Source organism: Enterococcus avium, from assembly GCF_002891025.1.
Classification (GTDB): Bacteria; Bacillota; Bacilli; order Lactobacillales; family Enterococcaceae; genus Enterococcus_A; species Enterococcus_A avium.
Genome location: NZ_NBSL01000002.1, coordinates 3,027,501 through 3,084,531, shown reverse-complemented (window position 1 = coordinate 3,084,531; position 57,031 = coordinate 3,027,501). Strand labels below are relative to the sequence as shown.

50 protein-coding genes, 25 tRNA genes, 2 rRNA genes, 1 other RNA gene, 1 riboswitch and 1 other annotated feature (2 of these 80 only partly in view) are annotated in these 57,031 nt (G+C 39.9%); of the genes, 13 read left to right on the top strand and 65 right to left on the bottom strand.

Annotation, left to right across the window (positions count from 1 at the left end):
• The 3 genes from prmA to AUF14_RS15490 form a co-directional block, all read right to left on the bottom strand.
• A protein-coding gene (prmA, locus tag AUF14_RS15500; RefSeq protein WP_049220998.1) for a 50S ribosomal protein L11 methyltransferase crosses the window boundary here: on the bottom strand, positions 1–885 show its 5' portion. It extends 63 nt beyond the left edge of the window; 885 of the gene's 948 nt are visible here — the first part of the coding sequence; its start codon is at positions 883–885; its stop codon lies off the left edge, out of view.
• A 102-nt stretch (positions 886–987) separates the two neighbouring features.
• Positions 988–1,464 carry a DUF3013 family protein gene (locus tag AUF14_RS15495; protein WP_049220994.1) on the bottom strand — a complete coding sequence of 159 codons (477 nt, stop codon included), beginning with the start codon at positions 1,462–1,464 and terminating at the stop codon, positions 988–990.
• Between the two features lie 2 nt (positions 1,465–1,466).
• The gene (locus AUF14_RS15490) at positions 1,467–2,093 is read right to left on the bottom strand and encodes a DNA-3-methyladenine glycosylase (protein ID WP_049220992.1); all 627 of its coding nucleotides are present in this window, start codon (positions 2,091–2,093) and stop codon (positions 1,467–1,469) included.
• A 258-nt stretch (positions 2,094–2,351) separates the two neighbouring features.
• Here AUF14_RS15490 and AUF14_RS15485 point away from each other — a divergent pair, with 258 nt between their 5' ends.
• The 4 genes from AUF14_RS15485 to AUF14_RS15470 all read left to right on the top strand — a co-directional run bounded on the left by AUF14_RS15485 (position 2,352) and on the right by AUF14_RS15470 (position 4,999).
• The gene (locus tag AUF14_RS15485) at positions 2,352–3,629 is read left to right on the top strand and encodes a replication-associated recombination protein A (RefSeq protein WP_048720605.1); all 1,278 of its coding nucleotides are present in this window, start codon (positions 2,352–2,354) and stop codon (positions 3,627–3,629) included.
• Positions 3,630–3,856: 227 nt separating this feature from the next.
• Positions 3,857–4,050: non-coding RNA, 6S RNA (gene ssrS / locus AUF14_RS15480), on the top strand.
• Between the two features lie 66 nt (positions 4,051–4,116).
• A complete protein-coding gene (locus AUF14_RS15475; protein ID WP_049220990.1) occupies positions 4,117–4,401 on the top strand; it encodes a hypothetical protein in 285 nt (94 codons plus the stop codon).
• Positions 4,402–4,528: 127 nt separating this feature from the next.
• Positions 4,529–4,999 carry a universal stress protein gene (locus AUF14_RS15470; RefSeq protein WP_048720611.1) on the top strand — a complete coding sequence of 157 codons (471 nt, stop codon included), beginning with the start codon at positions 4,529–4,531 and terminating at the stop codon, positions 4,997–4,999.
• A gap of 67 nt (positions 5,000–5,066) precedes the next feature.
• Here the strand turns inward: AUF14_RS15470 and fucO are convergent, their stop codons facing one another.
• The 10 genes from fucO to crcB all read right to left on the bottom strand — a co-directional run bounded on the left by fucO (position 5,067) and on the right by crcB (position 14,083).
• Complete coding sequence (gene fucO / locus AUF14_RS15465; protein ID WP_049220987.1) at positions 5,067–6,224, bottom strand: lactaldehyde reductase; 1,158 nt, start codon at positions 6,222–6,224, stop codon at positions 5,067–5,069.
• A gap of 107 nt (positions 6,225–6,331) precedes the next feature.
• On the bottom strand, positions 6,332–6,907 hold the full coding sequence (locus tag AUF14_RS15460) for a hypothetical protein (RefSeq protein ID WP_049220985.1): 576 nt from the start codon (positions 6,905–6,907) through the stop codon (positions 6,332–6,334).
• A gap of 13 nt (positions 6,908–6,920) precedes the next feature.
• Entirely contained in the window at positions 6,921–8,984 is a 2,064-nt protein-coding gene (locus AUF14_RS15455) for a BglG family transcription antiterminator (protein ID WP_049220983.1), read from the bottom strand.
• A 29-nt stretch (positions 8,985–9,013) separates the two neighbouring features.
• Positions 9,014–10,060, bottom strand: a complete 1,047-nt coding sequence (locus AUF14_RS15450; protein ID WP_049220981.1) for an NAD(P)-dependent oxidoreductase — start codon at positions 10,058–10,060, stop codon at positions 9,014–9,016.
• On the bottom strand, positions 10,061–11,488 hold the full coding sequence (locus tag AUF14_RS15445; protein ID WP_049220980.1) for a PTS galactitol transporter subunit IIC: 1,428 nt from the start codon (positions 11,486–11,488) through the stop codon (positions 10,061–10,063).
• A gap of 16 nt (positions 11,489–11,504) precedes the next feature.
• Positions 11,505–11,807 (bottom strand): PTS sugar transporter subunit IIB, encoded by a 303-nt coding sequence (locus AUF14_RS15440; RefSeq protein ID WP_016181145.1) that lies wholly within the window; start codon positions 11,805–11,807, stop codon positions 11,505–11,507.
• 21 nt (positions 11,808–11,828) lie between these two features.
• Complete coding sequence (gene rhaD / locus AUF14_RS15435; RefSeq protein WP_049220978.1) at positions 11,829–12,665, bottom strand: rhamnulose-1-phosphate aldolase; 837 nt, start codon at positions 12,663–12,665, stop codon at positions 11,829–11,831.
• 3 nt (positions 12,666–12,668) lie between these two features.
• Positions 12,669–13,151, bottom strand: a complete 483-nt coding sequence (locus tag AUF14_RS15430) for a PTS sugar transporter subunit IIA (protein WP_102866114.1) — start codon at positions 13,149–13,151, stop codon at positions 12,669–12,671.
• A 201-nt stretch (positions 13,152–13,352) separates the two neighbouring features.
• The gene (locus AUF14_RS15425) at positions 13,353–13,706 is read right to left on the bottom strand and encodes a fluoride efflux transporter FluC (RefSeq protein WP_016181148.1); all 354 of its coding nucleotides are present in this window, start codon (positions 13,704–13,706) and stop codon (positions 13,353–13,355) included.
• The gene (crcB, locus tag AUF14_RS15420) at positions 13,706–14,083 is read right to left on the bottom strand and encodes a fluoride efflux transporter CrcB (RefSeq protein WP_016181149.1); all 378 of its coding nucleotides are present in this window, start codon (positions 14,081–14,083) and stop codon (positions 13,706–13,708) included. Before crcB ends, AUF14_RS15425 begins: the two co-directional genes overlap by 1 nt.
• A gap of 130 nt (positions 14,084–14,213) precedes the next feature.
• Between crcB and AUF14_RS15415 the strand changes: the two genes are divergently transcribed.
• On the top strand, positions 14,214–14,888 hold the full coding sequence (locus AUF14_RS15415; RefSeq protein WP_049220971.1) for an HAD family hydrolase: 675 nt from the start codon (positions 14,214–14,216) through the stop codon (positions 14,886–14,888).
• Between the two features lie 65 nt (positions 14,889–14,953).
• On the opposite strand, the gene AUF14_RS15410 is transcribed toward AUF14_RS15415, so the two are convergent.
• The 4 genes from AUF14_RS15410 to AUF14_RS15395 all read right to left on the bottom strand — a co-directional run bounded on the left by AUF14_RS15410 (position 14,954) and on the right by AUF14_RS15395 (position 17,153).
• A complete protein-coding gene (locus tag AUF14_RS15410; RefSeq protein ID WP_102866113.1) occupies positions 14,954–15,499 on the bottom strand; it encodes a cysteine hydrolase family protein in 546 nt (181 codons plus the stop codon).
• Positions 15,500–15,562: 63 nt separating this feature from the next.
• Positions 15,563–16,255: a 5'-methylthioadenosine/adenosylhomocysteine nucleosidase gene (locus AUF14_RS15405; protein WP_049220967.1), complete on the bottom strand. Its 693-nt coding sequence runs from the start codon at positions 16,253–16,255 to the stop codon at positions 15,563–15,565.
• A 41-nt stretch (positions 16,256–16,296) separates the two neighbouring features.
• A complete protein-coding gene (gene macP, locus AUF14_RS15400) occupies positions 16,297–16,581 on the bottom strand; it encodes a cell wall synthase accessory phosphoprotein MacP (protein WP_049220948.1) in 285 nt (94 codons plus the stop codon).
• The gene (locus tag AUF14_RS15395; RefSeq protein WP_016181154.1) at positions 16,578–17,153 is read right to left on the bottom strand and encodes an NUDIX hydrolase; all 576 of its coding nucleotides are present in this window, start codon (positions 17,151–17,153) and stop codon (positions 16,578–16,580) included. The genes macP and AUF14_RS15395 overlap by 4 nt, the downstream gene beginning before the upstream one ends.
• A 206-nt stretch (positions 17,154–17,359) precedes the next feature.
• On the opposite strand from AUF14_RS15395, the gene AUF14_RS15390 reads away from it, so the two are divergent.
• Together AUF14_RS15390 and AUF14_RS15385 are read left to right on the top strand one after the other, a co-directional pair.
• Positions 17,360–18,031: a 5-bromo-4-chloroindolyl phosphate hydrolysis family protein gene (locus tag AUF14_RS15390; RefSeq protein WP_016181155.1), complete on the top strand. Its 672-nt coding sequence runs from the start codon at positions 17,360–17,362 to the stop codon at positions 18,029–18,031.
• 115 nt (positions 18,032–18,146) lie between these two features.
• Complete coding sequence (locus AUF14_RS15385) at positions 18,147–19,337, top strand: toxic anion resistance protein (protein ID WP_016181156.1); 1,191 nt, start codon at positions 18,147–18,149, stop codon at positions 19,335–19,337.
• Positions 19,338–19,439: 102 nt separating this feature from the next.
• Here AUF14_RS15385 and AUF14_RS15380 read toward each other — a convergent pair whose 3' ends face one another.
• The 11 genes from AUF14_RS15380 to AUF14_RS15330 all read right to left on the bottom strand — a co-directional run bounded on the left by AUF14_RS15380 (position 19,440) and on the right by AUF14_RS15330 (position 33,954).
• Positions 19,440–20,303 (bottom strand): GRP family sugar transporter, encoded by an 864-nt coding sequence (locus AUF14_RS15380; protein ID WP_049220946.1) that lies wholly within the window; start codon positions 20,301–20,303, stop codon positions 19,440–19,442.
• A gap of 76 nt (positions 20,304–20,379) precedes the next feature.
• Positions 20,380–21,402, bottom strand: coding sequence for a two-component system sensor histidine kinase SapS (sapS, locus tag AUF14_RS15375; RefSeq protein WP_049220943.1), 1,023 nt, complete (start codon positions 21,400–21,402; stop codon positions 20,380–20,382).
• Between the two features lie 13 nt (positions 21,403–21,415).
• The gene (sapR, locus tag AUF14_RS15370) at positions 21,416–22,087 is read right to left on the bottom strand and encodes a two-component system response regulator SapR (RefSeq protein ID WP_049220941.1); all 672 of its coding nucleotides are present in this window, start codon (positions 22,085–22,087) and stop codon (positions 21,416–21,418) included.
• Between the two features lie 97 nt (positions 22,088–22,184).
• Entirely contained in the window at positions 22,185–22,538 is a 354-nt protein-coding gene (locus AUF14_RS15365; protein WP_048721746.1) for an iron-sulfur cluster biosynthesis family protein, read from the bottom strand.
• A 92-nt stretch (positions 22,539–22,630) separates the two neighbouring features.
• The gene (locus AUF14_RS15360) at positions 22,631–24,124 is read right to left on the bottom strand and encodes a phosphohexomutase domain-containing protein (protein WP_049220939.1); all 1,494 of its coding nucleotides are present in this window, start codon (positions 24,122–24,124) and stop codon (positions 22,631–22,633) included.
• Positions 24,125–24,359: 235 nt separating this feature from the next.
• Positions 24,360–26,780, bottom strand: a complete 2,421-nt coding sequence (locus tag AUF14_RS15355; protein ID WP_049220937.1) for an HAD-IC family P-type ATPase — start codon at positions 26,778–26,780, stop codon at positions 24,360–24,362.
• Positions 26,781–26,945: 165 nt separating this feature from the next.
• Positions 26,946–27,455 (bottom strand): GNAT family N-acetyltransferase, encoded by a 510-nt coding sequence (locus AUF14_RS15350; RefSeq protein WP_049220934.1) that lies wholly within the window; start codon positions 27,453–27,455, stop codon positions 26,946–26,948.
• Between the two features lie 131 nt (positions 27,456–27,586).
• Positions 27,587–28,531 carry a 3'-5' exoribonuclease YhaM family protein gene (locus tag AUF14_RS15345; RefSeq protein ID WP_016181164.1) on the bottom strand — a complete coding sequence of 315 codons (945 nt, stop codon included), beginning with the start codon at positions 28,529–28,531 and terminating at the stop codon, positions 27,587–27,589.
• Positions 28,528–31,158 (bottom strand): ATP-binding protein, encoded by a 2,631-nt coding sequence (locus AUF14_RS15340; protein ID WP_102866112.1) that lies wholly within the window; start codon positions 31,156–31,158, stop codon positions 28,528–28,530. Before AUF14_RS15340 ends, AUF14_RS15345 begins: the two co-directional genes overlap by 4 nt.
• Positions 31,148–32,329 (bottom strand): metallophosphoesterase family protein, encoded by a 1,182-nt coding sequence (locus tag AUF14_RS15335; RefSeq protein WP_048718645.1) that lies wholly within the window; start codon positions 32,327–32,329, stop codon positions 31,148–31,150. The genes AUF14_RS15340 and AUF14_RS15335 overlap by 11 nt, the downstream gene beginning before the upstream one ends.
• A gap of 416 nt (positions 32,330–32,745) precedes the next feature.
• Entirely contained in the window at positions 32,746–33,954 is a 1,209-nt protein-coding gene (locus AUF14_RS15330) for an IS110 family RNA-guided transposase (RefSeq protein WP_049220023.1), read from the bottom strand.
• Positions 33,955–34,232: 278 nt separating this feature from the next.
• Here AUF14_RS15330 and AUF14_RS15325 point away from each other — a divergent pair, with 278 nt between their 5' ends.
• Entirely contained in the window at positions 34,233–34,415 is a 183-nt protein-coding gene (locus tag AUF14_RS15325) for a hypothetical protein (RefSeq protein WP_016181167.1), read from the top strand.
• A gap of 47 nt (positions 34,416–34,462) precedes the next feature.
• Here AUF14_RS15325 and AUF14_RS15320 read toward each other — a convergent pair whose 3' ends face one another.
• Positions 34,463–34,804: a YlbF family regulator gene (locus AUF14_RS15320; RefSeq protein WP_016181168.1), complete on the bottom strand. Its 342-nt coding sequence runs from the start codon at positions 34,802–34,804 to the stop codon at positions 34,463–34,465.
• Positions 34,805–34,871: 67 nt separating this feature from the next.
• Complete coding sequence (locus tag AUF14_RS15315) at positions 34,872–37,073, bottom strand: PBP1A family penicillin-binding protein (RefSeq protein WP_049219061.1); 2,202 nt, start codon at positions 37,071–37,073, stop codon at positions 34,872–34,874.
• A gap of 277 nt (positions 37,074–37,350) precedes the next feature.
• Here AUF14_RS15315 and AUF14_RS15310 point away from each other — a divergent pair, with 277 nt between their 5' ends.
• Positions 37,351–38,205: an RluA family pseudouridine synthase gene (locus AUF14_RS15310; protein ID WP_049219062.1), complete on the top strand. Its 855-nt coding sequence runs from the start codon at positions 37,351–37,353 to the stop codon at positions 38,203–38,205.
• A 123-nt stretch (positions 38,206–38,328) separates the two neighbouring features.
• Here AUF14_RS15310 and apf read toward each other — a convergent pair whose 3' ends face one another.
• Positions 38,329–38,952, bottom strand: coding sequence for an aggregation-promoting factor (gene apf / locus AUF14_RS15305; protein WP_016181171.1), 624 nt, complete (start codon positions 38,950–38,952; stop codon positions 38,329–38,331).
• Positions 38,953–39,361: 409 nt separating this feature from the next.
• Positions 39,362–40,999: a putative polysaccharide biosynthesis protein gene (locus AUF14_RS15300; RefSeq protein WP_049219064.1), complete on the bottom strand. Its 1,638-nt coding sequence runs from the start codon at positions 40,997–40,999 to the stop codon at positions 39,362–39,364.
• 127 nt (positions 41,000–41,126) lie between these two features.
• Between AUF14_RS15300 and AUF14_RS15295 the strand changes: the two genes are divergently transcribed.
• Positions 41,127–42,623, top strand: a complete 1,497-nt coding sequence (locus tag AUF14_RS15295; protein WP_049219066.1) for a UDP-N-acetylmuramoyl-L-alanyl-D-glutamate--L-lysine ligase — start codon at positions 41,127–41,129, stop codon at positions 42,621–42,623.
• Positions 42,624–42,635: 12 nt separating this feature from the next.
• Here the strand turns inward: AUF14_RS15295 and AUF14_RS15290 are convergent, their stop codons facing one another.
• Both AUF14_RS15290 and leuS read right to left on the bottom strand, forming a co-directional pair.
• Complete coding sequence (locus AUF14_RS15290; RefSeq protein WP_102866111.1) at positions 42,636–43,538, bottom strand: NAD(P)H-dependent flavin oxidoreductase; 903 nt, start codon at positions 43,536–43,538, stop codon at positions 42,636–42,638.
• 106 nt (positions 43,539–43,644) lie between these two features.
• The gene (gene leuS / locus AUF14_RS15285; RefSeq protein WP_049219069.1) at positions 43,645–46,158 is read right to left on the bottom strand and encodes a leucine--tRNA ligase; all 2,514 of its coding nucleotides are present in this window, start codon (positions 46,156–46,158) and stop codon (positions 43,645–43,647) included.
• A gap of 68 nt (positions 46,159–46,226) precedes the next feature.
• Positions 46,227–46,418: a binding site (T-box leader), on the bottom strand.
• A gap of 137 nt (positions 46,419–46,555) precedes the next feature.
• Here leuS and AUF14_RS15280 point away from each other — a divergent pair.
• Both AUF14_RS15280 and AUF14_RS15275 read left to right on the top strand, forming a co-directional pair.
• On the top strand, positions 46,556–47,212 hold the full coding sequence (locus AUF14_RS15280; protein WP_049219071.1) for a phosphatase PAP2 family protein: 657 nt from the start codon (positions 46,556–46,558) through the stop codon (positions 47,210–47,212).
• Positions 47,213–48,160, top strand: a complete 948-nt coding sequence (locus tag AUF14_RS15275; RefSeq protein ID WP_102866110.1) for a TIGR01212 family radical SAM protein — start codon at positions 47,213–47,215, stop codon at positions 48,158–48,160. It abuts the gene before it with no gap.
• Positions 48,161–48,276: 116 nt separating this feature from the next.
• Here the strand turns inward: AUF14_RS15275 and AUF14_RS15270 are convergent, their stop codons facing one another.
• A complete protein-coding gene (locus AUF14_RS15270) occupies positions 48,277–49,464 on the bottom strand; it encodes an IS110 family RNA-guided transposase (RefSeq protein ID WP_002297293.1) in 1,188 nt (395 codons plus the stop codon).
• A 323-nt stretch (positions 49,465–49,787) separates the two neighbouring features.
• Here AUF14_RS15270 and AUF14_RS15265 point away from each other — a divergent pair, with 323 nt between their 5' ends.
• A complete protein-coding gene (locus AUF14_RS15265) occupies positions 49,788–50,351 on the top strand; it encodes a tRNA (mnm(5)s(2)U34)-methyltransferase (RefSeq protein ID WP_049219076.1) in 564 nt (187 codons plus the stop codon).
• Between the two features lie 55 nt (positions 50,352–50,406).
• Here AUF14_RS15265 and AUF14_RS15260 read toward each other — a convergent pair whose 3' ends face one another.
• From AUF14_RS15260 to AUF14_RS15115, 30 genes are all read right to left on the bottom strand, one after another.
• A complete protein-coding gene (locus AUF14_RS15260; RefSeq protein WP_049219077.1) occupies positions 50,407–51,195 on the bottom strand; it encodes an alpha/beta hydrolase in 789 nt (262 codons plus the stop codon).
• A gap of 21 nt (positions 51,196–51,216) precedes the next feature.
• On the bottom strand, positions 51,217–52,695 hold the full coding sequence (locus tag AUF14_RS15255) for an MDR family MFS transporter (protein WP_049219079.1): 1,479 nt from the start codon (positions 52,693–52,695) through the stop codon (positions 51,217–51,219).
• Between the two features lie 166 nt (positions 52,696–52,861).
• The gene (gene metK / locus AUF14_RS15250; RefSeq protein WP_049219081.1) at positions 52,862–54,052 is read right to left on the bottom strand and encodes a methionine adenosyltransferase; all 1,191 of its coding nucleotides are present in this window, start codon (positions 54,050–54,052) and stop codon (positions 52,862–52,864) included.
• Positions 54,050–54,132: riboswitch (SMK box riboswitch) on the bottom strand. It overlaps the preceding gene by 3 nt.
• Before the next feature lie 365 nt (positions 54,133–54,497).
• Positions 54,498–54,569, bottom strand: a tRNA-Glu gene (locus AUF14_RS15245).
• A gap of 13 nt (positions 54,570–54,582) precedes the next feature.
• Positions 54,583–54,670: transfer RNA gene (locus AUF14_RS15240), tRNA-Ser, on the bottom strand.
• A 21-nt stretch (positions 54,671–54,691) separates the two neighbouring features.
• Positions 54,692–54,765, bottom strand: a tRNA-Ile gene (locus tag AUF14_RS15235).
• Positions 54,766–54,779: 14 nt separating this feature from the next.
• Positions 54,780–54,850 (bottom strand) — tRNA-Gly (locus AUF14_RS15230).
• Between the two features lie 8 nt (positions 54,851–54,858).
• A tRNA-Phe gene (locus AUF14_RS15225) sits at positions 54,859–54,931 on the bottom strand.
• Between the two features lie 5 nt (positions 54,932–54,936).
• A tRNA-Asp gene (locus tag AUF14_RS15220) sits at positions 54,937–55,009 on the bottom strand.
• Between the two features lie 19 nt (positions 55,010–55,028).
• Positions 55,029–55,102 (bottom strand) — tRNA-Met (locus tag AUF14_RS15215).
• 14 nt (positions 55,103–55,116) lie between these two features.
• Positions 55,117–55,206, bottom strand: a tRNA-Ser gene (locus tag AUF14_RS15210).
• A 12-nt stretch (positions 55,207–55,218) separates the two neighbouring features.
• A tRNA-Glu gene (locus tag AUF14_RS15205) sits at positions 55,219–55,290 on the bottom strand.
• 11 nt (positions 55,291–55,301) lie between these two features.
• Positions 55,302–55,375, bottom strand: a tRNA-Ile gene (locus AUF14_RS15200).
• A gap of 14 nt (positions 55,376–55,389) precedes the next feature.
• Positions 55,390–55,460: transfer RNA gene (locus tag AUF14_RS15195), tRNA-Gly, on the bottom strand.
• 1 nt (position 55,461) lies between these two features.
• A tRNA-Asp gene (locus AUF14_RS15190) sits at positions 55,462–55,537 on the bottom strand.
• An 18-nt stretch (positions 55,538–55,555) separates the two neighbouring features.
• A tRNA-Met gene (locus tag AUF14_RS15185) sits at positions 55,556–55,629 on the bottom strand.
• A gap of 14 nt (positions 55,630–55,643) precedes the next feature.
• Positions 55,644–55,733: transfer RNA gene (locus tag AUF14_RS15180), tRNA-Ser, on the bottom strand.
• 15 nt (positions 55,734–55,748) lie between these two features.
• A tRNA-Ile gene (locus AUF14_RS15175) sits at positions 55,749–55,822 on the bottom strand.
• A gap of 14 nt (positions 55,823–55,836) precedes the next feature.
• Positions 55,837–55,910 (bottom strand) — tRNA-Met (locus tag AUF14_RS15170).
• A 14-nt stretch (positions 55,911–55,924) separates the two neighbouring features.
• Positions 55,925–55,997, bottom strand: a tRNA-Ala gene (locus tag AUF14_RS15165).
• A 15-nt stretch (positions 55,998–56,012) separates the two neighbouring features.
• Positions 56,013–56,086: transfer RNA gene (locus AUF14_RS15160), tRNA-Pro, on the bottom strand.
• 3 nt (positions 56,087–56,089) lie between these two features.
• Positions 56,090–56,163 (bottom strand) — tRNA-Arg (locus AUF14_RS15155).
• A gap of 13 nt (positions 56,164–56,176) precedes the next feature.
• Positions 56,177–56,262 (bottom strand) — tRNA-Leu (locus AUF14_RS15150).
• Between the two features lie 22 nt (positions 56,263–56,284).
• Positions 56,285–56,356 (bottom strand) — tRNA-Gly (locus AUF14_RS15145).
• 4 nt (positions 56,357–56,360) lie between these two features.
• Positions 56,361–56,433 (bottom strand) — tRNA-Thr (locus AUF14_RS15140).
• Between the two features lie 18 nt (positions 56,434–56,451).
• Positions 56,452–56,533, bottom strand: a tRNA-Leu gene (locus AUF14_RS15135).
• 9 nt (positions 56,534–56,542) lie between these two features.
• Positions 56,543–56,615 (bottom strand) — tRNA-Lys (locus AUF14_RS15130).
• Positions 56,616–56,618: 3 nt separating this feature from the next.
• Positions 56,619–56,691 (bottom strand) — tRNA-Val (locus AUF14_RS15125).
• Between the two features lie 8 nt (positions 56,692–56,699).
• A 5S ribosomal RNA gene (rrf, locus tag AUF14_RS15120) occupies positions 56,700–56,815 on the bottom strand.
• Positions 56,816–56,888: 73 nt separating this feature from the next.
• Positions 56,889–57,031: ribosomal RNA gene (locus AUF14_RS15115) — 23S ribosomal RNA — on the bottom strand (it continues 2,769 nt past the right edge of the window).

Sequence of the window (57,031 nt, the reverse complement as noted above, 5' to 3'; positions counted from 1 at the left end):
AACTTCAAAACCTTGCGTATACATTTCTTCCAACACCATATCTTTTTTATCTTCAATGATGCCGGAAACGATAAATGTCCCATCTGGTTTTAATAAACGCCAAGCATCTTCAATCATTAAAACAATGATATCTGCTAAAATATTTGCCACGATCACATCGGCTTCTTGCTCCACACCGACTAATAAGTCATTAGCAGCAACATGGATATTTTCAGTGTTCGCATTTAGATCGACATTCTCTTGCGCCGAACGAACAGCAACTTCGTCTAAATCATAGGCATAGATATCTTTTGCCCCATAAAGCGAACTAGCAATACTTAACACGCCAGAACCTGTGCCGACATCCAAGACTGTTTCACCACCGCGCAAAACAGTTTCTAATGCTTGCAAAGTCAGATTCGTTGTCGGATGTGTCCCTGTTCCAAAAGCCATTCCAGGATCTAATGTAATGATTTTTTCATCTTCATGTTGGGCTTCGTACTTTTCCCAGCTAGGTACGATTGTTAAATAGCGGGTCACCCGAACAGGATGATAGTACTTTTTCCAAGCCGTCGCCCAATCGCTTTCTTCTACTTCACTAACTTCCACAATATTTTTACCTATGTTCAATCCAAACTCGGGTAATTTTTCGATCTTCGTTTTAATGAAGGGCAAAATTTCGGGCAAGAAAATCGTTTCTGGAAAATAGGCCATCACAACGGCACCCTCTGTTAGACTAGAAAATGTTTCCTTATCTAAAAGTTCTCCGTATTGATCTTCTTGGTAATTCTCAAAGTCCAACGCATCTTCAATCGCGACACCCGATGCGCCTGCCTCCATTAAAATATTCGAAACAGCCTCGACCGCTTCGCTTTCTGTTGTTACCTTGACTTCATTCCACTTCATTTTTTTACCTCCTTATTCATAGTAAATGGGCTAATTTCATGCCGTATGTCATTCCTCTATACTTCATTATATTTTGACTGATTGATTAAGAAACTGAAATCCTTAATAACTTGGATACGGCAAATAACTGCTGTCAGTTGGTTTGATTAATGCCTTAAACACAGCATCGTCCCATTTCATCTCAAAAATCGTATCCTCGCTATCATCAGCTAAGAAATCCAACAAATCGCTTTGGCCCTCTTCAATGACTTCTTTCAAATAATCGACAACTGCCGTCAATTCATTTTTCTTCATACCTTTTTTTCCTTCATACGGGATTACCGCTAAAAAATCCTCTGAATCGTAGGTAGATTTTTCAGGATCGACTAATAAGATCGCATCTTCAAATTCAATAATCTCTTCTTCTGAAGCCACTCCATCGACATCATCAAGCTCGATCTGCCCCTTGTTTTCACCATAAATTCGAAAAGCAATCTCGAAGCTATGATTGCGTGTATCCCAGTCCAGTGCTAATTCATAATCGGGAATTTTCTTGTTTAAGTAGTTATCTAAATAAGTAACCATGGTCTCTTTTGCCATTTTCAGTTCCTCCATCCATTATTTTCTTCTATTAAAAGCTTTCGTTGTTTGGTTATGTAAGGATTGCCATGAACGACAAATCGCAAAGGTCTTTCCGTCCAAATCCCTTTGTTAGGTATTCCAATACGCGGAAGTGCATCAATTTGTTTAGGAACACGTCTTTTTTCTGGTACTAAATGCAGTGAACTAGTAAAAATTGATTCGCCGTATAATTCTCGAGTAATCCCTAATGCTTCAACTAGTTTTCCTGGCCCATCTGAAATCATCGCGCCGGTTCTGCCATGACGATTCTGAACCATTTGCTCAATGCCTTCTACTGGCTCAAAGCCACGAATCATCACTCCTTGCGGCATTCCTTCCGGTTGTGTGATCATGTTCAAGATTAAATGGGTATGCATCGTATATAAATAGATTGTCCCCGGTTTTTCATACATTGCTCGCACACGCGGTGTATCTCGCATGCCATAACTATGTGCTGCTTCATCATCAGGACCTAAATAGGCTTCGCAATCTACAATATAACCACCTAATTTCCCTTCCGATGTCTCATGCTCTAAATACATACCTAGTAAGTATTTGGCGATATTCTCCGTTGATTCTGTATTAAAATAGTTGATTACTTGTTCCATTTTCCTCACCTTCTACATGATACACAATAATCCTGCCTCATGCTACGCCCAGCAATCAAAACTCAGCAAACACAAAGGAAAAATGCTATAATGGGAACGTATATTTGCCAGTTCTGCTTTAATAGATTAGTAAATTGGCATGGCTACGAGGATCCAACTATTTTTCTTTTTTTGAAAAGGTTATTCTTATTAAAAGCTACTGCCATTTTTGATCATACATATTAATAAAATGGAACTATTACTAAAAGGAGGTTCCCTATGCAACAGCCTTTAGCTTATCGCATGCGTCCCCGCAATTTAGATGAAGTTGTCGGTCAACAGCATTTAGTCGGTACCGGGAAAATCATTAGACGGATGGTGGATGCTAGAATGCTATCTTCTATGATTTTATATGGCCCACCCGGCACTGGAAAAACCAGCATTGCCAGTGCTATCGCTGGCTCAACGAATTACGCCTTTCGGATGCTAAATGCCGCCACTGATACAAAAAAAGATTTACAGATTGTTGCTGAAGAAGCCAAAATGAGCGGCACGGTCATTTTACTATTGGATGAAGTTCATCGTCTCGATAAAACGAAGCAGGATTTTTTGCTGCCTCATTTAGAAAGCGGACGAATTATCATGATCGGCGCTACAACAGAAAACCCCTATATTACAATCAATCCCGCTATTCGCAGCCGAACTCAGATTTTTGAGGTGAAGCCTCTAGATGAAGAGGATGTTATCACAGCAGTCAAATCGGCCCTGGACGATAAAGAGCGAGGATTAGGAGAATACCCAGTTGAATTGGATGAGGAGGCATTAAACCATTTAGCCCGTGCAACGAATGGCGACTTGAGAAGTGCATTGAATGGGTTAGAATTAGCTACGAAATCCACACCCAAAAATGATGAGGGAAAAATTCATTTAACCTTATCCATCATTGAGGAATGTGTTCAACGAAAAGCACTTACTCATGACAAAGACGGTGACGCTCATTATGATGTAATCTCCGCTTTTCAAAAATCAATCCGCGGCAGTGATGTCAATGCAGCATTACATTATTTAGGTCGGCTAGTCGAAGCGGGTGACCTTCCGATTATTTGTCGGCGCTTAATGGTGATTGGCTACGAGGATATCGGCCTAGCTAATCCTGCTGCCGCTGCCCGTACGGTTCAAGCCGTTCAAGCGGCAGAAAAATTAGGCTTTCCTGAAGCGCGGATTCCTTTAGCCGATGCCGTAGTTGATCTCTGTCTATCACCAAAATCAAATTCGGCTTACACAGCCTTAGATGCGGCGATCACAGATATTCGAATGGGAAATGCTGGTGAAGTGCCCGATCATCTGCGGGATAGTCATTACAAAGGTGCCAAAGCCCTGAACCGCGGCGTTGGTTATCAATACCCGCACAGCTTTGAGAATGCTTGGGTGGATCAGCAATATTTACCAGACAAAATCAAAGATGCCCACTATTACGAACCAAAAGCTACGGGGAAGTACGAGCAAGCCCTTGGTCAACAATATCAGCGTATCGAAGAATGGAAAAAGAAAAAATAAGACAAATACTACATTTCCCAAATTGAAAAGACTTTAATTAATCCGTCAAAAATCTTTTCTTCTATTCACCAAAAGATCAAAATAAAATAAGCATTTTGTTTTGACAAAATCGCTTATTTTTTTATACAATGTACCTATAGAAGACGTGAATGTTTTGGATGACTTCTCATTTACAGATATAAGCCACTTCGTTGCGTCTCAATAATGACTGTGCTATGATTGAGATGGAAATTCTGTGATGTGCGCGTTGCCTATTTCAGTGTTGACCGAACATTTTTATTGATATCTTGGGATCTGTCTTGTGTCAAAGTTGGTAACATGCCTTTACATTTGGTAGTTCAATGCTTAGACCATGGAACCCACCTGCTGTATCTTGCGGGATCAATACTATCGGGTGAATAACGGCATCGACGGAATTTTCCATTTTTTATGGAGTGAAAGCAATTTGCGTACGCAAATTGCTTTTTATTGTATAGGAGGAAAAAAGATGATCCGCATTTTATTATTTTTACTGGCATTTATCCTATTATTTTGCAGCTATTATTTGATCAAAAAACCTCAGGGATTGCTAGTTCTATTTAGCGAGGAAAAACAAAATGAGTCCCGTAGCTTTTTACGCCAATTTGGAATTATTTATGCTGTCTTAGGGATTATGGCGATTTTGGTCGGTTTGATTAATAACCGTTCTTATTCGATGATGTATTTGATCTTACTTTTGGTTGTCGCAGCGATCTTTGCTTTATTGATGGGTTCAAAAACAAAAAAAGGTTAACAGTACCATTTTCAAGACTTTTGTTTTAAAATAATAGGTGAGAAGATAGTATATGACTTGTATTTAAGTTCTATTTTTTCTAGAAAGAAAAATAAAGACTTTAAAACAAAAAAGGGAGTTGGGAACGATGGATCAAGAATATAGTAAAATCATGGTGGCAGTCGATGGCTCTAATGAAGCTGAATTGGCGTTTAAAAAAGCGGTAAATGTCGCAAAACGAAATCAGGCTGAACTATTACTAGCTCACGTCATTGATACACGAGCGTTTCAAACAGTTTCTTCTTTTGACAATGTTTTAGCAGAACAAGCAACAGATATGGCGAAGCAAACTCTAGACGATTATGAAGCTGAAGCACAAAAAGCCGGTGTTAAAAACATTAGCAAGGTGATTGAATATGGCGCACCAAAAGTAATGATTGCTAATCAAATCCCTGAAAATAATCAAATTGATTTGATTATGCTTGGCGCAACTGGTTTGAATGCTGTGGAACGTTTATTTATCGGTTCAGTCTCTGAATATGTCATTCGCAATGCCGATTGTGACGTTTTAATTGTTCGAACAGATTTAGACAACAAAGTTCCTGAAGAAGACGATTAATATTAAACTAAGCGGGTGTGCTGATTAGCATACCCGCTTTTGCATTATATTATTTTTTAAATTCAGATTATTTTAGCATAGACTTGTAAAGATCAATGATCTCTTCTAATGTAGCATCCCGGGGATTTCCTGGTGAACAAACATCACGGAAGGCATCTTCAGCGATTTTTTGCACATCCTCTTCCTTCATGCCAATCTCAGTCAAACTTTGCGGAATCCCCACGTCTATTCCTAATTGCTTCACGGCTTGGACTGCCGCATTACGAACTTCTGCTAATGACATATCTACCGCACCTTCGACGCCCATTGCAACAGCAATTTCACGATATTTTTCGCCAGTGTATTCTTTATTGAAATCCATAATCAATGGCAAGAGTGTCGCACAGGCGACACCGTGAGGAGTATCATACCAAGCAGATAATGGATGCGCCATTCCATGAACTAAACCTAACCCTACATTAGAAAATCCCATACCGGCAATATATTGACCCAACGCCATTTTTTCCCGTGCTTCTTGATCTCCCGCAACTGAATCTCGCAACGCATGTCCGATAATCCCAATTGCTTTGATGTGAAGCATGTCGCTCATTTCCCAAGCTCCCTTAGTAATAAATCCTTCGATCGCATGAGTCAAAGCATCCATACCTGTTGCCGCACATAATGCTGTTGGCATTCCCATCATCATATCACTATCAACAAATGCAACAATCGGGATATCGTGAGGATCAACACAAACAAATTTACGCTGATTGGCCTTATCAGTAATTACATAGTTAATTGTGACTTCTGCAGCTGTTCCAGAAGTTGTCGGCACTGCTAAAATTGGCAGAGAAGGCTTTTTCGTCTCAGCTACGCCTTCAAGACTGATTACATCTGAGAAATCAGGATTGGTCATAATGATTCCAATCGCTTTGGCTGTATCAATTGGAGAACCACCGCCGATTGCAACAATATAATCTGCTTCCGCCACTTGACAGGCTTTGACACCCGCTTGCACATCCTCAATTGAAGGATTAGGTACAATACCGTCAAAAATCTCGTAACTTAGCTCTGCTTCATCTAAAATCGCTGTAACCTTTGTTGCTACATCAAATTTCAATAAGTCTTTATCCGTAACAACTAGTGCTTTTTTAAATCCGCGCATCTTAGCCTCATTCGCTACCTCTTGAATTGCTCCTTTGCCAAAATAAGATGTTTCATTCAAAATCATTCGATTTACTGCCATTGTATTCTCTCCTTTATTGTGTTTTATTTCACAGCTGATTATCCCACAGCGAGAAAACGTTTTCCATGACTTCTCATTATAAATATTTGCTGTAAAATGTGACGTACTTAACTATTTCTTAAATAATATTTTTCATATTGATGGATAAAGTCATTCGCCTCGTTTTTTTTCTTGAAAAATATTTTTTCCGTTTTTACCTCTGTTCGTATGTTGATACAAAAATATTGATTGACCCTTTCTAGTTGCACTCCCATTATTTTTTTTATAGGAATTAATAAAAACTGACCATCCGTCAAATCAAACAATAGGAAATGCTGTGTTCCTACGATCTGACCATTATTCGCAACAAATTTCCGTTGTTGCTTAATCTCTTGAATCAATTTTTTATCTAAGTATTCAACATCAGAAAATTTCTGCACATCAAAATAGTTCTTTAAATCGTGCATGATCTGATTCTCACTCAAACTATTTTTTCTCTTTTTAAGAAAGAAAAAAACGACGAAAACTAGCACATACAGTCCTACCACCATTTGAACATCTTTGATTTGCAGATTTTTTTCGATCAGCCACCCATTGATGAGATACATCAATAAGATCATGAAAGCTCCTTTAAGAAAAAAATTCAGTTGATTGAGTGTCTTGTCTAACGTTACTTTGCGCAACAGAAATCCTTGATTTCCCATCCTCTACTCCTTATCATTTATGGTTTTCTAACTGGAAATAATTCCGTATGTCCTTCTCATAATTCGCATTTTTCATCGCTGAAATAAAACTAGGGATTTTAGCTAATTCATAAAGGTGAGTCACAGCCTTGATATGACTCTTCTTATCCTTTGGTGCAATCACGACGATTAAACTAATCGAAATATTTTCCGCAAAAGCAATTGGCTGATCCAGTTTTAAAAGAGACATTCCCACTCGATATACACCATCCTCTGGGCCAGCATGTGGAATCGCCAAGTCTGGTGAAATTACAGAATAGGGATATTCTGGATCGTAATGTTCAATCACAGTTTCAATATATGTTGGAGAAACATAGCCTTCATTGACCAAAGGTTTGCCTGCAATCCGAATCGCTTCCTCGACAGATCGAACACTAGGATAAATTTGAATATGAGAAAGAGGCAATAGATCCTTCAAATCAGGGTTCTGATTTTGAGCATTCACACCTTCATTGATTTCTGTTGCAAGTAAACAATCTTGTATTTCTCGCGTTAATTGCTCTTCATTAATAATTTGGGCATTCTTTTTGATAATTGACAGTAACTGTTGAACAACTTCACGATTTTTTGACAGCCCAAATGTCTCATCGAAATCGATACGTTTACGTACATCGCTGATCAAATTCATCTTGTCTTCATCCGTCAAAAAATGCGGAATTAAAAAAACTTCCTTTTTAGTATTCACCGGAACTGTTGAAAAGACGACGTCTCCAACGTTATGATCCTCTTCATAAAATTCTCGCAAAGACATATTACGTACAAATTCTATCGTCGTAAATAATTGCTTTAATTCTCCTAATAATAGTTTCGAAACGGATACTCCATGTTGACAAACCACCACCGCCCGAATTTTTCGCCTTTTTTGTTTTTCCAGCTCTTCATTGATAAAGCTCAAAAGAATAACTGATAGATAGATTAATTCCCCTTCTGGAAAAATAATCTTTAAATAGTCCTCAATAATCCCGATTGATTGATGAACTAACGGATGAATGAAGACATAATTTTCAACATTATCTAAAAAAAGCAGATCATTATCCGGCAAACCGAATTTTATTCGATAATAAGCCGGAATAATATGCTGATAGATTGCTTCCTCCAACTGACTTTTATTTTTGATATCGGTAATTCCTAAAATCTCAAAACTATTGATAAAAGATTGAATCCGCCGCATCAATTCCTGATCTTTATAATTCGAACGGATTTTGATCAGATTGGTGCTTAACAGCTGGATCGAAATAAAATGAATTTCAATTAAATAATTCGAACCCTTGAAAAAAGGTTTCAACGCTTGGCAAACTTTTGAATAAAAATCCTTTTCCACCATTTGAACATAGTTGCCTAAGACTCCCGCTGACAATTCATTCCCTTGTCCGAATCGAACGGAACACATGTAACTTGTCAGATAGAGATCAATTAGTTTGAATTCTGTAAATTCTAAGCCCAACTCATGCTCTAACAAATGGATTCGTTTTTTTATTTCTGCTAAAGTTTGACTTTTGATTCCAATCATTGCCAGATAATAATCAAGATTTTTTTTTGACTTTTCTACTTCGCGAATGAATTTGATTCCTAGTCGACGAATGTCCATCTCATTTCCTGAAAAATAAAAACCTCTTTTTCTGGAGAATTGTAAGTCAATATCCAACGGTTTCAAATGATTTTCAATTAGCTTCCGTTTGTCGCTTAAAATAGTATTTTTACTAACAAAAAGTTTTTCAGCCAATGTTTTCAGTGTCTCGCCCTGATGAAGTAAAACAATCAGATAGAGATAACATTCTCGTTCTCTATCTGATAAGTGGATTGACGGCGAAACTTTCGTTAAATAGCTTTTTATCGCTGCACTCTGACCATCTAAGAGAAAAAAAGATCCATTCTTCTTAATTTTTCCTAATTTTAAATCAACTAATTCTTGATTGACCTTTTTGATTCGGTAATCTAACTGCCCCTTAGTCAAATTAAACTTTTTTTCTAAAGAAAGTGAGGTATGACTGCCTTTTGAAAGAAATAAATCTAACAATTGAATCGCCGTAACATCCATTTTTAATCCTCCTCATTTTGAATCATTTTTTAAACACGAATGAGCATATCACTCCTACCTCTTTCAAAATAATCATTTAAGACATCTCGTAACAAGTAAGGTGAACGTGGAATAGCATTGATCGTATCTCCCGCAATATGAGAGGTAATAATTAGATTATCTAAATCTAGTAATGGATCATCTGCTCGGATCGGTTCTTCCCAAACAACATCTGTTGCAGCACCAGCAATCATATTCATCTGTAGCGCTTCCACAAAATCTGCTTTATTCACGATATCTGGTCTAGCAGTATTAACTAAATAGGCTGATGGTTTCATCATTGAAAGTAAATCAGCGTTAATCATATTCTTGGTATCTGGTGTCACCCGTACATGAAGTGATACGATATCCGCGGTTTTAAACAATTCTTCTAATCCGACAAAGGTTATTTTCAATCCTTCTTCTCGTATTTTTTCTTGGTTCACAAAAGGATCATAAGCGATGACCTCGACTCCTAAGCTATTCAATCGTTTTACTACTAATTTTCCAATATAACCCAATCCTACCAAACCAACCTTTAGATTAGCCAATGTCGTTTTATAGGGATCGTTAGGAAATTTCTTGGGCCATTTTGCCTCTTTGACCTGTTGATAAGAAAATGCAATATTTCTGGTCAACGCGTAAAACAATCCTAAAGTAAAATCAGCGACTGGTTCTGCATTGCGAATAACATGGATTAATGGAATCTGCCTTTTTTTTAATTCCTCTACGGCAACATGCTCAATGCCACCACGACAAGTACCTACTAATTTCAGTCGAGGTGCTGCTTCAATCATCGCTTTTGAAACGGGAGCGATGTGAACAAGTAAATAATCCGCCTCCTTCATATCATCCAGAATTCCAGCTGGTATCTCAACTGATTCAGGGCCTTTTTGCTCAATCAATTTGATTTTCTCTTGGAATTGCTCTTTATTTAAATCAGCGTACCAATGATACTTCGTTACTTCTACCGGTTCTTCAATGTTTAGCTCCAACGCAGCTTCGGCTAGGGTTTCAGCAGAAACTAAACCATCTCCAACAACAACAACTTTTGTCATTTAAACAGCCGCTCCTTCCTTAGACACAATGCCGGCTTCTTCCTCCAGCTTCGCCATATTTTCTAAATATGCGTGAATCGATTCTTTTTTTGCTCGAACAAATAGATAAAGCACAATGTAGACCACAACAGAAAGACCAATCCAAAGCGGATTTTGTGTCATAAATATCAAGAACAAGATTCCCATGATATGGTTCGTCATTACCGCAAAACTACAGATCATCATTGCTCCTTCAGGCAAATTAACACCCACATCAACAGCTACTTGTGTAAAGATAGGTGCTACTGCAGTAATAATATATAGCCCTCCAGCACACCAAATTGCTCCGCTGATTAGTGATTTGAAAATATTTCCGTTAGAAATACAGATTACCAGCTCGATCATGTAAGGGATTGCAATTAAATCCACCATCGGCAAAGTCTGATTTCCAGGTAAAAAGATCGCCAATAACAAAACAATCGGGATCAATAGCATTCCTGTTAATAAGGTCGCTGTTTCACCGTAACCGGCAGCATCATTGATTGCCAAATACCAAACACGGTCCTTGCCACCTGAAGTTTTCGCAGTACTTTTTGACGCATCTGTGATCGCCGTAAATGCTGACGCAAAAATCCCGGCGATTTTTGGAAAGATTGCCATGATCGCTGAAGTTGAGATACCGATAACCATGATTTCCCCCCAGCCAGTCAATGAACCTAAACGCATGAAGTTCCCAGCAAAACCTAATGCCAAACCTAAAATGAAACCTAATGACGTTGGCTCTCCTAAAAAACCTAATTTGTCTTGCAAAGTTTCTGGATTCCAACGTACCTTATTCGCCCCTAACTTGGTTAATACCCAGTCCATTGCCATGGCTAGTGGTACGGAACAAATGTGATGAGGTGCGCTCATTGTACAGCGTGGATATCCGTAATAAACCGACCAGCGTTTAGCAACGATTTCAGTAAAGACTAAACAATAAAGATTAGAAAGTACCATTAAACCAATCGACAACCAAAGATTTTTAGTAGAAATATAGAGCATTGATCCCCATAGCATGAAGGAGTAATTATTCCATAAATCTGATGGCATAAAAATATCTGTAAACTTGATAACAAATAAAATCGCCTGCAGTGCTAACCCTAAAGCTAAGAAAATCATCCCTACTTGGGTCGAATAGGCCACGACACTTGTAGCTTGCCAACCAGTATCAAGAATCCTTAGATTAACGCCAGTTTCTTCTACCATTCGATTGATGGCTGGGGTGACGATTGGTGTGTAAGCACCAATGATCATATTAAACCCAGTCAATCCGATTCCTGCGTTCAAGGCTGCATTAAAAGCTTTTTTGGGCTTTACTTTCATCAGCAAAGCAATAAAGAAAATAATTACTGGTACTACGATCGCCGCGCCAAAAGCATCCATAACCTTCGATAAAACATCTAACATGTCATTTCTCCTCTCTTTAGTTTACTAATTTCTCAGAAGTCTCAAGTAGTTCGTCAAAGAATTCCTCTTCTCCCATACCAGATAATAAACCAACTGCATTGATCGTCGGTAAGTCATATTTTCCTTTTAAAGGACTCGTGTGAACGATCAAATCCCAAGAACCGCTAGAAAGCTGATCTTCTACACCTCCAGGATTCACTTCAACTGTTTTTGCTTTAATTCCATGATCATCCAAAAAATCTCTTACCTTGCCAGCCACCATCGAGCTTGTTACTGTTCCTGAGCCACACACTGAAATTACATTCAATCGTTTAACCATTTAATCTATCCTCCTACTTTTTTATCGACTTCGTTCTTCTAAAATCCCTGCTTTGGGAGTAACCCCAAACTGATCAGCTAAATCCCATAATTGATCACTTGTAATTTTTTGCCTGAAGCCCCCTGGTACTTGTACTACTCTCATATAAATATCTGCTGCTTTTTCAACTGTTTCAACCAACCCAAATGCGTCATCCATTGATTGTCCTGCTCCCATGATCCCGTGATGCGGCCAAATCACTACTCGTGAATCATGCATTTTCTCAGCGGAAGCCAGCCCCAATTCAACCGTTCCTGCCACCATCCAGGGCAAAACAGAAACTCCATCGGGAAAGACGACTAGACATTCCGTTATCATTTCCCATAATGAACGTGTAAATTTCTTTTCATCTAGATCATGAATAAATGTCATCGCAGAAATTGCAATCGAATGACAATGTAAAATTACCCGATGATCAGGGTCGTGTGCTAATCGTACCGCATGACATTTTAAATGTGAGGCTAATTCGCTAGTTGGAACACCTCCATCTTCTAGTCCCCATAACACTTTAAACCTTTTTCCGTCATCAGAAATCTTTACGATCGCTAAGTTTTTCGCTGGATTTTTGCAAATATTTTTGAAATAGCTTCCTGAAGCGGACACTAGAAAAATTTTCCCTGCCAATTCTTTAACCTCAAAATCTAGATCTTTTTCTTGAATCACATGATCTAAATCAAGATACAGGCAAACTTCAGCTTCGTCTAACATATAGCTGATGTTGCCGCCGTTACGTTCATCCCATCCATTCCGCCATAAATTTTTGGTTACTTCGCACATTTCTTGAATAAAAGGTGCTTCATAAATATCATGAATTCTCATATCTCACTTCTCGCTTTCTGTTTTAAAAAATTGTGTAACTATTTTTAAAATTTCTGATTCACTGGACTCTTCTTCCAATTGCCTCATAATCTCTTGATCCATAAACATCGCCATCAAATTTTGTAACAGTTGCAATTGATCTTCGCCCTTATTAAATCCAAGAAAAAAAGCATATCTTGCATTTACAAACTCATCCGTCGTTCCCATTTGACCAAATGTTACTGCCTCACCTAATTTGAGAATGTAAATAAAAGGCTTTTTAATGTGGCTTGGATCAGTATGGGGAATTGCTACGGCAAATGATGGTGTCTGAAATCCAGTTGGATATTCCTTCTCTCTTTCTTTTAAAGCCTCTTGATAAGTCGTTTCGATAAATCCCAGTTCTGTTAATTTCTTTGCAGTATAATCGATTAATGCATCGAATGTACCTGTCCCCTCGTATACATCAACCAATTCTGGGAAGAACATCTTATCCGCAATGATCATCCGCTATCCTCCTTTCCTAATTACATCGTAAGTTTAGCATCCATAAAAAATAATAGTATGCGCTTTCATCACAAAAAAAACTTATTCTCTTAAAAAAACTGTGACGTTCTTAATAATTACTTTGAGGAAGACTTATAGAAGTTATGCTTATAGCGAATACTTTCCGAAAAAAAAAGAACCGCAGAAATTCCGCGACTCATTTTATAGCTTCGAACCAATGACAATACCAATAAAGCTTAATAGCATGCCTAGTCCGTAAGATCCAAACAGATAACGATAAAACATTGAGCGATCATTTTTCCATAAAACAAATAATTCAAAGTTGTAGGTAGAAAATGTTGTATAACCACCCATGATCCCTGTTCCTAAGAAGAGGTAGATTGGATCAGACAGGTGCATTCCGAAGAAAATCCCTAACAATAGACTACCTGTCAAATTAATAAAAAATGTCGATTTTGGCAGGCGCTTTGTTTGTGGTTCAAAATAATTGTTTAAAGTAAAGCGCAGCATCGCACCAATTGCTGCCCCGCTTCCGACAAGCAATGTCTCAATCATTAATCCGTCACCTTTCTATGATAGATCATTTCACCTAGTACAGTCATGGCTAGGCCACCGAAAAACGATAGCAATAAATAGATAAACGCCAAGCCAATTTGATCTGATTGCACTAATTTCATTGTATCTAAAGCAAAGGACGAAAAGGTCGTTAAGGCTCCGCAAAAACCAACGCCAACTCCTAATACTAAACGGGCAGAAACATCGATATCACTCAAAATATGCTTCACAAGCCAACTAAAAATGAAACATCCTAATAAATTAACGAGCAGCGTTCCCAAAGGAAATCCACTCACGGCAGGAATCCATACGCCTAACCAATAGCGTGCAGTACCACCAATAAAAGCAAAAAATGCAATGACTAAATAGTCTAACATGTTGTTCATCTCCATTTTTCATTCTTTCTCACTATAAAACGATTGATATGAAGTTGCAAATAATTTTTTTCATCTACTATTTACAAATCATGCTAAACTAGGACTATCTTTGAAAAAATGGGGGATATATATGAAGGGTATTATTTTTGATTTCAACGGAACCATGTTCATGGATTCTGATCTGCATGAAGCAGCCTGGCTGTATTTGATTCAAAAATATTCAGATAAAGAAATGACAGAAGAGGACATTTTAAAAAATATCCATGGCAAAACCAATGATGTGATCCTACGCAGGTTTATTTCAGAAGACCTAACAGATAAAAGGGTTCAGGAATTGTCTGATGAAAAAGAAGCCTACTATCGAAAATCTGTTTTAGAAAGTCCTGATCACAATGATTTTACTAAAGGATTAGTAAATGTATTAGATTATGCCGCAGCAGAAAAAATTCCTATGACGATCGCTTCAGCCTCACCTTTAGTCAATATGGATTTCTATTTTGACTATCTAAATTTAGGAAACTGGTTTGACTACGAAAAAATGGTTTGTCACACTGGGCGTTTCCCTGGTAAACCAGCCCCAGATATTTTCTTGATAGCAGCGAAAAAAATTGGGGTTAAGCCAGAAAATTGTTTAGTAATCGAGGATTCATACTCCGGACTACAGGCAGCTCACAATGCCAAGATCGGTACGATCATCGCCATTGATCCGAGTGGGAAAAACCGCGCTGTTTTTGAAGCAGAGAACTTAGCTCAAAACGGGGTTATTGAGGATTTTGCGACATTTATTTCAGATTATCTAAAATAGAAGAACCTAAAGAAAAACCACTCTCAAGAACCAGATGATAATTCTGCTCTTAAGAGTGGTTTAATTTAGATAATTTTTGCTCCTAAAGTATTTTTAAAATGATTCAACGCCCAGGTATGTCCAGTCGCATCAAAACTTGCCACAGCTTTTTCAGGAATCACTATTTGATAGCCCAAATTATAAGCATCTACCGCCGTGTGCAGCACGCAAATATCCGTACATACACCGGTCAGACAAAGCTCTGTAATCCCACGTTCCCGCAAACGTATGTCCAAATCAGTCCCGCTAAAAGCTGAATAATGACGTTTGTCGATCCAATAGACATTTTTCTTTGTTTTGTTTGCTTGATAAAAGTCCGCTAGTGATCCGTATAAGTCACGTCCATTCGTACCAATCACATTATGTGGTGGAAAAAGCTGATTTTCAGGATGGTATTGATCGCTTGGATCATGACCATCAATCGCAAAAACAATGAAGTCTCCCTGGTCAAAATAATCTTTTGTCACAGACACTAATTCTTGTTCGATAGCCTGGCCTGCTTCGCCAGTCGTTAATTTCCCATTAGTTGCAACAAAATCATTGGTATAATCAATCGAAAGTAATGCACGCATGAAAATTTCCCCCTCTAATTATGATAGACAGATTTATTGATCGTATTCTTGCAGTCTCATTTTCTAAACTAGGTGATTAACAAACTCAATCACTAATTGTGCTGACAATGTACCTGTTCGATTAACAAACTCTTCATGAGTTTCAGTAGCTTCACTATCAGCAATATCGCTGATCGCCCGCACGATCAAGAATGGTATTCCAAATTGAGCGGCCGTATGTCCAATTGCCGCCCCTTCCATCTCAACAGCTAACGCATCAGGAAAAGCTGCTTTTATTTCATAAATTTTTGATGGACTGCTAACAAAGGTATCGCCTGATACAATCAAGCCGACATGGGCAGTTTGGTTCATTTTCTTGCTCGCCTCTAGCATTTCACTTTTTAGATAAGTAGAGCTTTCAAAGTATAAAGGCATCCCAGGTACTTGGCCAATTTTATAGCCAAAGGTGGTTGCATCAACATCGAAATAGGCAACATTATCCGCGATAACCAAATCACCAATCGCTAAACCTGCACCGATTCCCCCAGCAGTTCCCGTATTAATCACCATATTAACTTTATACTGCTGAATTAAGACAGACGTTGTGATGGATGCCAAGACTTTCCCAATTCCTGATTGAACAACGATTACTTCGTGATTTCCCAGACTTCCTGAAATGAATAACGCACCTGATTGCTCCCAAGATAATGGATGCTCTAGACTTTCACGTAATGCCTTTACTTCTGGTTCCATTGCACCGATAATACCGATTTTCATAATCATTCCCCTATTTCTTACTAATAATTTTTTATCTTCTATTAAACAAAAAATACTAACAACATGACTATGATCAGAAGCAATAATACTATAATTATCGCTTTATTTAGAAAGCTGCTGCGTTCTTTTTGCTTTATTCGCTCACTGCTTCGAGATTTAGTGACGGGCTTATTCTTTTTCAATTCTTTCCGATAAACATTGCTAATTTCTTTTTCTCTCTTTTCATAGGCGCGTTCAGCAGCTCTACGTTGCTCTTCTGCCAAGCGCTCCTGTTCCTCTTTTCGCTTCCTTATTTCGCTGCGCGTCACCAAGGGTGATTGGCTCATGCGTAATCTTCCTTTCTAAATTTCATTAGTTCCCAATAATTGACAGCAAAAATTGTTTTAGCGTCACAGATTAATCCGTCTTGAATCGCCTGCTTCGCTTCCTCCATTGTTAATTCATAGAGTTCTAGAACCTCATCGTCATCTTGTGGTCGTGGATTTTCGACTTTAACCAGATTGGTCGCGGCGTAAATATATAATTTCTCATTTGAAAATCCAGGTGATAAATACATTTCGTTTATGTACGTTAAATTTTCAGTATGGTAACCCGTTTCTTCTTCTAATTCTCTCATGGCTGTTCTTTCTGGATACTGCCCTTCACCGGGATCAATTTTTCCAGCAGGAATCTCCAATACCACTTTTTCTAACGGTTTTCGAAATTGTTTGACCATAATGATTTTATTTTCCTTAGTAATAGGGATGATCCCTACACCACCGTGATGAAAAACCAATTCACGTTTTGCTGTTCCGCCCATTGGCAAGGCAACATCATCCAAATAAACTTCAATAATCTTTCCCTTAAACAATTCTTTACGTTCTATCGTCTTCTCTTCAAAATCTTTATATTCTAACATTGCGACACCTTTCCTCCAAGTAGCTTCAATCCAACGGTTCTGCCTTATTGTATCACAGAAAATTCTTATGTTTTTTCTAAATCTTAAAAATCCATCTTTAGTCCGATACTATTTCTATAGAAATTCATGCTATGATGAGCGTGTAAAGAAATCAAGTAATTTGAATAAATAATGTGAAGGGTTATTACTAGACTAGGAGGATTATTATGCGAAGGAAAATATTCCCGATCATCATCGCAGCAATCGGTATTCTCTCCTTTTTTGAAGGAGACTTCGGCGACTATATTGTCTTTTTAATGCTGGCCGTTGGTTTTTGGTTGATCTATCGAGGGATTAAAGGGCGAAAGGTCCAACCACAAAAAGAGGAATTACCATTTCTGACCAAAGAAAAAGAAGCTTATTATAAAAAAATGGATATGAGCGAACGTGAAATCGAATTGTTCCGCGAAACAATGAATCTTTCTAAACAACAAGTTTTACGTTTACAGCAAAATATTCAAAAGAATGCCAAGCTTAAAGCCATTGACTTGCGTCACGAAACCTTGAAAGCGGCGAAAGCATTGTTTAAGGAATTGGTAAAAGATCCAAAGCGTTTGCCTGAGGCGAGTCAGTTTCTTTATACACACTTGCCAAACATCGTGGATTTAACCGACAATTATGTCGAAATTAATGGACACGAGGTTAAGTCAAAAGAAGTTTATGGTAAACTAGAAGAAAGCGCACAGATCATTGATCAAATGGCTGATTTAATCGTGAAGGATTATCAACAATTCGTTGCCGAAGATTTAGAGGACATGGATGTTGAAATATCAATTGCCAAAAAAAATCTCGACCAAGATTCTGATCTGACCACAAAATTAAAAACAAAAAATAGCTAAAGAGAAAAGCTTCATGAATTCGCTTAGTCTTTGATCAATAAAGCTAGTTCATCAAGCTAAACATCAACAAAAAATCTAGCTTAAGCTAGATTTTTTTCGAACAGGAGGACACACAATGGAACCGGAAAATAACCCAGAGACCAAATCGGTCGACAGCACTTTAGACGATCTACTTAGCAACCCTTTTGGCACTGATGCTTTAACCCCCGTTCAACAACAAGAAATCTCTCACTTGCAGTCACAAGAACAAGCTGACCGCTTAGTGGATAAATTACCTGAAGAACGACAAGCGCAGGCTCGGGAACTTGCAAAAAAAATCGACGTAAATGATTCACAAGCCGTGATTAGTTATGGCTCAACTGCTCAAACTAAATTGAGTGAATTCTCGCAATCAATGCTCAACACCGTTTCTTCACAAGATATCGGCCCAATCGGTGATTCATTGAATCAATTAATGTATCGCTTAAACGAGGCTAATCCTGATGAACTACGTGTCGGCGAAGGAAATATTTTTCAAAAAATGTTTGGTAAAGTAAAACAATCGATTTATGAGATCACAACGAAATATCAAAAAATCGGTGCACAGATCGATAAAATCGCAACAAAATTGAATGTAGAAAAAGATGGTTTATTAAGAGACAACCAAATGCTTGAAACTCTCTACAACAAAAATAAAGATTACTTTGATGCTTTAAATATCTATATTGCCGCAGCTGAATTGAAGATTGAAGAAATGAAGCTTACAACAATACCTGCCGCAACAGAAAAAGCGCAAGCTTCTGGTGATCAAATGGACGTTCAAGTGGTGAACGATTATACGCAATTTTTAGATCGTTTAGACAAACGAACGCACGATTTAAAACTTGCCCGTCAAATCACGATTCAACAAGCCCCACAAATCCGCTTGATCCAAAATACCAATCAAGCCTTGGCTGAAAAAATTCAAGCTTCAATCAATACGGCGATTCCATTATGGAAAAACCAAGTAGCCATCGCTTTAACGCTATTACGTCAAAAAGATGCTGCTACAGCACAACGTCAAGTTTCAGAAACAACCAATGATCTGTTGAAGAAAAATTCTGAGATGTTGAAAATTTCAACCATCGAGACCGCCAAAGAAAATGAACGTGGTATCGTCGATTTAGAGACGTTGCAACAAACACAAAACGACTTGGTGGAAACACTGGAGGAAACCTTGCGTATCCAAAAAGAAGGTCGCGAACGCCGACAAGCAGCTGAGATCGAAATTGGTCATATGGAAAGCAACCTAAAACAAAAATTAATGGAGTTAAACTCCGGACAATAGAAAAGCGTGATCGGATACTTCATACGAGGTATCCGATTTTTATTTGTTTTAATAGAAAAAGCTTGCCAACAATATTATGGCAAGCTTTAATAAAATGTTGTATTAAGATTTCATATAGCCTAATAAGACGCCCCCGACGATAATCAGCAGACAGCCGATAATAACGTAGTACATTTCCTTTTTGGTTTTACGTTCCCCTAATAGGAAAATACCTCCGAGAGTCGAAATGATAATCCCCATTTGTGACAATGAAAACCCAATAGCTAGACCAATATTTTGAACAGTCAACAGCATACAAATATTTCCAATTCCCCACAAGAGACCTGAAGCCATATTGCGCCATACATAGCGATCAACCTTGATTTTACGAAAAGCAAAAAAGCTAGCACCAATTAGCATGCCGACACTCTGCGGTAGAATAATCGCTAACGGATCAAGTCCTGCCCAAGTAATAATGATCGTGTAAACCCCATAACCAAGGGTTGAAAAGATCAATGCACGAAAACCTTTGCCGAAGTTTAGCATGCTGTCGTCTGACTGCACACCGCTTTCGTCATCCTTTCGAGCCGTTAAATAGGCACCCAGGACAAGTAATGCCAACGCAATAAAGCCTAAAACAAAATCCTTCGTCTTCGTCCATTCATGAAAAAATACGGCACCGGCCAAAGTATTCAAAATCAACTGAAATCCAGTTGAAATCGGTAATCCAACCGAAACGCCCATGAACTTCATTCCATGAAACTGACCATTCTGACCAATTGACCAAAAAAGACCTGACAAGAATCCAATTAACATTATCCAACTATTCATTGCCGGTTGAACGATGAAAAAAGTCACTAATGCAAAAACAAAAGCACCCATCGTCATTCCTAAGGTTTGCTGATTGGCATCCCCGCCTAGTTTTCCGCTCACCAAAGCAATGCTTCCCCATGCTACCATTGGTATTAGGGCAATTAAAATACTCATAAACTTACTCCCTTCAATTCACAACTGAAACAGTTTAGCGAAAAAAAGGAAATTTGGCAATTAAAAACTAAAAAATTTAACGTTCTTCATGATAATAATCTAATCGTGGGAAAAACAAAGTCATAGTAGTTCCCTTATTAACTGTGGATTCTGCACTCAGCTCGACTCCCAGCTTGCTCGCCAAGGTTTTAGCTAGATACAATCCAAGTCCTGTAGAATGCTGCTGTGCTTTTCGCCCATTTTCACCTGTAAATCCCTTATCAAAGATTCTTCGTAAATCCTCTGAGGGGATCCCAATCCCGCTGTCTTGCAGTATCAAGGCGATACCGCCATTTCTGGCTTCAATCTCAATATTTATTTGACCATGATCAGGTGTATATTTGATGGCATTGCTTAAAAGCTGTCGGAAAATAAACTCGATCCATTTAGCATCTGTCAATACTTTTGCGTCCTGCTCCGCCAATATTAACTGCAGATTTTTTTGGATAAAGTAATTGGCTTGACTGCGTATAATCGGTTGAATAATCTTTTTCAATGAATATTCTTGAATTAAATAATCATTCACAAATTCATCTGAACGAGAATAATATAGAATTTGTTCGACATATTCATCAATCTGCTGAATCTCATTTTGTAATAAGATAAACTTATCATCGGGAATATCAAATTCAATCGAATTTAAGATCAGATCCACCGCTGCTAACGGAACCTTAATTTCATGAATCCAAGAATCCATATAATCCTTCTGATCTTTTTGACTGGCTAATAACTGCTCCAGCATCAGGTGGTGCTCCCGCACTTGCTGATTTACGTATTCCTGAATCAGCTGCTCTTCATTACTGGAGGCCGATTCTACAAAATGCTGAAGATGTGCATTTTCTTCCTTGGCAAATGTCTTATACCATTTTTTTCTCCGATAAAAATCAAGTGTGAAGAAGAGGAATACTAAAAATAATTGTAAGGTCAATAAGTAACCAAGATTGTCCCAAAAACCATGCAAGTCCGGTGTTAACCAAACCATAAAAACCAGCAATAAACTTAATACTCCCCATCCCGCCAAAACCAATAAGCGATCTTTTAAATACTTTGTAAATGTCATAGCTGATCCTCATTTACGGGACGATGTACCCTTGCCCGACTTTCGTTTGAATATAATCGTCAATGCCTGCTTGTTCAATTTTGCGACGTAAACGATTAATATTAACTGTTAATGTATTATCATCAACAAACCGTTCGTCATCCCAGAGTGCACGCAGTAATTTATCTCGGCTCAGAATTTTTCCGTGTTGTTTCATTAAAATAAATAGCAGACGGTATTCATTTTTACTAAGATCAACAACCTCATCATTGATTGTCATGCTGCTATTATCAATGTTCAGTGTAATCCCATTGTGCTCCAGCTCTTCGCCGCTTTCTGCGTAATTATAAGAGCGACGCAGCAGAGCATTGATTTTTGCCACTAAAATATCCACTTGGAAAGGTTTCGTAATATAATCATCCGCACCCATATTCATCGCCATGATTTGATCCATGTTCGTGTTGCGGGAAGAAATAAAAATGATTGGAACCTTGGAGACTTCACGAATTTTTTGGCACCAATAATAGCCGTCATAAACGGGCAAATTAATATCTAATAAAACAAGCTGCGGTGCGATCTGTTCAAATTCATCAAAGACTTGATTAAAATCTGTTGTCTGGTAAACGTCGAATCTCCATTTTGTTAATTCCTCACCAATCAATTGACGAATCACTACTTCGTCTTCTACGATCATGATTTTTGCCATTCTGTTCCCTCATTTCTCGAACTTATCTGATTTCCTGAACGCTTTTTTATCATCATATCAAAGAACCCAAAAAAAATGAAAGGCGATCCTTTTAAGATTAATTTTTGGTAAAATCCTTAAAGCCTAAATTGTCATCAATCATGCCGCCTTCGCCAGACAAGCTAAATGCGCTGAGTCTTGGATTAAATTTGATTCGCATTTCTTCCTGCAAATCTTCCCTTGAATACCCTTTGATCCAAAAATCTCCGATATTAGAAGGAATTTTTTCGTCATAATCCGCCTTCTCCATCTCAGGAGAAATAATATTGATCGAAAACTGTGTTTGCATGTGGATCATCGCATGCTGAGAATAAGGACCTACACCATCCTCGAAGGTTAACAGCAATTGTTTGTTTGAGTCTAAATGTGCTGAAAGTTTTTCTTTTGCCGCTTCATCAAGTGTGATTTTCATAATATCACCTTCCATCATTTTTTTGACTATCAAATAAAGCCCCTTTATCTGATTCTTATCATCAGACGAAGGGGCACATTTTGCAAGGATTCTTACTTATTTAATTCTTGATCAAGTTTCATTAAATTAATTTGCGGATCTTGTGCCAAGATTTCTCGGAAAATTGGCAATTGTTTTTGAATCCGATCCGCTTGATCATTTTCTACCTGCATGACTAGCAGAGGCTCATGTAAGCTTAATCGTAACAGCATCCAGCCCTTTCCATGAGGCTCATTCACTGAAAAACGCACACCCTCCTGATTCTCTGGGTTTACAGAAAAGCCAGCTTGTTTTGGTAGTTCAGTCCGGAAGGTGTCGATCATTTTCTGACCACACTCTTTATAATTCTCTCCGCCAATTGCATAGCGAATCTCAAGGGTTTCTATAGGCTGCTCTAACTCCGCCATCAAATCGGTCAACTCACGATTTTCTTTTTGTAATTTCGGCAACAGCATCAATACTTTTGCAATCACGTAGGCGCCATCATCTAAAAAATAATTCTCTTTGAACGCCGCGTGGGAGCTAGTCTCGATCGCTAATTGACAATCGATGCCTTCCTCATTCAGTTCGATTGCCTTGTTGATGACGTTGCGATAGCCAGAAATATAGCGATATTGCTTACCGCCTTTTTCCTCGATAAAGTTTTTTAAATGATCCGAGGTTGGAGAATTTGTCACAATCGTACTGCCGGGGTGCTCTTGCAAAACAATCGCAGATAAAACCGCGATCAAATTATTTCGGTTAATCATCTGCCCGTCCTTTGAAACAATCGCCGAACGATCCACATCTGTATCAAAAATCACGCCTAAATCCGCTTGATTGTCTAATACAGCCTTTTTGATACTCGCCATTGCCTCCTTATTGTCAGGATTCGGAATATGATTTGGAAAATGACCATCAGGCTCTAAAAATTGTGAGCCGCTAGTATCAGCACCTAGAACCGCTAAAACTTTATCCGCAAAGTAACCGCCGGCACCATTGCCAGCATCAACAACAATTTTCAGTCCTTTTAATGGCTGTTCATTTCCGCTGCCGCGTTGGATTTTTTCAACTAGATCAGCCGCGTAACGTGACAACAAATCTGCTTGCTTCACACTTCCATCTGCTGCTTTACTTACTTGAGTGTGCGTCAAAATATAAGCGATATCACTTTTCTCGGCACCGCCAGTTTGACTGAATATCTTGATCCCATTGAAATAAAAAGGCAAGTGGCTCGCTGTCAGCATGATCCCCGCATCACAGGCAAACTCTTCAAACTGTGTCGCCATAAACAAGGCCGGAGTCGTAGCCAACCCAAAATCCAACACTTCGCAACCTGCCGCCTCAAAAACGGCGATCATGGCATTCTTTAACTCTGGTCCAGTTAAGCGACTGTCATGTCCGATCCCAATTTTAAAGGGACGCGGGACCCCTTTATTCGACAACCAATTAAGAATGCCATTTGCAATCAAACGGGTTTCTTCAATACCTAAGTTTTTGACTTTATCCTCTGCCGTGATAGCGATTCCACGAATATCTGAGCCATTTTGCAATTTTGTTAACTCCATTGATAAATTCCTCCTTCTTACTCCTATTATTTTTTATGCGGACTTACCCTCCCACTGCGTAATTCCAGCTTTTTAATTGCTTTCAATACTAATTCAATCTTACTGACTAAACAACTTATAAAAAATTAAACGGACGTTCTTCATCCATACTTTTAGTTCATTATACCAAAAATCCCGAAAAAGAAAGCCTTTTCCGGGAAATTTTATTAATTTAAGTATTTTCTACTCTTCTAAATTAAATAACTCGTGATTTCGGATTCTTTTTTGCTTGCCGCTTCTCCTGCCAGCGAATGCGCCATCCGACTAAGACATCCATTACAAAGGTCAATCCTTTGAACAACCAATAAATACCAAAGGTTAAAGGAAGAACAAAGAATAAATTGCGATTCCAAAGCTTGTCGAAATCAAAAAATTCTCTGAAAAATAGGTAGCTGCTTAGATAAGCCAAGCTCAAAACAGTGATTAAAGCGATTTTTTTCTTATCCAACGGGAAGGAAACTTTATATAGCACCAGCAACCCTACACACCCCGTCAAAAAAACCGACATTGTGGAGGTTGCCTGATAGTCTAATTCAAATAGTACATTAGCTAATTGGATAATCATGACCGCACTAACAACAGTCAATGCTCCAGGTAAAGACACGCGTAAAATATTATTTAAGAAATCTCCCTTGATGCGTTCGTAGCTTGGCTTCAATGCCAAGAAGAAGGAAGGGATTCCTACAGTTAACGCGTTAATTGGTGTTAATTGCACCGGCTCAAAAGGATAAGGGTTTGTTAGAATCATGAAAATCACTGCCAAAATTAACGAATAGATTGTCTTCACCAAATACATCGAAGCTACCCGTTCAATATTATTGATGACGCGACGTCCTTCATTCAACACATTTTGCATTCTTGAAAAATCAGAGTCTAACAAAATGACATCGGAAGCGGCCCGAGCTGCACTGCTTCCATTTGCCATCGCTACCCCAATATCTGCTTCACGTAAAGCCAATACATCATTGACGCCATCTCCTGTCATACAGACCGTATGATTTCCCTTTAAAGCTTGGATCAAGAATTGTTTTTGTTTCGGTGTCACTCGTCCAAAAACCGTCGTTGTGTCAACTAAAGCCTTGTAATCAATCGGTTCATCTAAGCTCGACATATCAACAAAAGTTTCCGCATTTTTTATTCCTGCTTTTTGGGCAATTTTTGAAACAGTTAGCGGATGGTCTCCTGAAATTACCTTCAGCTGGACATCTTGTTTTTCAAAATACCCAAACGTTTCCCGTGCATTTTCCCTCAAATTATCAGAGATGATCAGCGTTGCCAACAGACGCGGTTCGTATACCATCTCTTCTTCTAATGTTCCAGGATATTCCACCAATACCAGCACACGTTGACCTTCTTCTAAATAAGGCTGAAGCTTATTCTGCATGTCAGCAGACATATTATTGAAAATAAACTCCGGAGCGCCAAAAGCAAAGCTACCTTGTTCCTTAAACGTTACTCCACTCCACTTTCTTGCCGAAGAAAATGGTACAATTTTTTCCGCTTGCCAATCAGCAACAGCTGGGAAAGCTTCTCGTAACGCTTTGGCAGTAGCATTTTGATCCTTCAATTGATTCATTAAGGCACCCATAATTGCGTTCAAGCGATTATCAGAAATTTCTTCTAATAACGCTTCTTCGAATTTCAATGTTCCATCAGTAATCGTGCCCGTCTTGTCTAAACAAATGACATCCACGCGTGCTAACGTTTCGATAGAAGGCAAGGCCTGTACTAATACCTTTTTCCGTGCTAGATTTGCTGCTCCTACAGTAAATGCCACACTCGTCAGCAGCATCAATCCTTCAGGAATCATGCTTACCAATGCCGCGACCGTTCCTAATACAGCCTGTTTGATTGAATCAGATGCCTGATACTGACTATAAAATAGTCCTAAACCTACTGGAATAATTACAATCGTCAAAACTGCGATCATGCGACTCAATACTTTGGTCAATTCGGAACTACCTGTTTTTTTCGTTTTCGCTTCACTAGTCAACTGTTCAGCAAAATTATCTTTTCCCACAGCTGTACTTTGATAAAAACATTCGCCAGCAGTCACAAAACTTCCGCTAAATAGTTTATCTCGCAGCGATTTCTGTACACGATCCGCTTCACCGGTCAATAAAGACTCATCCACCTCAACACCAGCACCAACCAATAAATTCCCATCTACTGGCACTTGATCACCATTACGTAAATAGAGCACATCGCCCAAAACAATCGCTTCTTGGTCAATCTGCTTTAATTTACCTTCTCTTAAAACGACCGCTTTGGTCTTCGCTAAAACCGATAATTTATCGATCGTGTGTTTTGCACGTAATTCTTGTACGATCCCAATCAACGTATTAATGACAACCACGCCAAAAAACAACGTATTTTTAGGTGAACCTACTAATAGCACCAACAATGCCAAAACGAAATTAAGAATATTGAAAATATTGATTGTATTTTCTTTGATAATCTCCTTATCCGATTTCAATAGATTCTCTTCCACTTGATTCGTCTGACCTTGTTCTATTTTTTCCTGAACTTCAGAAGCTGTTAAGCCTTTTAAATCTGCTGGAATCTCTACATTATCAAAAGTTTCTTCCACCGTTTGAACTATTCCCTTTTTCTTCATCCGGTTTCACCTCATCTCATTTGCAACCACGCAGTCTTTAGTCACAATAATTATTTCTCTATATTTATCTTACCACTACTTTCATTTTAATTCGGGATTGAGCATTGCACTTAAGTAAGTCATAAATTATCGTTAAACAAATAAAAAGCCGCAATAATCTGCGACTTACTTTCTGACTCTATACAAATAATGTGGCATGTCGACTCCGCGATAATGCTTGATAAATTCTCCACAACGAACCATCCCGTTTCGTTCAGCAACTTTTTGTGAAGCTGCATTTGTATCGCGAATGATAGAGTAAACTTCTTGTGCGTTTAGCTGTTCAAAGGCGTATTGCTTGCAAGCTTTTGCCGCTTCAGTGGCAAAACCATTGTGCCAGAATTCTCGTTGAAATAAATACCCAATCTCTAACACTGTTTGGTCAGAAAAATCTTGCCACGTCAATCCGCATTGTCCAATCATTTCATTCCTTTGTTTTAAAATGACTGCCCACAATCCAAAACCGTCACGTTTATAATTTTTCATCTGCTTTGTTAGCCAGTTTTGTACCTCAATGTCATCGAAGGCCCCTTCGTACGCATACATTGTTTGTTCATCTTGTAAGATTTTACTTAACGACTCAATATCTGTTTGCTCTAACTCACGCAAATACAATCTTTCGGTTTCAATAATCACCTTTGCTCACCTCACAGCTCATTTAATTTGCAGTTTTTTACGTAGTTCATCAGACTAAACCTATGCAATCCATTTTAAACTTAATTCACCTAGAAAGACTATAAAAAGCCGCGAACTGCCGCGGCTTTTCTCTAAATATCTTTCGGTACATAAAAGCTGCGATTATCCATTCCGAAAAGCCGTTCCGTATATGTTCCTGGCTCAGCATTTTTCACAGCGCTGGACATCATCTGCATCGATGCATCGATATTATCGATTTGATGCAAAATTTCAGCTTCCATGATTCTTGGACGGACTGGTGAACCGTACTCCAACAAACCATGATGAGACAACACCATATGACGTAAAACAACGATGTCCTCATCTGCATCATTAATTTTCAATTCCGTGCAGGCTTTGGTGATTTCTTCATCTACTAGAACCAAATGTCCTACTAAATTACCTACTACTGTATATTCAGTTGACGAAGGTCCCGTCAGCTCGATCACCTTTCCTAGATCATGAATAATGATTCCCGCATAAAGCAAAGAAGCATTTAATTGCGGATATTCTTTAACGATCGCCTTGCCGAGACGCAGCATCGTCAACGTATGAAAAGCCAACCCACCAGCAAAAGCATGATGATTTCGTTTGGCTGCTGGAAACTCAAAAAATTCCTTCTGATATTTATTTAGTAAAAAGCGAACGATTCGATTCCAATGAGCGTTTGTGATCTCGAACAACGTTTTATTGATCTCTTCTTCCATTTCTTCACGCTTGATTGGCGCACGCTCCATATATAACGCAGGATCATTAGGCTCTTCCGGTTTTGTTGTGCGCAGGTGCATGATTTTGACCTGCGGATTGCCTTGATACATTTCTCGCTTACCGTTTAGAAAAACAACTTGGCCAGCTCTATAACGTTTAATCTCTTCTTCAGATGCATCCCAAAATTTACCATCAACTGTCCCAGAAGTATCTTGGAAAGTAAAAGCGATAAATTTTTTCCCGTTTTTCGCTAAACGAACATCCGCATTTTTGATCAATACATACATCTCAAACTGCTCATCGACCGTTAATTCTTTGATTTTTTTCATCGTTGGACTCCCTTCAATTCCCAGACTGGCTGGTGAAGCTCTTGGTAATAGCTTACCATTTCTTGGTCAGATGACAAACAAATGACTTGATATTTTTCACTAAAATGTCGTAATAACTTGGCAAATTGATATTTTCGTCGATGATCATAATGCAACCAGCCGTCATCAATGATTACTGGACACAGCGGATGCTTTTGCTGCAAGGTTAGATACGCAAAACGAAAGGCCATCATGACCTGATCTTTGGTTCCAGTCGATAGATTGTATAGGCTCAATTGATCGACGGTTACTAATCCCTCCGAAAAATCCAAACGACTATGGGCATTGTTTGTCAGCTCTTGAAAATAACTGGTTGCTTGCTTTAATAGCTCAGGTAATTGCTGCTCCGATAATTCTGTCGCAATATCCTGTAATAATTGATTTTCTAATTTCGCTACTGCATAATCAGCCGTTAACTTTTCTATTACCGCTCGTTGCTGGCTCGCTTGCTGATAAAGACTATCCAATGTGCCATCAGCTTGCATCTGTTGAATCTGCAGTCGTGATCGCTGCTCTTGCTCCTGCAATTGATGGAGCTGCTGTTCCCCGATTTGAATCTCTTGTTGTAAGGTACGCAAAGATTCGTTAATTTCTGCAAGTGTCGTTTCCTGTTCAAATAATGGCAAGACACTTTCTGTTAATTCTTTTAAACGCGTTTGTTTGTGACGCAATTCTGTCTCACGTTGTAAAAACGCTGGAATCTCAGAAGGATACGTCAAATGAAACTTATCCAACACTGGCTGCTCTTGCGTTAAAAGCTGTTGCTGCTGCTTTTGAGTTTCGTGAATGCGCTGCTGTAAGAGAGTATTTTCTTGATAGGTTTGAGCAAAACGAATCTGCTCCATTTCCTTCGCAAATTGCTCCAGCACTAAAAGCTTTTCCGACAAATTCTTTTGATTTAACGGCAGCCATTCAGCTAAAAATTCAAAACGCTGTTCCTGTTGCATCAAATTTTGTCGTAGGCTTGATTGACGTTGCTGTAGTTCTTTACTTGTTTGAAGCTGTGCCAGGTAGTTTTGCGCTCGTTGATTTTCCTGCACGACTGCAAACTCATTTTCAGCATTAGACATATTTCTATGACGCAATTCCGTCTGAATCTGATCAGATAAGTGTTGCACTTTTTGCTGACTCCTTGTAACTTTTTCAGTCATCTCGACAACTTGACCTTCATAGACATCTAATTGGCCTAATTTTTCCTGCCAGGTATCTTTATTTACTGGTTTATTTTGCTTCAATGTACCGCCTACACCACAAATAATTGCCGCTGCTATCAAAATATAGCGTAACGGTATCGGTAAGAAAAAGGCCAAAATAAAACTCACGCCTGCAGCAATAAACAGCCACGGTGGATTTTTCTTCTTATTAAACAGTTCTGGATGCTTTTGTTCATAATCATTTAAACTAGCCTCTGCTTGATTCCGTTGTTCTTTAACTAAACCTAACCGAATTTTTTGCTCTTCCAACTCTTTCTGTTGGTTTTGCAAAGGAACAAACAGTTGTTGAATTGCTGCTTCATTTGCGAACGGTCGTGGCGGATGCTCTCGCCAATTTGTTGGAATCACAGTTGCTTGCGCTAATTTGACGGCAATCCGCTGTTCTTCATCCAACATTCGAGTAATTGTCACTTTTTCGTCTAGTAGCTGTTGAATGCGTGCCTCATTTTCTAAATAGAAGTAGTAGCGAGCCGATTCTTGATTGCCACTATGCTGCTGCAAAGCCGCATGCAGTTTTTCCTGTTCCTTTATTAATTGCTGATACTCTTGGTAAAAGTTCTGCAACTCTGTTTGTTCTATGTCAGTTGCTGCTGAACGCAAATCTAGCTTTTGCAATTCTAAAAACTCCGCATAGCCTGACCAGTTCAGGCGCTGTTGTTCTAAAATTAACTGCTGCTCCTGTAATTTACGATTCTTCGCTGCCTGTTGGGTGACGTGTCGCTTCTCATCATCGGCTTGCCTTACAAGTTGCTGAAAACCCGATTCCTGAGCTTCTTTTTCTTTGATCTTTTGCTGCAGCTTTTGATACGCTACTAGCGCTTGATTCAAGGGTTGCTTACGCCCACGTGGTCGATAAATACCTTCGTAATGATTTTTCAACTGGATTCTCTGATCAAATAATTCATTGCTACCGGACAAACCTAAAGAAATCAATGCCTCATGCAAGTTTTCTTCGCTTAGTGCATCCAACTGCTGCAGCTGTTCCTGCTGAAAAGTAAAAACCTGACGAAATAATTGTTGATTCAAGGGATAAAGAAGCTTTTCCAATAATTCTTCTCCCCCTTGCTGTCCGTCCTCTAATAAAACGTTCGCCTTCCCTTTATTCTTTGCCTTATAGCGCTCAATTGTCACTGCTCCATAAGTTGGATGAATAATCAACAAACGTCCGCCAAATCCGCTGCCGTCATTGGGTGTATAGTCCTGTCCTTTTTTTCGTTTTGTTGGAAAACCAAATAAAACCGCCTGAATAAACTGATACAAGGTTGATTTTCCGGCTTCATTCAAGCCATAAACTAGTTGATTTTTCGCTTCAAATAAAAATGTTTGCTGACGCCATTTGCCGAAGCTGGTGATCTCTGCTTTTTTAATCCACATCAGCGTTCCCCCTAAAACGATAGTTCTCCATCATTTTCTCTTTTAATCTGGCGATCGTATCCATCCTGAACTCTTGATTCATCAAAGTGTGGAGTTGAGGATTTTGCTCCAGCTCGCTTAACAATTCTGTATAGATTTCCGGTGTTTGATAGGTCATGATTAGCTGATCAACCAGTTTTTCATCAACCGCAAGATACGGTCGCTCTATTGGTGAATCAGCTATAGTCAATTGCCACAGACAGATATCCTGAGACACCTCTGACTGTAAAGCCTCTAGCAATTCCCCAGAAGCAACTTGATACGCCAGTTCCTCCCCTAATTTTTCAGTCTCACTAAATTCTAAATGCAGCAAAGTTGGTGCTGTTACAGTGAGTTTCCGAACCAGCGGAAATAGTTCTTTCGGCTGTCTTACATTTGCTAAAGAAAGTGTCTGTCTTCTCCAGCGAACAGCTTCAACAGAAACAGTCGTTGGAATTAATTGATTTCCTTGGCTTTCTACTAAGGTCACACCTGTTAGATTCATTTCCTTTTGAGTGTGTCCCTGCGGTGTTCCTGGATAAATCACATAAGGCTTCTCAGATAAAATTTGCGGCACATGAATATGCCCTAAAGCCCAATAATCATATCCTTTTGCTACTAGCTCAGATAATTGAAATGGCGCGTAAGGCATTTGACCGCCATGATACATTCCTATATGAAAATCGACATCTTCTTTACGTGGAAATTGTTCAATCATTAATGCTTCAATTGTAGGATGCAGATAACTAAAACTCGTAATGGCAATCTTCTCACCGCTATTTGTCACTAATTTTTTTGTCTCAACTCGTTCTTCGTCAAATAACTGAATATTCTCTGGAAAAGCAAACCAATAACGGTCGGCTTGATAAAAATCGTGATTACCAAAATTCATAAAAACGGGAATGGCTGCCTCAGCTAAACGATCCATCTCCTGGAAGAAGTAACGCTGAGTTTTTAATGTTGGACGATTTTGGTGGAAGGTATCACCAACGAGTAAAACAAAATCTACCGCTTGTGTGATCGCTGTATCCACGATATTTTTCAGCATTTTTTGATTTGCTGTTATTAATCGCTCTTGGAAATGCTCTGGCACACTTGTTAAGCCCTCAAAAGAACGATCCAGATGTAGATCGGCAGCATGCAAAAATTTCATTTACTCTCCTCCTAGTCAGTCTCTTAGAAATAATTTCCAGTCAAATCCTGCCTTCTAAAAAAACTGAATTAAAGAAGACAATACTGACTTTTAATCTTGTTTATTTTACCATAAAAAAACGAAAACTTGTTCGCATTTCGTTAAAGCTACTCAACATACGCAAAAAAGAACTATATCGCTATGCCGGACTTTAAAATAAGGATTAAGAATTACTTAACTGAAATCATTCATAGCACATTGGATAATTTGGAGCTTTGAGCGTTCCTCTCCTTCAAGTAGCTTTTCTCGTCAAAACAGCTTCAATCGTTTACACTATAGCTGTAAAAAGCTAGCTATGAATTAGTCAAGTGAAAAAGGAATTTCTTTTATCTTTAAGAAAACACACCAAATAGACCTCCAAAAATCGAATGAAAAATTTATTTTTCGGAGATATCTTCGGGAAAATGAACTTCGTAAGGTTTGTTTTGTGTCCAAACGGCAAAAATGATATTCACGAGTTTTCTGGCAACTGCACCAATGGCGGTTCCATGTGACTTTCCTCGTTTTCTCAATTTTTGATAATACAAGGAAAGGGCAGGATCTTTAAATGCGGCGACAAAAGCAGCTTGCCAAATGGCTCTTCTAAGATAAGGAGAACCACGCTTAGAAAGTCTGTTTTTGGTTCCTGTAAAATCTCCAGACTGATGAACAGAGGCATCCAGTCCAGCAAAAGCAAGGAGCTGATTGGGGCGTTCAAAACGTTTGATATCCCCGACTTCTGCCATGAGGACAGCGGCAGTAATGTCACCAATCCCTGTAATGGTCGTCAAATAGTTTTCTTGTTTTGAAACGATTTCTTGAATTTCTGCTTCAATGATCTTGATTTGAGAATCAAGCAACTGAATCTGTTCCAACATGATTTGAATCTCTAACTTGAAGACATCAGAAGCAATTGAAATGCCAAAAGAATGTGCCGCAGCTTCTTTCAATTTCATCACTTTTTCTTCTGAGCGAGCGATTCCTAACCGTTTCTCACTTGCGGTATTGATGGTTTCAATGAGACGTTCGGCATCAATCTCAAGAAGATCTTCTGGAATAGGAGAATTTAGTAAGACTTGCGTGGAAGAACAACCAAACACATCCGAAAAAATCTGATCGTATTCAGGAAAGACCTGATCTAAACAAGCAAGAATTTTTCTTTTTAAGTCAGAACACCGATCCACTAAACCATAGCGGAATCGTTCCAGCTGTTTCAATCGGAAAATATCTTCTGCGGGAAGTTCGGTTTTATCAGGCAAGTCCAATCGAATGACTTGGGCGATCAATAAAGCATCAATCGTATCAGTTTTTGTTTTCCGAATGTAAAAATCGCGTAATACATCGGACTGTATTGGATTGAAAACAGTGGTATGAAAGCCTAGCTTATGCACGAAAGTGTAGATGGACAGCCAGTAATGACCAGTGGCTTCCATTCCGACCATGGTGTTTTCTGGAAGTAACGCGTGTTTATTGAAGAAAGCAAGCAGTTGTTCACTGCCAAATTTGGTATTGGAGATACGGATGGTTTTTCCGATCGATTTTCCGTGTTGATCAATCACTCCAACTTCATGGTGTTGCTTACCAATATCAATACCGAGAAAAAACATTCAATCAGATCCTTTCAAGGATTTGTCAGATAGCGGTTATCCTCTCTGCTCTTGGACGATATAGCCTCGTTAGATATTCAGAAACCAGGTTCTATCTAGCTCATTCATATACTGTCGCAAGAGAAGAGGCGTCAGTCTTTTTGAGGAAGACAAGGCTTCAAGGAGGAAAACTACGACCTCTATCTGCTTACTACAAGTTTAAACCAAAAAGAAGGTTTAAAGGAATAACCAGTCAGAATGTATCTGACAATATTAATATACGAGGAGGCTACATACAAATGAATAAGGATGAGCTAATAAAAAAAGCGAAAGAGCTTTTAAATGAAGGAAATATCGAAAAGGCGAAAGTATTTATCGAAGAGCACAAAGTTGAACTGGGCGATTACTATGACAAAGCCAAGGTTTTATTGAAATCTGAAAAAATCGATGGTTTAATAGATCGCTTCAAAAAATTCTTTTAACAAAAAAAGCTGCGACGTAAATTTACGTCGCAGCTTTCTATTTCTGATTAACCTTCGTATAATTCACGAATTGGTGTCATGATGATGCGGTTCAAATCATTGATAATTACGCTGAAAGCTTGTTCTTTCACCATTAATTCGTTGATCAATTCTTCTTGTTGAACCTTCTCAGCTAATGCTTGTGCTTGTGATGCATCTTCATCGCTGAAGTCTTCACCGCGCATTTGTTTTTCCTGCAAGCTTTGTTGGAATGCTTGGAAATCCTTAAATGCTGCATATGCGGTTTCGTTTTTCTTCAATTCTGCAAAAGCTGCTTCTAAAGATTTAAATTCTGGTAGTTCGCGAATTTCGCGTTCTAGTTCGTTTGCTGAATCATAAATATTTGCCATTCGTATTCCCTCATTTTCTATAAAAGTTACTTTTCTATTGTAACATGAATGGAAACGGGTTCACACCCTAATTTCCCGGTTGATACTGCTGCCACAATTCTTGGGCCTTATCCTTCAATTTATTGGCACCTTCTTTGGCTTTTTCAAAGAAGTTAGCTGCTCCTTCACTGGCTTTTCCGCCAATATCTTTTAACTCTTCCCGCCATTTACTCGTATCGCCATTTGTTTCGCCTTGATTAACTTGATCAGCCGCAACGACTTGTCCGCCCGTCGCATATGCATCGGCAACTTCAAAGGAATACTGTCCAGCATAAGGCAAAATTGATTCGGCTTCCGCCTTGAAGACTTGTCCCACCTCTGAGCCGCTTGTTCCACTTAGATAATGTGTCTCGCTGACTTTTTCAAAACCTAGCCAAGTAGAAATCACGACATTCGGTGTATAACCTACGATCCATTGATCATTGACTTTATTTGCGTCAAAGTTCGTTTCAGTCGTTCCAGTTTTCCCAGCAACAGTGAAGCCTGCTGGAGCTGCTTGAGCCGCTGTTCCGTTAGAAAATGTTCCTAGTAACATACTAGTCATTTCATTAGCAACTTCTTTTGAGATGACTTGTTCATACTTCGGTGAGCTGTTATCCTCGATCACAGCACCTGTGGAGTCGATGATTTTTGTAATCAAATGAGGCTCATAAACTTTCCCTTCATTTGCAAACGCGCCATAAGCTGCGGCCATCTTCAGTGGTGAGGTGCCTTTTTCCAGACCGCCTAAAGCCAAACCATAATATTTATCCGACTTGCTCAATGGAATCCCGAATTCTTCGGCTTTATTATAGCCTTTACTTAATCCCATCTCATGCAATAACCAAACCGCCGGCAGATTTAAGCTCTGAGCCACAGCTTGATACATCGGTACGTCACCTTGGTAAGTGCCATCATAGTTTTTCGCTTTGTAATAAGATTGTGGTTCATCCTTTAAAATACTGTCTGGTTTATAGCCAGATTCTAATGCTGATGAGTAGACACTTAGTGGTTTCATCGTTGAACCTGGAGAACGCTGCATTTGTGTCGCGAAATTGTAGCTCCGGAAAATGTGTTCCCCCCGTCTTCCTACTAACGCTTGAACCCCGCCAGTTTTTGGATCTAGCGCAACAGACGCTGACTGAGGCATTGCCCCATCGGCAGCATTTGCTGGAAAGTTCGCGTTGTTTTCATAGACAGCTTCCATTTGTTTTTGATAATCCTGATCCAAGGAGGTGTAGATTTTGTAGCCTTTATTTAGTAAATCTTTTTCAGACATGCCATAACGTTCAACTGCTTCATCGATTACCGCATCAAAGTAAGAAGGATAACGATAACCTGCATCTGCCGAAGAATACGTATCATTCAACTGAGAGCCTAAATCAGTAGCTTTTTCCTGAGCTTCTTGTTCTTTAGATAATTTGCCGTTTTCTACCATCACAGAAAGGACGGTGTCTCGACGATTTACGGCATTTTCTAAGTTATCGATCGGATTGTAAATGCTTGGTCCCTTCAGCATTCCGACGATCGTTGCTGCTTCACCGATTGTTACTTGATTAGCATCCACACCAAAATATTTTCTCGCCGCATCTTGTACGCCCCATACACCATTACCAAAGTAAGCATTATTCAAGTACATCGTCAAAATCTGATCTTTATCATATTTCTTTTCGATCTCGATGGCCATAAAGATTTCTTTGGCTTTTCGCTCTAGCGTCTGATCGAGAGTTAAATATGCATTTTTGGCTAACTGTTGTGTTAAGGTACTACCTCCACCAGTAATGTGGCCAGCAGTTATTCGGCCCACAACCGCCCGGGCAATCCCTTTGATATCGAAGCCGTGGTGTTTGTAAAAATTACGATCCTCCGTTGAAACGACCGCATCTTTTAAGTAAGGCGAAATTTGATCGCTTTCTACATAAGTCCCTTTTTGTCCATAGAGGGACCCTGCTTGTTCATTTTTCTCGTCATAAATCACTGTCGACTGCTTCAAACTGGATTGCAGCGTCTCCACATTGACCGATTTTGCCAAGAAAAATAGATAGACGCTCATTACTAAAACACCTACAAGTGTTAGTAAGAGCAAAATTTTATTGATATGATATTTTTTCCAAATACGTTTGCGCCAGTGGTGAAAACGAATCAAATAGGGTTTGATCCATTGCCAAAAGGTTTTTGTACCGCTACGAAACTTTTGCCAAAAAACTTTTGTACCACTTTTAAATTTGCGCCAAATTTCCTGAAAATCCATTTTTTGATCTCCATTCTATACAAATTCAGACACAGTGTATCACAAATCTCCTATCTAATGCTTGGGTCTTTAGACGGATACACACTTGGGAGTATTCTAGCATGGGATCTCAAGGAAAAGCTGATTTTTTTCTTAAATATCCGTTAAAAGTGATACAATTAAGCGGATAATCCCTTTCTAAAGCTAACATATCGCAAAAAAGTGCTCGATTCTGTATTTTGCGCTTTATTCACTGAACGCTTGAAATTAAATACATTGAAATAAAAGGAGCAGTAAAATGATTTTCACTATGACCTTGCCCGATCAAACATCTGTAATGACGGTCAAAGATTTATTGGAACAGGAGTGGCTGGTACCACGAAAGGTCCGCCATTTTATTCGAACACGAAAGGGACTCTTGATCAATGGTGAACCCTGCCATTTTCAATCGATGGTCCAGCCTGGAGATGTTATTACACTTACAATCGAAGCAAGCGATTATCCTGAACGAACGATTCTACTTGGTGACCCTAAAAGAATTTCGGTTCTTTTCGAAGATGAGCATTTGATCATTGTAAATAAACCTCATGGCATGAAGACTCATCCGAATCAACCAGAGGAACAGGATACTTTGCTGAATCATTTAGCTGCCTACTTGGCGCCTAATTATCAGCCTCATGTCGTGCATCGCTTAGACAAAGAAACCAGCGGCGCGATTTTGTTTGCAAAGAACCCCTTCGTTTTGCCAATTTTAGGTCGTTTATTAGAACAGAAGAAAATCTATCGCCGATATCAAGCAATCGTCCATGGAACGATAAAAAAGGATCTGACAATCAATCAAAAAATTGGGCGTGATCGACACGATCGTCGCAAACGACGAATTGATTCTAAAGGCGGAAAATCTGCAGTAACTCATGTGACCGTCGCAAAGCAACATAAGAATCAGACAGCTGTTTTTTGTCAATTAGATACAGGTAGAACACATCAAATTCGTGTCCACTTAGCCAGCATTGGTCATCCGCTGGTGGGTGATCCTTTGTATAGTAAACATTCTAGTGGCCGTTTGATGCTGCATGCTTATGAACTTCATTTGCTGCACCCCTTTACCAATCAAGAAATAGCTGTTCAGGCATTGCCTGGATTATGGGAGTAAAAATGAAACCAGCCAAGACAGAATATAGACTGTTTTGACTGGTTTTCTTTTAAGCTTTGAAAATTATTTCCATAAAAAAGAGAGGACCATTGTTTCGATCCTCTCGGTTACTATCTTTAGTTTTTAGTACCAGCCGTTGGCTTGCCAGAATGATTGTGCGCCTTCCCATGAACCATAACGAGAAGTCACATATTGATCCGCAACACGTTCTTGGTTTTCTGCAGAATAGTCACCGTTTAAATATGAAGCTGATAATTGGTAACGTCCGATATATTGACCGTTTGTAGCTGAATATGAACCGCCTGATTCACGTTGGGCTATCCATTCTTTCGCTGAAGAAGTTGTTGCTGCAGGAGCTGTTTCTTGTACAGGTGCTGCTTGTTGTTGAACTGGAGCCGCTTCTTGTACAGGTGCTGCCTGTGTTTGTTGTACTGGAGCTGCTTGTGTTTGTTGAGCTGAAGCTTCAGCTTGAACTGGAGCTGTTTCTTGTGCTTTTTCAGCTTTTGCTTCGCCATCAATTGTTAATTTTTGACCTGCAAAAATCATGTTTACGTTAGAAATTTTGTTCGCTTTTGCAATTGAATCCACTAAACTATCGTTACCAGCAAACTTGTGAGAAATTTTTGATAAAGTATCTCCTGATTCTACAGTATAGGTTTCTGAAGCGTGCGCATCTGTAGCTCCCATCGCTAAACCTGCACCTGCTGCTAATACTGTACTAAAAAGAAACGTTTTCCCTAATTTCATTCTGTAACTTCCTCCGATTTTTCTTATGTCTTTTTTCTTCTGTCTTCTTGACTACGAGAGATACTTTACCATCCTTTTGTGTTTCATGGGTAATATTAATGTAACAGTTCATTACAATAACATAAAACTATGTAACAAAACGACTGTCAGTGTGTCATTTTGAAATATATCACTTTTATTATTATGAGTAAAAACCCGTGATACAAGGCTGTTTCGCGAAATGTAACTGTTTTATTCTTGTATTACAAAAATTATCTTTAGAAACATTGACATCTTTTTGTAAAGTAATCGGAAGGAAAAATTCTATTCTTTTTGAATTATTTTGCAAATATTTTTTACAGATTTTGAATTTAAAATTTAATTTATAACAAAAAAATACTTCTGTACTTTTCAAGTACAGAAGTATTTTTCATTTGATTCTCAATCGTCTACGCCATTTTCTTGCTTGGGATCCCACCAGTTTATCGACTAAGCGAATTTTCAAACTAAGATAGAAATAAACCAATCCACCCACTCCAGCTGTTAGCAAACAGATGGCTAAAGCAGATAATCGTGACGCTGGATCAAACACGAGATAACTCATCTGCCGCACAATAACAGCGACTATCAGCATCACTAACGTTAAAATCAAAATCAGAACACAACGACGAAAGGCCAGCTGATAGTTCGCATGGACAACTCTGCGTAGTTTCCAGAGACATAAGCCACAGGTTAGGCTTAAACCGATAAACGTAGCAGCGAGAGGTCCATAAACCTCTAATAGTTCAATCAGCGGTACTTGAATAATCGCTTTAAGTAATAAGCCTGCCAGCCAATATTTCACCGCGACTCGGCTATGGGAAATTCCTTGCAACGTCGTCGACAGCATCATAAACAATGCTGAGACTAGCCCCGCCCAACAGGCGGCAACAAGCACACGGCTACCTAAAACATCGGCCGAATAAAAGATCGTATTCAAAGGATAAGCCAGTAAAATCATTCCAAAAACAGCTGGCAACATGATGAAAGCAAACAGCTGGATATTCGTATTTACTAATTTAGCCAGTTCAGGTCGGCGTCTTTGAGTAAAAAGTTCTGTCAGCATTGGCAGACTAGTTAATGCAAGCGATGTTCCTAAAGCAACGACGACCATCGTCAACTTATCTGGATTGGCACTAAATAAAGCGTATAGATCCACCAACTGATCATGACTGTAATTCGTATTAGCATTCATCGTGTGAATGAAGGTCACCTGGTCAATCAATTTATAAAAGGTGATTCCGCCACCAAGTAAAATAAATGGAATCGCCTGTCTAACCGTTTCAAACAATAATTTTTTCGTATCAATCGTTACTTTGTCTAGACTGCGTCCTAGCTGCAAATCACTCTTTTTTCGATCCTTAAACCAATAAAAAAGCAAGACGCCATAAGAGCCGATCATTCCGACAGATGCAGCGAAGGTCGATTGGATCACCGCATTTAAATAATCCCCTTTCCTGACCTTCATAATAATAAAGACACTCAAGAGCATATACAAAACACGCAGCGCCTGTTCAACCAATTGTGAGACGGCAGAAGGACGCATATCCTGTTGACCTTGAAAATAGCCCCGTAAGACACTCATACAGGGAAAGGCAATAACAGCGATGCTCAATGCTTGTATTACTGGAATCAAAGCACGACCCCCACCGGACAAACCAGCCAGCAATGGTGCTGTGAAAAACATCAAGCCACCAAAGAAAATTCCTAAAATTGCCGTAGCCTGCAAGGCCTTGATAAATAAACGCCGACTCGTTCGATACTCTCCCATCGAATTGTACCGAGCAATCTGCTTGGCTATCGCGCCTGGCAATCCGGCTGTAGAGATCATCATGAACAATGCATAAAACGTATAACCCATATTAAATAATCCATTGGCCGCACGGGCATTTTCACCCATCCAGGCATACCATGGAATAATGTAGATCGCTCCTAACAGCCGTGAAAAAATATTTCCCACAGATAGCCAAGCTGATCCTTGGATCATTTTTTCCTGATAAGTCAGATCACTCGGTCGTGTCTCTTTCATGGTCTCCTCCTTCAAAAAATCGCTACCCTTATAGTAAAGCTAAATCGCGCTCCTGACAATCACTCTTTACTTTTTCTCTTACTAAGCTATGCTATAATAGCCTAGACTATATATTGGAGGTCTCAACATGCTGACACTTACCCAAATTCAACAAATACTTGAACAAGAAAATCTTTTAAGAGAGTTCATTACGCCCACACGTTGGACGCTGACTGCTCCTTTTGACAAAAGCTTTAAAAAAATTTCATATGATTCACGTGATGTCGATGCAGAAACCCTTTTTTTCTGTAAAGGGAACAATTTCCAACAACACTTTTTAGAACAAGCTCTAGCAGATGGTCTAACTTGCTACATCGCCGAGCAGCCCTATGAAGTTTCCGCAGAGCTGGCAATCATTGTAACCGATATTCGTAAAGCATTGGCCGTTTTGAGTATGGCCTTCTATGATTACCCGCAAGAAAAATTACATCTGGTAGGAATCACCGGAACAAAGGGTAAAACAACCGTTGCCTACTTCACAAAAAAAATCCTAGACATTACGACGAATAAAAAGACTGCTCTTCTATCTACTTTAAATACTACACTAGATGGTGTAACCTTTTTCAAATCAAAACTTACAACACCTGAATCGTTAGATTTATATCGGATGATGGCTGAAGCTGTGGCCAATGGTATGACGCATCTTGTCATGGAGGTATCTTCCCAAGCGTATAAAGTAGCACGTGTTTATGGTTTAACCTTTGATGTCGGGATTTTTCTAAATATTTCTCCCGATCATATTGGTCCGATCGAGCATCCGACATTTGAAGATTACTTCTATTGTAAGCGGCAATTAGTTGCCAACTCTCGTCAAGTCATCTTGCAGCATGAAATTGATCACTTTGATCTTTTATTGGAATTGGCTGAAAAACAAAATATTTCCGTCATAACATACGGGAATAAGCAAGCAGATTATCACGTACAACCATCCGAACATCCGCTGTCCTTTGAATTAACAGGGCGGGAGGACACCTTTGGATTAAATGGTAACTACTCTATTTTGTTAGCAGGCGATTTTAATAAGGAAAATGCTGCTGCAGCTCTATTAGCCAGTGCTCTCGTCGGTGCAGATCAAGCTGCGGGACATCAAGGATTGGCTGAAGCACTGGTTCCAGGCCGCATGAATCTTTTAATAAAACCAAACGGTGCTCACATTTATGTGGACTACGCTCATAATTATTTAAGTATGAAATCATTGCTCGCTTTTGCTAAAGAACAGCATCCAGATGGTGAACTCCTTGTCATTACCGGTTCAACTGGAAACAAAGCAGAATCGCGCCGCGAAGGCTTGGGCCAAGCAATTGGTGAATATGCCGATGTGGCGATTTTGACCAGTGACGATCCCAACTTTGAAGATCCTAAAAAGATTGCAGACGAAATCAAACAAAGCATTAAAAATGATCATGTACGCGTACAATTTGAAAGTGATCGTAAAAAAGCCATCAAAGAGGCGATTCAGCAGGCTGGGCCAAAGGACGCCATCATTTTAGCAGGAAAAGGGACCGACAAATATATGACGGTTAACGGCGAAGACCTGCCCTATGAAGGTGATTATCATTTAGCAGAGGAATTTATTAAGGACTAACGGCATTGCCCGTTAGTCTATTTTTATGTTCTGACAGATCGCTGTTGCCTCCGCATATACCTCTTCAATCAAAGCTTTAGCTGGCTTCACTTCTGAAAACAGCCCCGCAATTTGTCCAGCCATCACAGCGCCGTTTTCTGTATCGCCGATGTCTGTGGCGCGTTTCAATACTTCTAGAGAAAAAGCTTCATTTGGTTTTTCCTTATCAGTCAAATTATTTTTTAACCCACGGATCGCTCCACCCTTGGTTTCATGAAGCACTACGGTTGCCGTATCATCTGCTTGTAGAATCGCTTGCTGATAATTTTCATGAACTGGACACTCCGCAACTGTCAAAAAGGCCGTCCCCATTTGGACACCCTGTGCTCCTAATGCAAAGACGGCTGCCATTCCACGACCATCTCCGATCCCGCCAGCGGCAATCACAGGGATAGCTACCGCTTGAACGACTTGTGGAATCAATGCCATGGAAGTCGTTTCACCAATATGTCCGCCTGCCTCCATCCCTTCTGCGATGATACCGTCTACACCCAGCTGCTCCATTTTTTGTGCCAGTTTCACTGAGGGTATCACAGGAAACACTTTGATATCGGCCTGCTTCAAACGCTCCATATAATGCTTAGGTGTTCCTGCTCCAGTGGTCACGATCTTAACCCCTTCTTCAATCAACACCTCAACTTGCTCTGGAATATTGTTCATCTGCAACATCAAATTTACGGCGAACGGTTTCTTTGTTCGTTCTTGGGTCCTACGAATTTGTTCTCGCAATTCTTCGCTGCTTAACCCGCCAGCAGCGATAATCCCAAGTCCTCCAGCTTCTGAGACCGCACTAGCTAATGGGTAGCGAGCAATATGGGCCATTGCTCCCTGAAAAATCGGATACTGAATATCTAATAGTTTAGCGATTGAGTTCATAAATGCACCTCATTCCTTTTTTTCTTATCCTAGCATACTTCAAGTATTCGCTCGTTATTTTGTCCGCACCTAAAAATGCTCCGCATTAACATGCGGAGCATCAAAATTAATTTGCTACAATATTGACTAATTTGTTCGGTACGACAATCACTTTACGAACCGTTTTTCCTTCGATATTGCGTTGGATATGTTCATCTTCCATCGCCATTTTTTCTAATTCATCTTTAGCCATATCAACAGCTACCATTACTTTAGAACGAACCTTGCCGTTAACCTGTAGAATGACTTCGATCTCATTTTCAACCAAGGCTTCTTCATCATAGGTTGGCCAAGCTACGTGAGAAATACCGCCTTCATGTCCTAAGATCGCCCACAGCTCTTCAGCAATATGCGGTGCAATCGGAGCTAGTAATTGTACAAAGCCTTCGACATATTCATATGTTAATGCTTTTGCTTTATAGGCATCATTTACGAAGACCATCAATTGAGAAATTGCGGTGTTTAAATGCAAGTTCTCCATGTCTTCTGTCACTTTTTTAACAGTTTGATTGTAAACCTTTGTCAATGAGCCATCGTTGAAGGTGGTGATATGATCACGCATCTTGCCTTCTTCATCCACAATCAAACGCCACACGCGATCCAAGAATTTACGTGAACCTTCAAGACCGTTTTCACTCCAAGGAATCTGAGCATCCAATGGTCCCATGAACATTTCATACATACGTAATGTATCAGCACCATATTTATCTACGACATCATCTGGATTGACAACATTTTTCAATGATTTACTCATTTTCGCAGGGGCTTCTTCTAATTCTTCGCCTGTTTCAATACTGAACCATTTTCCATCACGTTTTTCAACCATGTTCGTTGGTACTAGAGCACCGCGGCTGTCACGGAAGCTTTGACCTAAGATCATGCCTTGATTGTATAATTTTTGGAATGGTTCATTCGTTGGCACAACGCCGATATCGTATAAGAATTTATGCCAAAAACGAACATACAACAAATGCAATACGGCATGCTCAGCGCCACCAATATAAAGATCGACAGGCATCCAACGTTTTAGTTTGTCATAGTCTGCCAAAGCTTCTTTATTATGCGGATCAATAAAGCGCAAGTAATACCAAGAGCTTCCTGCCCACTGTGGCATCGTATTGGTTTCACGACGGCCTTTTTTACCAGTGATGGGATCAACGACATTGACCCACTCTTCAATATTTGCTAGCGGTGATTCGCCTGTTCCACTTGGTTTGATATCTGTTGTTTTCGGCAATTCCAACGGCAATTCGTAATCAGGAACTAAACCAGTTGTACCGTCTTCCCAATGGATAACAGGAATAGGTTCACCCCAATAGCGTTGACGTGAGAACAACCAGTCACGCAAGCGGTAGCTAATTTCTTTTTTCCCGCATTCATGTTCTTCAAGCCAAGCTAGCATTTTATCGATGGCGTCTTGTTTATTTAGTCCATCCAAGAATTCTGAATTGATATGCGGACCATCTCCAGTGAAGGCTTCTTTATCTACATCTCCGCCTTCAAGTACAGGAATGATCGGCAAACCAAATGTTTTCGCAAATTCATAATCTCGTTCGTCATGAGCCGGAACTGCCATAATCGCACCCGTTCCGTAAGAAGCTAATACATAATCCCCAATCCAGATTGGCATTTTTTCACCGTTTACTGGATTAATAGCGTAGGCACCAGTGAAGACGCCCGTTTTTTCTTTTGCTAAGTCTGTTCGTTTTAGATCTGACTTTTTGGAAGCTTCTTCAATATAAGCATCCACTGCTGTTTTTTGTTCAGATGTCGTAATTTTTTGAACCAATTCTAATTCTGGTGCCAACACTGCATAGGTTGCTCCGAATAACGTGTCAGGGCGTGTAGTAAAGACGGTAAATGTTTCCTCACTATTTTCAATTTTAAAACGTACATTTGCACCAATTGAACGACCGATCCAGTTACGCTGCATCTCTTTGATACTTTCTGGCCAATCAAGATCTTCCAAATCATCCAGCAAGCGATCCGCATAGGCGGTGATTTTCAGCATCCATTGACGCATTGGTTTACGGATGACATCATAGCCGCCACGTTCACTTTTCCCATCAATAACTTCTTCATTGGAAATAACTGTACCTAGTTCAGGTACCCAGTTGACAGGAACTTCCGCTTCATAAGCCAAACCTTTTTCATACATCTGTTCAAAAATCCATTGTGTCCATTTATAGTAATCAGGATCTGTAGTATTTAATTCTCGATTCCAGTCATAACTGAACCCCAATGCATTGATTTGACGTTTAAAGGTTTCAATATTTTTCTTGGTAAATTCCGCAGGATCATTACCAGTATCTAACGCGTATTGTTCAGCCGGCAGACCAAAGGCATCCCAGCCCATCGGATGCAGTACATTATAACCTTGCGCCCGTTTCATCCGTGAAATGACATCCGTCGCTGTATAGCCCTCTGGGTGTCCTACATGTAGTCCTTGTCCAGATGGGTAAGGAAACATATCCAACGCGTAAAATTTTGGTTTTTCAGGATCATCTGTGGTATTAAAGACATTATGCTTTGCCCAATATTTTTGCCATTTTTTTTCAATCGCTTTGTGATCGTAACTCATGTTGTTCCTCCTAAATTGATTTCATCATTTTTAACTACAAAAAAATCCCATGAAAGTTCTCAAAACTCTCATAGGACGTTATCAACGTGGTACCACCTATTTTTATCTGTCAAACGACAGACCTCAAAAGAAATAACGGTCTTTAACCGGATCATTCGATCATGCTCCAAGGTAAGTTCGAATGTCTCGCATACACACTCTCAGCACCGTGCGCTCTCTGAAATGCGTTCGTTTCTACTACTCCTCTTCCAAGCAACAATATTCAAAGTAGTTTCATCTTAGCAGATTCCAAAACAATATTCAATTGAATTCCCTTTAAGAAATCGTTGAATAAATTGTCCCTTAGTCAAAACATGATATAATACTTCTGTTTAGAAAGGATGAATCAGAGAAAACAATGAAAAATAAATCAATCTATCAATTAATCGGCAGTTTTACCCTGCTGTTTTTTGCGGCACTGTGTTACATCGTCCGTTTTTATCCAGAAACATTAAATGGTTTTGATCGGAGTATCATCCATGCGGTCCATCAGCTGTATCCGCAGATGAACGGCTATTTTTTATGGGTGACAAAATTTGCTAATCCAATTACCGTTGTCATCTTAACATTGGTATTTGTTGGTTTATTCTATTTCAATAAACAAAAGATTACGGCCCTTTGGTTAGCCATTACTATGGCATTGATTAGTGGTATCGGCAATCATCTGCTGAAACTTTTCTTTCATCGAGCGCGCCCAACGATCTTGCCCCACATGGTGACAGAGCACAGCTTTAGTTTTCCTAGTGGTCACGCAACAGCTAGTACCTTATTATATGGTACATTGATTTTTGTTATGGCTCTATTCTTCAAAGAAAAAACACCACGTTTGACTGCTCAGATCGTCGTTGGTTTATTGATTCTAAGTATTATAATCAGCCGTATCTATCTTGGTGTTCATTATCCAAGCGACGTCCTCGCTGGAATGCTTTTTGGTAGCAGTTGGCTACTATTCACGTATCCTTATTACAAACAGAAAAAATTAATCTATGATCTAAAAACGATTAGGAGAAATTAAATGACTTTTCAATATACTGACGATCCAACCAAACGTTACCATTCTTGGAATTACGCCTTACGCCAGCAATTTGGCGGAAAAATCTTTAAAGTCCCCGTTGATGGCGGTTTTGATTGTCCCAACCGTGATGGTACGGTTGCACATGGCGGCTGTACATTTTGCAGCGTTTCTGGTTCTGGTGATATGATTGTTGCACCAAGCGATCCGCTGCCTCAACAGTTTTATAAAGAAATCGACATGATGCATCAAAAATGGCCCCATGTCGATCAATACATCGTTTACTTTCAAAATTTTACAAATACCCACGCCCCTGTAGAAGTAATCCGCGAACGCTTTGAGCAGGTTGTCAATCTTCCTGGTGTCGTTGGGTTATCTGTTGGTACTCGTCCCGACTGTTTGCCGCCAGACGTGGTGGACTATTTAGCTGAATTGAATCAACGTTTATATCTTTGGGTTGAATTGGGCCTGCAAACAACCTATGAAAGTACTAGTGATAAGATTAATCGGGCTCACGACTATCCAACTTATGTGGATGCAGTCGCGCGTCTACGTAAACATAATATCAATGTTTGCACTCACTTAATCAATGGTCTGCCCGATGAGTCATTAGAGATGATGCGGGAAAATGTTCGCCGAACGATTTTAGATTCCGATATTCAAGGAATCAAACTACATCTTCTGCATTTGATGCGTAATACCAAAATGCTGCGGGATTACGCAGAAGGTCATTTACAACTGATGAGCAAAGACGATTATGTTTCTGTCATTTGCGATCAATTAGAGCTGATTCCTCAAGAAATTATTATTCATCGTTTGACCGGTGATGCTCCGTGGGATTCATTAATTGGTCCCATGTGGAGTTTAAAAAAATGGGAAGTCTTAAACGCGATCGATCAAGAATTGATTCGTCGTGATTCCTATCAAGGAAAATTTGCTTTGAGAGACTAACTATATAGAGTCAAGTAAAAATTAGCCAAATCAAAAAATATTTTATAACAGATAATTCCGAAAAAAGGGTACAACAAATAAGCTTCTTACCATTAGTTTTTTTGAATGTTCAATAGCTAATCAGAAACAATTATATAAGGCTCGTTTTTAGTCAAAATAGCATGAATCACGTAACAAAGCTTACGAGAAACCGCACCTAAGGCAGTTAGATGATGTTTTCCTTCGGAAACTTTTTTCTGGTAAAACGCACTAAAAACAGGATCACATTGAGAAGCTACTAAAGCCGCCGAAAACAAGGCTTTTCGCAAATATGGAGACCCTCGTTTACTCATAACATTATGCGTTGCCTCATATTGCCCTGATTGTGTCACGGAAGCGTCTATCCCAGCGTAAGCAACGAGTTTTTTCGGGTTAGAAAATTTTTGAATATCTCCGATCTCACCAAGAATAGTCGCACCGTTTATAGGACCAATTCCAGGAATTGTGAGAATAACAGAATTTAAAGTGTCCATTATGTGCTTGATTTCTCTTTCCGTTTCCTTTATTTGGCTTTCAATGAATTTTAATTGTTCAATCATTGAACGTAGTTGGAAGGTGAACGCTTCTTGAGCAAATTTTACTCCAAAGGAGTTAGAAGCTGCTTGCTTCAATTGGTCCGCTTTTTCTGCCTTGATTCGGTTCCTGCTTAACTCAGCTAAGTATTGGGCCAAAGTTTCTGAGGAAATGTTTTCTAAGTCGATCGGGGCACTAAACGCCAGCAATAACTCTTTAGAAGCTTTTCCGAAAACGCCCTGCTTGGTAAAAATCGTCGCGTATTCTGGAAAGACTTGATCCAATACGGCTATAATTTTTCTTTTGAAGTCGCTCGCTGTACCTACTAAATAAGTTCGGTAACGAGAAAGTTGTTTCAAAGAAAAAACATTTTCATCGGATAAGACCGTTTCGACAAATGAGCCATAGCGCATTAAGTCAGCAATCAAAACAGAATCAATAATATCGTTTTTTCGTTTCCGTATTTCTGTACCTTTACGCCATCCGTCTGTTTGAAGGGGATTCACAACGTGAATCAAATAATCTGATTCGTGAAGGTATGAAAAGATGGACAGCCAATAGTGCCCCGTGGCTTCCATCCCTATAACAAAGTCACTGGGTGCTCCGGAATAGTCGACCATTCGCTCAATTAATGACTCTGCTCCTTCAGTGGTGTTAGGAAATGAAAAACCTTTTAGTAATACCTTTCCTTCCTCGTTCATGATAGAAGCAACGTGAGTGCGTTTACCGATATCAATGCCTAAAAAGTACATGTATATCTGACCTTTCAAAAAAAGAATTTTGGATTGAAATCCACTCAACTGAAAAGCGTCACTACCTTGTACGAGATACGGAGTAAAGTAAGGACTTTCAACATCTAACTCATACGCAATCCACTTATCAGAGAGAGGAGCCAGTCTCTCGAGTGCGGGTTCAATGACCCAAGGGGGGAACGGCTTAGCCTCTCAATCCAATAAATATATTATCTCAAAAGAAATGAGTTAATACCAAATTAAAATAACGATGGTTCATAGGGTTATCCAATCAAAACCGGAAGGTTAAAACCCTAACTCTAATATACAAGGGGCGTTTACTCATGCTGCTAACAGCTCTGCGGTATAGTCATCAATTGCTGAAGGAAATAGTAAACGAAGGTGATCACGTCATTGACGCTACGATGGGCAATGGCAATGACACGTTATTTCTAGCAGAACTCGTCGGTACAACCGGTCAAGTTTACGCCTTCGATATCCAAGAGCAAGCGTTACAAAATACTCGTGACAAAATTTCTGACTATAGCGAGCGCACAACGCTATATCTTGCTGGACATGAAACGATTGAAGAAAAAATCTCAGCTGACCAACCAATTAAAGCCGCAATTTTTAACCTCGGCTACCTACCAAAAAGCGATAAACAGATCGTCACCTTGCCCGAAACGACCAAACAAGCCATGTCAGCCATTCTAAAACGGTTAACCATTGGTGGTCGCATGATCATCGTCATTTATTATGGACACGAAGGTGGAGAAGCTGAAAAAAACGAAGTCCTGCATTATTGCCGAGCATTACCGCAGGAAAAATTCAGCGTATTAAATTATCAATTTATCAATCAAAAGAATAATCCACCGATTTTATTGTGCGTAGAAGCTATTTCATATTGAACACTATCATCTGCTACAACATATATACCTAAAAAGAGTGACTGATCAAAAACGATCAGTCACTCTTTTCATTCAACCATTCTAGAACACGCTTGATCCAAGTATCCCAAAATACCCAATCATGTTTCCCAGTTCCTTCTTCAAAGGTTACATTGAGGTTCTTTTGTTTCATTTTATGAGCCATGTATTGACTAGCCGGGTACAAATCATCTTCTGTTCCACAGGCCAAGAAAAAGCGTGGTGCTGTCTTTCCGCTATCAACCAGTTCATCCAATAATCGCAAAGGATCATTTTTTGAACCTTTGATTTGATCCAAGGGCCCGAAGATTCCTTTCCAATAAGCTTCATTTCGTACCAGCAATAAACTTTCTACATCGGATAAAACCACTGCCCCCGATAAAGAAGCCACCGCGGCAAAATTCTCTGGTTTTGCCAAGCCTAGTTTCAATGCACCATAGCCACCCATGGATAACCCAGCTGCAAAAGTTTTTTCTCGTTTATGAGTCAATTGTGGAAAGAGCTCATGGACAATCGTTGGCAATTCCTCCGAAACAAACGTCCAATAGTTCATATCATACGTTGTATCAGTATAAAACCCAAGATCCGTCGAAGGCATCACCACTGCCATCTGATATTCAGCCACATATCGCTCGATCGAAGTCCGGCGTTCCCAGACACTATGATTGCCGCCCATACCGTGTAATAAATATAAGACCGGAACATCTTCATTTACACCAATAGTTTCCGTTCCAATCTTCTTATGCGTCGTTTGTGGCAAAATCACGTTCATTGCTACTTCCATTTGTAAAACATTCGAGTAGACATTCACCTGTAAAAAAGCCATTCAGCTAGATCCCCCAGTTCTTTATTCTTCATTCAGTTTAACACTTCTCGTTTGTTTGCCAACCATAAAGCTAAAAATCAATGCAAAAATAATCAGCAATAACCCAACAAAATATATCCAATGAAGGCTGGTAAAAAGAATATTACGTAGTTCCATTCGCAAGTTCGACTCAATCTGTAAAGCCGTATGAGGATTAATCAAACGATTCATGATATCCAGATCCGTGATCCCAGCTTTTGTTAGCTGCTGCACGTTCGCAACGTTCAAAATAATTCCAAAAAGTGAAACCATGACTGTTTGACCGATTGTACGAGAAAGCGTATTGAAAGAGGTTGCCACCCCGATTTCTTCCTTCGGTACACTGGCCTGCGCTTCCACCGTTGTCGTTGTAACGGATAATCCGTAACCAACACCTAAGACACCCATAATGATGAAAAATAGCCAAAAAGGACTTTGTTGCGGCAATACCACTAATGTTCCTCCACCGATCAAGATAATAATCAATCCGCTAACGATAATCCATTTTGCTGAATACTTACGTAATAATTGACCTGATAAAAAGGACCCGTACATCCATACAATCGACATCGGCGCTAAGACCAAACCACCAATTCCGGCTGGCTTTCCTAAGACTCCCTGCATCCACATAGGAATATACACATCCAATCCCATTAAAAATCCGCTAATTAGAGCCGCGACAACATTCACACTAGCAAATGTCTTGTTATTGAACAGCTTCAAATTTATTACAGGATCTTCTGCTCGTTTTTCTGTTCGAATAAAGAGTATCAATGAGAAAATACTCACTGCAAATAAAGCAATAACTGATAACGAAAGACCTTCATCACCTAGCAGTTGAAAACCTAATAATAAGCTTAAAAGTGTCAGCATCAAGAACAAGCTTCCGAACATATCCATCTTTTTTGCTTGATGCTCTTTTTTCTCTTCAATAAAGAAATATTGCAGCAAACCGATCAAAGCCAATCCAATTGGTACGTTAATAAAGAAAATCCAATGCCACCCAATCGTATCTACGATCAAGCCACCAGCTAAAGGACCAAAAACACTAGCAACGCCCCAAGCCGCACTCGTCAGCCCCAAAACCTTGGCCCGTTTTTCAATATCATAGAGATCGGCAATAATTGTCAAAGACACGGGCATAATCGCTCCAGCACCGATTCCTTGAATCCCACGAGCAATAATCAACGTCAACATTTCATTAGACATCCCGCATAATGCCGAGCCTAAAACAAATAATAAAATACCAACAATAAAAATTGGTTTTCTACCAATCTTATCTGCCAATTTTCCATAGATCGGTGTAATCATTGCATTTGTTAATAAATAGATGGAAAATACCCAGTTCATAATTTCAATTCCATGTAAACTACCCACGATCGTCGGCATGGCCGTCGTCACGATTGTACCTTCAATTGCAGACATAAATGTCGCGATAAATATTCCAGCAGTCACAACCTTCACATTTGTTTTTCTATTCATTTTTTCCTCCAAATCTATTTTTCAATCTCTAGTTACTTTAACATAGAAGTATAACTTATTTCTCATAAGGCAGAACAAAAATGCCTAAAAAAAGAGACAGTCCTATCAATCAATGATCAATAGAAACCGCCTCGTGAACTCCATAAACATTTTATGTCTGTACGATTTATTCTAGATTCAAGCTTTTCTTCAACGCATCGACTTTATCAATATGCTCCCAAGGAAGATCCACATCTGTTCGACCAAAATGTCCATAAGCGGCTGTGTCGCTATAGATTGGACGTAACAAATCAAGCATTTCGATAATTCCTGCCGGACGCAAATCGAAGTTTTCACGAATAGCACCAATCAATGCTTCTTCAGTAACCTTTGCTGTTCCGAAGGTATTGACTGAAATAGAAACAGGCTGTGCCACGCCAATCGCATAAGCAAGCTGCACCTCTACTTTTTCTGCTAAACCAGCAGCCACAATATTTTTCGCAATATAACGAGCCGCATAAGATGCAGAACGGTCTACTTTAGTTGCATCTTTCCCAGAAAAAGCACCGCCTCCGTGACGTGAATAACCACCATAAGTATCAACGATTATTTTACGTCCAGTCAATCCCGCATCCCCTTGAGGCCCACCAATCACAAAACGACCTGTGGGATTAATAAAATATTTCGTTTTATCATCCAATAATTCAGCAGAAATTTCATGTTTGATTACTTTTTCCATGACATCTTTTTGAATCGTCTCGTTATCAACAGCATCATTGTGTTGAGTACTGATAACAACTGTATCAACACGCAATGGTTTCCCGTTTTCATCATATTCAACAGTCACTTGAGACTTTGCATCTGGACCAAAATAAGCTACCTCGCCAGATTTGCGCAAATCAGCTAAACGTTTCACTAAATGATGACTCAATGAAATAGGCAGTGGCATTAGTTCAGGCGTCTCATTCACCGCAAAACCAAACATTAGTCCCTGATCTCCAGCACCGATATCATCCAATAGTTCTTCTTTACCACGAGTTTCTAAAGCATCATCAACACCTTGTGCAATATCCGGTGATTGTTCATCGATTGCCACTAAAACAGCAACATTATCACCATCAAACCCAAATCTTGACTCTGTATAACCAATGCGTTTAATCGTTTCGCGCACCACTTTTTGGATATCTACATACGCCGAAGTAGAGATTTCTCCAAAAACTAAAACAAGCCCAGTCGTTACAGACGTTTCACATGCAACTCTGGCTTTTGGATCCTTTTCTAAAATTGCATCCAAAATAGCATCACTGATTTGATCAGCAACCTTATCCGGATGTCCTTCTGAAACTGATTCAGATGTAAATAAACGACGTTCTTCCATTATAAATATTCCCCCTAATTTTTATTCGGTTACAAGGAATCTCTGAATACTTCAGAGCCTATCGGGAACTTGCAACGTCTCGATTATAACAGAAAAATAGCATCTGTCACTAATAAACCGGCATTAAACCTGAAAATTTATGGAAATTCGTTTTCAAACAAAAAAGGTTCTATAATATTTTGTGTTGGTGAAAAATCGACTTCGATTTTCTACCAACACTTTTTCTTCGTTTCAACTCAAAAAGAGACTCACTTTTGGTAAAATTTAGTCGACCAAAACATCACCCTACCAAAGGAGTCTCTCAATGGATAATCATACTAGAAAATTACTCGAATTAACAGATAAACATTTATTTTTTTCGGACTAAGTTTTATTCAAATTTGTCTCCACCAACACGATTTGACGAAGAGCCACAAAAAAAAGAGACGTTTAAAACGTCTCAAAATGACCCGTACGGGACTCGAACCCGTGTTACCGCCGTGAAAGGGCGGTGTCTTAACCGCTTGACCAACGGGCCATATATCAAAAAACGGAGAAGGAGGGATTTGAACCCTCGCGCCGGTTTCCCGACCTACACCCTTAGCAGGGGCGCCTCTTCAGCCACTTGAGTACTTCCCCAAAAACCAAAAAGATTTTTAATGGGCCTAAATGGACTCGAACCATCGACCTCACGCTTATCAGGCGTGCGCTCTAACCAGCTGAGCTATAGGCCCTTCTTAAAAACTAAAGCGGGTGACGAGAATCGAACTCGCGACAACAGCTTGGAAGGCTGTGGTTTTACCACTAAACTACACCCGCAATTCTGATGGCGCGGGACAGAATCGAACTGCCGACACATGGAGCTTCAATCCATTGCTCTACCAACTGAGCTACCGAGCCAGAAGCGGTCCCGACGGGATTTGAACCCGCGATCTCCTGCGTGACAGGCAGGCATGTTAACCCCTACACCACGGAACCGTATTTTTTTAGTTTTTAATTGCGGGAGCAGGATTTGAACCTACGACCTTCGGGTTATGAGCCCGACGAGCTACCAGACTGCTCCATCCCGCGATAATAGTATTAAAAGGAGGATAAGGGATTCGAACCCTTGCACGGTTTTACCCGCCTGACGGTTTTCAAGACCGTTCCCTTCAGCCGGACTTGGGTAATCCTCCAAATAAAAATAATGACCCGTACGGGACTCGAACCCGTGTTACCGCCGTGAAAGGGCGGTGTCTTAACCGCTTGACCAACGGGCCATAAATTTTAATGGGCCTAAATGGACTCGAACCATCGACCTCACGCTTATCAGGCGTGCGCTCTAACCAGCTGAGCTATAGGCCCTTCTTAAAAACTAAAGCGGGTGACGAGAATCGAACTCGCGACAACAGCTTGGAAGGCTGTGGTTTTACCACTAAACTACACCCGCATGGCGGTCCCGACGGGATTTGAACCCGCGATCTCCTGCGTGACAGGCAGGCATGTTAACCCCTACACCACGGAACCGTAATTTTTAGTTTTTAATTGCGGGAGCAGGATTTGAACCTACGACCTTCGGGTTATGAGCCCGACGAGCTACCAGACTGCTCCATCCCGCGATAATAGTATTAAAAGGAGGATAAGGGATTCGAACCCTTGCACGGTTTTACCCGCCTGACGGTTTTCAAGACCGTTCCCTTCAGCCGGACTTGGGTAATCCTCCATAAAAGAGTCACTATGGACCTTGTAGGACTCGAACCTACGACCGGACGGTTATGAGCCGTCTGCTCTAACCAACTGAGCTAAAGGTCCTGGCTCGAATAAAATCGCGGCGGAGGGGATCGAACCCCCGACCTCCCGGGTATGAACCGGACGCTCTAGCCAGCTGAGCTACACCGCGTTATTAATAAAAAATGGAGCCTAGCGGGATCGAACCGCTGACCTCCTGCGTGCAAAGCAGGCGCTCTCCCAGCTGAGCTAAGGCCCCAAAATTTTATTTCTATCGGGAAGACAGGATTCGAACCTGCGACCCCTTGGTCCCAAACCAAGTGCTCTACCAAGCTGAGCTACTTCCCGAAATGCACCCGAGAGGACTCGAACCTCTAACCCCTTGATTCGTAGTCAAGTACTCTATCCAATTGAGCTACGGGTGCGTTATTTAGTTAATGCCGAGGACCGGAATCGAACCGGTACGGTGATCACTCACCGCAGGATTTTAAGTCCTGTGCGTCTGCCAGTTCCGCCACCCCGGCGTTCTTCCCTGGTCTTCAGGAAAGCGGAAAACGGGGTTCGAACCCGCGACCCCCACCTTGGCAAGGTGGTGCTCTACCACTGAGCTATTTCCGCGTGATGCCGGCTAAAGGACTTGAACCCTCGACCCTCTGATTACAAATCAGATGCTCTACCAACTGAGCTAAGCCGGCAACTACAAAAAAATAAAATGCGGGTGAAGGGACTTGAACCCCCACGCCGTAAGGCGCTAGATCCTAAATCTAGTGCGTCTGCCAATTCCGCCACACCCGCATATACTTATGAGCCGTACTGGGCTCGAACCAGTGACCCTCTGATTAAAAGTCAGATGCTCTACCAACTGAGCTAACGGCTCAAATGGAGGTTAACGGGATCGAACCGCTGACCCTCTGCTTGTAAGGCAGATGCTCTCCCAGCTGAGCTAAACCTCCATGAGTTCGCGTGGCGACGTCCTAATCTCACAAGGGGCAACCCCTCACTACAATCGGCGCTAAGAAGCTTAACTTCTGTGTTCGACATGGGAACAGGTGTATCCTTCTCGCTATCGCCACCACACTACTATTTAATTGAGTAAACGTCGTTCACTCAAAACTGGATCAGAAACATTCTAACAACCGTGAATCAATTTTTGGTTAAGTCCTCGATCGATTAGTATCAGTCCGCTCCGTACATCACTGCACTTCCACTCCTGACCTATCTACCTGATCTTCTCTCAGGGATCTTACTTTCTTAAAGAAATGGGAAATCTCATCTTGAGGTGGGCTTCACACT

Bases quoted from the DNA above. Each gene is read 5' to 3' on its own strand.
- AUF14_RS15495 (WP_049220994.1), bottom strand. From the start codon at position 1,464: ATGGCAAAAGAGACCATGGTTACTTATTTAGATAACTACTTAAACAAG.
- AUF14_RS15490 (WP_049220992.1), bottom strand. From the start codon at position 2,093: ATGGAACAAGTAATCAACTATTTTAATACAGAATCAACGGAGAATATC.
- AUF14_RS15485 (WP_048720605.1), top strand. From the start codon at position 2,352: ATGCAACAGCCTTTAGCTTATCGCATGCGTCCCCGCAATTTAGATGAA.
- AUF14_RS15475 (WP_049220990.1), top strand. From the start codon at position 4,117: ATGATCCGCATTTTATTATTTTTACTGGCATTTATCCTATTATTTTGC.
- AUF14_RS15470 (WP_048720611.1), top strand. From the start codon at position 4,529: ATGGATCAAGAATATAGTAAAATCATGGTGGCAGTCGATGGCTCTAAT.
- fucO (WP_049220987.1), bottom strand. From the start codon at position 6,224: ATGGCAGTAAATCGAATGATTTTGAATGAAACATCTTATTTTGGCAAA.
- AUF14_RS15460 (WP_049220985.1), bottom strand. From the start codon at position 6,907: ATGGGAAATCAAGGATTTCTGTTGCGCAAAGTAACGTTAGACAAGACA.
- AUF14_RS15455 (WP_049220983.1), bottom strand. From the start codon at position 8,984: ATGGATGTTACGGCGATTCAATTGTTAGATTTATTTCTTTCAAAAGGC.
- AUF14_RS15450 (WP_049220981.1), bottom strand. From the start codon at position 10,060: ATGACAAAAGTTGTTGTTGTTGGAGATGGTTTAGTTTCTGCTGAAACC.
- AUF14_RS15445 (WP_049220980.1), bottom strand. From the start codon at position 11,488: ATGTTAGATGTTTTATCGAAGGTTATGGATGCTTTTGGCGCGGCGATC.
- AUF14_RS15440 (WP_016181145.1), bottom strand. From the start codon at position 11,807: ATGGTTAAACGATTGAATGTAATTTCAGTGTGTGGCTCAGGAACAGTA.
- rhaD (WP_049220978.1), bottom strand. From the start codon at position 12,665: ATGAGAATTCATGATATTTATGAAGCACCTTTTATTCAAGAAATGTGC.
- AUF14_RS15430 (WP_102866114.1), bottom strand. From the start codon at position 13,151: ATGATCATTGCGGATAAGATGTTCTTCCCAGAATTGGTTGATGTATAC.
- AUF14_RS15425 (WP_016181148.1), bottom strand. From the start codon at position 13,706: ATGATTGAGACATTGCTTGTCGGAAGCGGGGCAGCAATTGGTGCGATG.
- crcB (WP_016181149.1), bottom strand. From the start codon at position 14,083: ATGTTAGACTATTTAGTCATTGCATTTTTTGCTTTTATTGGTGGTACT.
- AUF14_RS15415 (WP_049220971.1), top strand. From the start codon at position 14,214: ATGAAGGGTATTATTTTTGATTTCAACGGAACCATGTTCATGGATTCT.
- AUF14_RS15410 (WP_102866113.1), bottom strand. From the start codon at position 15,499: ATGCGTGCATTACTTTCGATTGATTATACCAATGATTTTGTTGCAACT.
- AUF14_RS15405 (WP_049220967.1), bottom strand. From the start codon at position 16,255: ATGAAAATCGGTATTATCGGTGCAATGGAACCAGAAGTAAAGGCATTA.
- macP (WP_049220948.1), bottom strand. From the start codon at position 16,581: ATGAGCCAATCACCCTTGGTGACGCGCAGCGAAATAAGGAAGCGAAAA.
- AUF14_RS15395 (WP_016181154.1), bottom strand. From the start codon at position 17,153: ATGTTAGAATATAAAGATTTTGAAGAGAAGACGATAGAACGTAAAGAA.
- AUF14_RS15390 (WP_016181155.1), top strand. From the start codon at position 17,360: ATGCGAAGGAAAATATTCCCGATCATCATCGCAGCAATCGGTATTCTC.
- AUF14_RS15385 (WP_016181156.1), top strand. From the start codon at position 18,147: ATGGAACCGGAAAATAACCCAGAGACCAAATCGGTCGACAGCACTTTA.
- AUF14_RS15380 (WP_049220946.1), bottom strand. From the start codon at position 20,303: ATGAGTATTTTAATTGCCCTAATACCAATGGTAGCATGGGGAAGCATT.
- sapS (WP_049220943.1), bottom strand. From the start codon at position 21,402: ATGACATTTACAAAGTATTTAAAAGATCGCTTATTGGTTTTGGCGGGA.
- sapR (WP_049220941.1), bottom strand. From the start codon at position 22,087: ATGGCAAAAATCATGATCGTAGAAGACGAAGTAGTGATTCGTCAATTG.
- AUF14_RS15365 (WP_048721746.1), bottom strand. From the start codon at position 22,538: ATGAAAATCACACTTGATGAAGCGGCAAAAGAAAAACTTTCAGCACAT.
- AUF14_RS15360 (WP_049220939.1), bottom strand. From the start codon at position 24,124: ATGGAGTTAACAAAATTGCAAAATGGCTCAGATATTCGTGGAATCGCT.
- AUF14_RS15355 (WP_049220937.1), bottom strand. From the start codon at position 26,780: ATGAAGAAAAAGGGAATAGTTCAAACGGTGGAAGAAACTTTTGATAAT.
- AUF14_RS15345 (WP_016181164.1), bottom strand. From the start codon at position 28,531: ATGAAAAAAATCAAAGAATTAACGGTCGATGAGCAGTTTGAGATGTAT.
- AUF14_RS15340 (WP_102866112.1), bottom strand. From the start codon at position 31,158: ATGTGGATTAAAAAAGCAGAGATCACCAGCTTCGGCAAATGGCGTCAG.
- AUF14_RS15335 (WP_048718645.1), bottom strand. From the start codon at position 32,329: ATGAAATTTTTGCATGCTGCCGATCTACATCTGGATCGTTCTTTTGAG.
- AUF14_RS15330 (WP_049220023.1), bottom strand. From the start codon at position 33,954: ATGTTTTTTCTCGGTATTGATATTGGTAAGCAACACCATGAAGTTGGA.
- AUF14_RS15325 (WP_016181167.1), top strand. From the start codon at position 34,233: ATGAATAAGGATGAGCTAATAAAAAAAGCGAAAGAGCTTTTAAATGAA.
- AUF14_RS15320 (WP_016181168.1), bottom strand. From the start codon at position 34,804: ATGGCAAATATTTATGATTCAGCAAACGAACTAGAACGCGAAATTCGC.
- AUF14_RS15315 (WP_049219061.1), bottom strand. From the start codon at position 37,073: ATGGATTTTCAGGAAATTTGGCGCAAATTTAAAAGTGGTACAAAAGTT.
- AUF14_RS15310 (WP_049219062.1), top strand. From the start codon at position 37,351: ATGATTTTCACTATGACCTTGCCCGATCAAACATCTGTAATGACGGTC.
- apf (WP_016181171.1), bottom strand. From the start codon at position 38,952: ATGAAATTAGGGAAAACGTTTCTTTTTAGTACAGTATTAGCAGCAGGT.
- AUF14_RS15300 (WP_049219064.1), bottom strand. From the start codon at position 40,999: ATGAAAGAGACACGACCGAGTGATCTGACTTATCAGGAAAAAATGATC.
- AUF14_RS15295 (WP_049219066.1), top strand. From the start codon at position 41,127: ATGCTGACACTTACCCAAATTCAACAAATACTTGAACAAGAAAATCTT.
- AUF14_RS15290 (WP_102866111.1), bottom strand. From the start codon at position 43,538: ATGAACTCAATCGCTAAACTATTAGATATTCAGTATCCGATTTTTCAG.
- leuS (WP_049219069.1), bottom strand. From the start codon at position 46,158: ATGAGTTACGATCACAAAGCGATTGAAAAAAAATGGCAAAAATATTGG.
- AUF14_RS15280 (WP_049219071.1), top strand. From the start codon at position 46,556: ATGAAAAATAAATCAATCTATCAATTAATCGGCAGTTTTACCCTGCTG.
- AUF14_RS15275 (WP_102866110.1), top strand. From the start codon at position 47,213: ATGACTTTTCAATATACTGACGATCCAACCAAACGTTACCATTCTTGG.
- AUF14_RS15270 (WP_002297293.1), bottom strand. From the start codon at position 49,464: ATGTACTTTTTAGGCATTGATATCGGTAAACGCACTCACGTTGCTTCT.
- AUF14_RS15265 (WP_049219076.1), top strand. From the start codon at position 49,788: ATGCTGCTAACAGCTCTGCGGTATAGTCATCAATTGCTGAAGGAAATA.
- AUF14_RS15260 (WP_049219077.1), bottom strand. From the start codon at position 51,195: ATGGCTTTTTTACAGGTGAATGTCTACTCGAATGTTTTACAAATGGAA.
- AUF14_RS15255 (WP_049219079.1), bottom strand. From the start codon at position 52,695: ATGAATAGAAAAACAAATGTGAAGGTTGTGACTGCTGGAATATTTATC.
- metK (WP_049219081.1), bottom strand. From the start codon at position 54,052: ATGGAAGAACGTCGTTTATTTACATCTGAATCAGTTTCAGAAGGACAT.